This window comes from Streptomyces sp. PA03-3a (assembly GCF_033792735.1).
GTDB lineage: Bacteria > Actinomycetota > Actinomycetes > Streptomycetales > Streptomycetaceae > Actinacidiphila.
The window spans coordinates 1-55,554 of record NZ_JARAVM010000025.1; the positions used below are offsets into that span (position 1 = coordinate 1).

Consider the following 55,554-nt stretch of genomic DNA (forward strand, 5'->3'; position numbering starts at 1 on the left):
GGCCGGCGCGGCGGCGGGCGTCACGGGCGGCGCGACCGGTGCTGCGGCAGCGGGTGCGGCCGGAGCGGCCGGCGGCGCTGCGGGGGCCGGCTGAGGCTGGCCCGAGGCGACTGCGGAACCCGTATCCGCTCCCGGCTTGTAATCGGCGAAGAAGTCCCACCAGGCTCGGTCGACCGAGTTCGGGTCCTGGAGGTACTGCTGGTAGATCTCATCGACAAGCCACTCGTTAGGCCCGAATCCCGCGGCAGGGCCCTGGCCCTGCCCATCGGTTTCGGTCCTGGGGGTACCACCCGACCGGAGGTCGGGGGAGCTCGAGCTACTGGGGTGTGGCGACACGGCGGCAACCGCCCTCTTCCGCTTCACAAGGTGATGGACAGCGGAAATAAAGGCTACGCCTACCTGAGCGTTTCCTGCAGGCGGGGAGCCCAGTCGTCGCCTAAGTCACATCGGAAAGGCGGTTTCGGGGCGGAGTTTGGCGGGAATGGGGTGCTGAATCGACTGGTCCGGTTGCCTCTGGCAACGTCTGCGCAGGCCGGAGCGTCAAGCCGGCGCCGCGGTGGACCCCGGGAGGGTGACGCGGATCCGGCAGCCGCGCGGTGACTCGGCCACCGCGATGCGTCCGCCGTGGAGGTCCACCGCCCAGCGCGCGATCGCCAGCCCGAGCCCCGTTCCGCCGTCGCCCGGTCCCGCTGTGCCGCGGTTGAACCGCTCGAAGACGCGGGTGCGCTCGGACTCCGGTATGCCCGGGCCCTCGTCGAGCACCTCCAGGTCGAGACTGCCGGGGCCGGTGCCGCGGCGCGCGCGGACGGTGACCCGGCCGCTGGGCGGGCTGTGCTTGACGGCGTTGTCGATCAGGTTCGCGACCACCTGGTGCAGGCGTTCGGCGTCCGCGTACGCGGTCAGCTCCGGCGGTGAGACGTCCAGGTGGAGGTGGACGTCCTTGCGCGCCCGCCGGCCCGGCGCCTGGCCGTCCTGCAGCCCGAGGCCGGCCGTCTTGATCACGGCGGAGAGGTAGGGCCAGACCTCGAAGCGCTTGGCGTCCAGCGGCACGATGCCGTTGTCCAGGCGGGAGAGGTCCAGCAGGTGGGCGACGAGCAGGCTCAGCCGCTCCGCCTGCTGCAGGGCGGTGCGCATGGTCTCCGTGTCGGCCTCGGAGACCCCGTCGACCACGTTCTCCAGGACCGCGCGCAGCGCCGCGATCGGGGTGCGCAGCTCGTGCGAGACGTTCGCCACCAGCTCCTTGCGGTGCTGGTCGACGGCCTCCAGGTCGGCGGCCATCCGGTTGAAGGTCTCGGCCAGTTCGCCGACCTCGTCGCGGCGGACCGCGGTGACCCGCCGGCTGTAGTCGCCGCGGGCCATGGCGCTGGCGACCGAGGTCATCTCCCGCAGGGGCGCGGTCAGCCCGTGCGCCACCAGCTGCGAGATCAGCAGCGAGGCGATGATCGAGAAGATGGTGATGATCCGGATCTCGGTCGCGGAGTGCATCGCCACGAAGACCAGGCCGGTGGTGATCAGCACCGAGGCGAGCACCAGGTACTGCAGTGCCGCCTTGATCGACCGGAAGGGGTCGTACGGCCTCAGCGCGGCCCACACACGTTCCCGCAGCTTCGGCGGGCGCGGCGCGCTGTAGGGGCTCACGGCGTGGGCGTCTCGAGCGCGTAGCCGACGCCGTGCACGGTACGGATGCGTTCCGCGCCGATCTTCCGCCGCAGCGCCTTGACGTGGCTGTCGACGGTGCGGGTGCCGGAGGCGTCCGCCCAGTCCCACACCTCGGCGAGCAGCTGCTCCCGGGAGAGCACCGCGCGCGGCTGCTGGGCCAGGCAGACCAGCAGGTCGAACTCGGTCGGGGTGAGGTGCACGTCGGCGCCGCGGACCCGGACCCGGCGCTGGGCGTTGTCGATCTCCAGGTCGCCGAGCTGCATGTTGGCGCCGCGCGGGTCGCGGGCGGCGATCGTGGCGCGCTCCACGCGACGCAGCAGCACGTGCACCCGGGCGACCAGCTCGCGCAGCGAGAAGGGCTTGGTCATGTAGTCGTCGGCGCCCACGCCGAGCCCGACGAGCATGTCGGTCTCGTCGTCGCGGGCGGTCAGCATCAGCACCGGGACGGGGCGCGAGGCCTGCACGCGACGGCAGACCTCCAGGCCGTCGTACCCGGGGAGCATGACGTCGAGGACGAGGAGGTCGGGCTGCCAGGAGGCGGCGGTCTCCACGGCGGCGGGGCCGTCGCCCGCGGTGCGGACCTGGAAGCCCTCGGCCCGCAGGCGTGCCGCGATGGCGTCGGCGATCGTCGCGTCGTCCTCCACCACCAGCACGCGGCGCTGCGCACCGGGGGTGGCCGCCACCGCTGCGGCTTCGACCGTCGTCGGCTGTGTGCTGTCCATGTGGGGTCCCCCATGGTCGTTTGCGTTGCGCTGCAGCGTACGGGGCGGGACGACGCCGCGGCTATGCGGGTTTGGTTGCCAGGTGCACGACATCCGGAACGCCCCGATTCACCGGGATCTCGATGGTCCGGACCTGCGTGAACTGCACCGACCTCAGTGCGTCGTCGAACGCGGGGGACGGCTGGGCCGACCATACCGCCAGTACGCCACCGGGTTCGAGCCGCTCCCTGCAGGCCGCGAGACCCGCCGGACCGTACAGGCCCCCGTTGCCCTCGGTGACCGTCCAGTCCGGGCCGTTGTCGATGTCCAGGCAAAGTGCGTCGTACGTCACGTCCGCGTTCCGGACGTAAGCCACCAGATCGCCCTCGACCACGCTGACCCGCGGATCCTCCAGCGCGTGCTCGGAGAAGACCGCCAGCGGGCCCGTGCGATGCCAGTCGATTACCGCCCGCTCCCGTTCGGCCACCGAGATCCGCGTCCACCGCGGTTCGCTGGCCGCCCGCGCGAGGGAGAAGCCGACCCCGAGCCCGCCGATCAGCACCGACAGGTCCGCCTTGTCCGCCGGGAGGGCGCCGAGCGCCGCGTCGACCAGCAGCCGCTCCGAACGGCCGTCGGAGGTGTCCATCAGGAAGGTGCCGTTGGCGATGATCTCGTAGCGTTCCCCGCTCCGCCGCAGCGCGATCTCGCCGTAGGGCCCGTTACGCCGGTCGAGCGTGACGGGCCGTTCGTCGTCGTGGCCATTCATGGGCCCATAGGCTAGCCATGCGCCGAGGTCGGCAGTGCCGTCACCGGCGCACCTGCGGGCCCCGCACGATCAGTAGGCCCGCTCCGCCCACGAAGAGTGCGGCGGCGGTCGCCCAGGCGCCGGGCTGTGAACCCGGCTGCATCGACCAGCCCCACCACGCAGCCGGTCCGCCGGGGGTCCGGGGGACGGCGAGCAGGACACCCAATCCGTAGACCATCGGAGGTGCCCAGCTCAGACGGGCACCGACCAGGACCGCCCCGGCGCAGGCCAGGCCGGTGAAGCCCAGGACTCCCCGGATCGCCGTCTGCGCGCCAAAGCCGTGTGCCGCGTTCGGTGCCGCCAGGCCAAGACAGCAGGCAGACACGATGGTGGCGGTCACGATGTGCGTCGCGCGCCAGCGCCACCAGCGCAGCGGCGCGCAGAGGTCCAGTTCGGCGGAGGGGCTGTGCAGGCTGGTTCCGGTGATCGCGGCGGTCAGGATCGGCAGCAGGACGAAGAAGGGCACATCGATGCTGCGCTCGGACAACGGGCGGTAGATCACCCAGCCCGCGATCCAGGCGTTGGCGGTGAGCAGCACGGCCAGGGCGGTCGCGGCACCCGGCAGACCGCGTGAGCGGACATAGAGGGACAACAGGGAAGGTCTGGGGTTCACGGTTCCTCGATCGGGTGGGACGACGGTCGCGGCCGGGTGCGTGCTCAGGGGGCTTCGATCCGGCTGGTGTCGCAGGAGGGAACGGTGTTCAGATAGCGTCCGAGCCAGGCCCGGCGCTGTTCGGCTGGCATGGCGCGGAGGCGGTCGGCCGCCTGCGTCTCCGCCCCGGCCGGCATGGGGAGTTCCACGCCCATCCAACTCAGCGCCGCATGCTCGGCGGCGGGGTTGCCCGGCTGATGGGTGTTCCGGGCTCCGCAGTCCCGGGAGGTCACGAAGTACGCGAGGTCGCGGTAGAGCCTGTCGCTGTCGCCCAGCCGGCTCCGGAAGAGCCCTCCAGAGAGCTGGAACCTGACTTCTTGCGGCGGTGCGCTCTCCGAAGCGGCGCTTTCGCGGTAGCGGACGGGCGCGCCGGGCACGCCGTCGAGCCGGGCGTCGATCCGGGCCACCACGGCCTGTACGGCGGGCAGGGCCGAGGCGTGTTCGCCCCGTACGCACACCACCGGTGTGCCCGAGCTGCAGACCTGTGCCGAGGCGGCCCGCTCGGGCCGCCACAGGTCGTCACCGCCCCGGCACAGGAGCGCCGCGGCAGTGGCAGCCGCCAGCAGGGGCACGACGGCGATCGCCCGCCGTCGTGCGTGACCGGCCAGCACCGCGCTGACGGCGAGACCGGCCATCCACACCGCGGAGAGGAGCCCGGACGCCCACATGGGGCTCTCCGCGAGGCTGTAGGCCGCCGGAGTGAGCCATCTGACCGGTCCATCGGTGATTTGGGTGAAGCCCAGCACCACGTAGCCGACCGGGCCCAGGAGCGGTGCGGACATCCGCCACCGCAGCGCACGGCCGGCCGCGAAGCCCAGCGCCCCCAGAGCGCCGAACGTCACGACGTCCTGGCCCAGCATGGCCCAGGAGGGGTGCCCGTAACCGACGTACGGCCAGATCGCCCCCAGGGCCGCGGCCGCCGGCAGCAGGTAACCGCAGACCGGCCACAACACGGCGGGAAGGCACGCTGTCAGGGCCCGCACAAGTGGCGTCCGAGCCGCCGAGGCGAACAGGTCGCCCGTACCGCAGCGACGCTCACGCCCGCCATGCCAGCACCCCGCCGCCAGCGCGACCGGACCGCCGGTCAGCACACCGAAGTGCCGGAGCATCTGCTGTGCGTCGATCCAGTTGTCCCCCAGCCGGTACCGCTGGACGAACAGGTTGAACGCCACCGTGGCCGCGATGACGGCGGCCGCCCACGGTCCCGGACCGTGCCGTAGTTCCGCTCGCACGGGGGATACCGGCGAGTGTTGGCGCAGGGTGAGGACGGTCATGCCGTGACCCCCCGGCCCGTCCGGAGACGGTGCCCTCTCAGCACCGCGCTGTAGCCGCGCTCGATCGGGGTGTCCCCGGCCGCGTCACCGTCCCCCGCCGCCGCCAGTTCCCCCGGCGTACCGCGGAAGGCGACCCGTCCGCCGGACAGCAGCGTCACCTCCGTGCACGCGGCGGCCACGTCCTCCACGAGGTGGGTCGAGACCAGCACGGTCGCGTGCGCGCCCAGCTCCCGCAGCAGGGCGCGGAAGTCGACCCTCTGCTCGGGATCGAGACCGGCCGTGGGCTCGTCGAGCAGCAGCACATCCGGGTCGTTGACGATGGCCTGCGCGATGCCGACCCGGCGCACCATGCCGCCCGACAGGGTCTTGATCCGCCGGTCGATCCGGTCCTCGAGACCGACCCGTGCCACCGCCCGCTCGACGGCGGTGGGCACCTCGGCGGCCGGCATCTCCTTCAGCCAGGCCACATAGGCGACGAACTCACGCACCGTGAAGCCCGGGTAGTAGCCGAACTCCTGCGGCAGATAGCCCAGCCGCCGCCGGATGGCGGTGCGCCCAGGATGCGTCGTCGGGTCGTGGCCGAGCAGCTCCAGCCGCCCGCCCTGGTACGGGGCCACGGTGGCCAGCACGCGTATGAGGGAGGTCTTCCCGGCCCCGTTGGGGCCGAGCAGGCCGTGGACGCCGAGGCCGAGCCGCAGGTCCAAAGCGTCGAGAGCGGTGGTGCGGCGGTGCTTGACCGTCAGCCCGCTGATGCTGACGGGATGCGCGATGGTCACAGGCGCTCCATGTGGTCGAAGGCGGTACGGCGAAGGGTCAGGAGAAGGGCGCAGGCGGCGGCTGCCGCGGCCCAGGCGGGCTGCGCGGCGGGGGAGAGCAGCAGGGGAGCGGAGTGGGGCGGGAGCCCGCAGAGGACGACCGCGCCCAGCCAGCAACCGGTCACCACGGCGGCGGCCCGGTGGCAGCCGGTCCAGCTGCCGAGCGCGAGCGTGGCCCCGGTGAGCACGAGGCCCGGCAGCAGCCACGCCACCGCCGCGCCCGTGCCCGCCAGGACGCCTCCGGCGGCGGTCAGCAGCGGTACGCACACCGCCAGCACGGCTCCGGTGCGCGTCAGCAGCAGCCGCAGCCCCCCGGAGGGCGTCGACGCGGCCAGTTCATGGGCCGGGTCGCCGTACCTCCCGTACGCGAGGGCCACGCCCACCGGAGGCAGCGCCGGGGCGAGCACCAGCAGCCAGGGGCGTCCCTGCGGCGCCCCGCCGAAACGCGTCAGCGCCACGGCCACCGCCAGCGTCAGCAGCACCGACCCCACCCAGGCGGGACGCAGCGTGCGCGCGGAGCGGACCGCGGCGAGCCAGGGCCGGGCAACGGCGGTCCGCGGTCGGGCCTCGGCCGTCCGGGGCTCGGCCACCCTCGGCGCGGTGCCCGCGGCCGCGGTGAGTACGGCGTCCCGGACCTCGGAGAGGACCGCTCCGCCCGTGCCGGTCCGGACCAGCGCGGAGATCCGGGCGGAGCAGGCCGCGCACGACTCCAGGTGCTTGTCCACCGACCAGGCGGCGGTGTCGGCGAGGGTGCCGTCGGCGTAGGCGGCGGCGGTGTCCTCGGGTACGTGCCAGGCGCTGCGGTTCCGCCGCGGGGCCGAGCGCGGGGTCGACGGGGAGCGCCGGGGGCGCCCCCGGGCAGGGGTCAGCATGCGGTTCCTCCCGCGGGGTCGAGGGTGGCGAGGGCGGCGCGCAGTTCCCGGCGCGCCCGCGAGGCCCGGGTCTTGACGGTGCCCTCGGGGATCCCGAGCTGGTGTGCTGCCTCCCGCGTGGTGAGGCCGTCGATCACGGTCGCCCGCAGGACGGCCCGCAGTTCCGGGGAGATCCGGTTCAGCGCGGCGCCCACGTCGCCGTACTCCAGCCCGGCGAGGACGTGTTCCTCGGCGGAGGGGGCGGTGCCGGGCTCCTCCGCGGCGAGCAGCTCGCGGGTGCCGGCCCGCGCCGCGGCGCGGCGGGTGTCCGCCAGCCGCCGGGCGGCGATCACCCACAGCCAGCCGCCCGCGGCGCCGCCGCGGTGGGTGCCCGCCGAGCGCCAGGCCGCCATAAAGGTGTCCTGCAGCACCTCCCGGACGGTCTCCGGGTCCGGGCAGCGCCGCGTGAGCCGGGCGTGCAGCCACCCGGAATGGCGGTCGTACAGATCTGCGAGGGCCTGCGTGTCGCCCCGGGCGATCCCGCGCATCAGCGCGTCGTCCCCGGGCGGCTCGTGGCTCATGGGCCGGAAGAGTCTCACGCCCCTCTATCGCCGCTGCCGCCGCGATCGGTTCTCGGGAGGGAGCGGGTGCGCACATCGGGCGGGGCGGCGTCGCTCCCGTGGGCGGGCCGGCGGAGACGACGACCGGTGCCCGACGCGGGCCGGGTGCGGCGTCCTCGCCCGCCTGCCGGGCGGTCGCCTCCCGGGGCCGTCTCGGGCCGCTCCACGGCGACGGCCATGCCCGGCCGGTCGCCCGGAGGGCCGGAGGGCCGGAGGGCTGCGGGTGGGCGGCCGATCGCTCAGAGCGAACAGGCCGTGGGGAACATCAGGGGTATCAGATGCATTGAGTCTGCATAGCTCAACTTCATTGCTTAGGGAGAGATAATGGCTCAGTCGTCTTCGTCGGCGTTCGCGCCGCTCACCCTGCCCGTGCTGCCCCTCGACGACGAGGTGGTCCTGCCCGGCATGGTCGTGCCGGTGGACCTGACCGACGCCGAGGCGCGCGCCGCGGTCGAGGCGGCACAGGCCGCCCAGCGGTCCGGACAGCCCGGACTCGGCAACAAGCCGCGGGTGCTGCTCGTTCCCCGGGTGGACGGGGACTACGCGGGCGTGGGCACGCTGGGCACCGTCGAGCAGGTGGGACGTCTGTCGGACGGCGATCCCGGTGCCGTCATCCGCGGTGTGAGCCGCGTGCGCATCGGCGCCGGCACGACCGGTCCCGGCCGTGCCCTGTGGGTGGAGGGCACCGAGCTCTCCGAGCCGGCACCCGCCGAGGCTCCCGGCACGGTCGCGGAGCTCATGAAGGAGTACAAGGCCCTGGCCACCAGCTGGCTGCGCAAGCGCGGCGCCTGGCAGGTCGTGGACCGCGTCCAGCAGATCGAGGAGGTCTCGCAGCTGGCGGACAACGCCGGCTACTCCGGCTTCCTCACCACCAGCCAGCGCATCGAGCTGCTGGAGACCGTCGACGCGGTCGCCCGGCTGCGGCTGGCCACGCAGTGGCTGCGTGACCACCTGGCCGAGCAGGACGTCGCGGAGACCATCCGCAAGGACGTCCAGGAGGGCATGGAGAAGCAGCAGCGCGAGTTCCTGCTCCGGCAGCAGCTGCAGGCGGTCCGCAAGGAGCTGGCCGAGCTGAACGGCGACCCGGAGGACGAGGCGGACGACTACCGTTCCCGCGTCGAGGCCGCCGACCTGCCCGAGAAGGTGCGCGAGGCCGCCCTGAAGGAGGTCGAGAAGCTGGAGCGGTCCAGCGACGCGTCCCCCGAGGGCGGCTGGATCCGCACCTGGCTGGACACCGTCCTGGAGCTGCCGTGGAACACCACGACCCAGGACGCCTACGACATCCCCGGCGCGCGGGCGGTGCTGGACGCCGACCACGCGGGCCTGGAGGACGTGAAGGAACGCATCACCGAGTACCTGGCCGTGCGCAAGCGCCGCACCGACCGCGGTCTCGGGGTCGTCGGCGGCCGCCGCGGAGGCGCGGTGCTGGCCCTGGTGGGTCCGCCCGGCGTCGGCAAGACCTCGCTCGGCGAGTCCGTGGCCCGCGCGATGGGGCGGAAGTTCGTGCGCGTCGCGCTCGGCGGCGTCCGCGACGAGGCGGAGATCCGCGGCCACCGGCGCACCTACGTCGGCGCGCTGCCCGGCCGGCTGGTGCGCGCCATCAAGGAGGCCGGGTCCATGAACCCGGTGGTCCTGCTGGACGAGATCGACAAGGTGGGCTCCGACTACCGGGGCGACCCGGCCGCGGCCCTGCTGGAGGTCCTGGACCCGGCCCAGAACCACACCTTCCGGGACCACTACCTGGAGGTCGAACTGGACCTGAGCGACGTGGTGTTCCTCGCCACCGCCAACGTCCTGGAGGCCATCCCCGAGCCGCTGCTGGACCGTATGGAGCTGGTGCGGCTGGACGGCTACACCGAGGACGAGAAGGTCGTCATCGCCCGCGACCACCTGCTGCCGCGCCAGCGCGAGCTGGCCGGGCTCGGCGAGGACGAGGTCGCCGTCGACGACGCGGCCCTGCGCAAGCTGGCCGGGGAGTACACCCGCGAGGCGGGGGTGCGCACCCTGGAGCGGTCGATCGCCCGCATCCTGCGGAAGGTCGCCGCGAAGCACGAGCTCGGCGAGCGCGAGCTGCCGTTCACGGTGACCCCGCAGGACCTGCGGGAGCTCATCGGGCGGCCGCACCACGTGCCGGAGTCGGCGCAGGACCCGCAGGAGCGGCGCACGGCGGTGCCGGGCGTGTCCACGGGCCTGGCGGTGACCGGCGCGGGCGGCGACGTCCTCTACATCGAGGCGTCGCTGGCCGACCCGGAGACCGGCGGCAGCGGCCTGCAGCTCACCGGGCAGCTGGGCGACGTGATGAAGGAGTCCGCGCAGATCGCGCTCTCCTTCCTGCGCTCGCACGGCGCCGAACTGGAGCTGCCGGTCGGCGATCTGAAGGACCGTGGCGTCCACATCCACGTCCCCGCCGGCGCGGTCCCCAAGGACGGCCCGAGCGCGGGTGTCACCATGACCACCGCGCTGGCCTCGCTCCTGTCGGGGCGCCGGGTCCGCACCGACGTCGCGATGACCGGCGAGGTGTCGCTGACCGGGCGGGTGCTGCCGATCGGCGGCGTCAAGCAGAAGCTCCTGGCCGCGCACCGCGCCGGGATCACCACCGTGGTGATCCCCAAGCGGAACGAGGCGGACCTGGACGACGTCCCCGCCGAGGTCCTGGAGAAGCTGGAGGTCCACGCGGTCTCGGACGTCCGGCACGTGCTGAAGCTCGCCCTGGAGCCGGCCGTCACCGGCGCGGACTCCGGCCTGGAGGACGGACTCGCGCCGTCGTCGGCGGAGCCCTCGGTCGCGGCCTGAACAAGGCCCTGACCGGGTGAACGGAGAGCGGCCCCTCCCACGGCCTGAGGAGGGGCCGCTCTCCGTGCGTGTGGCCGGCGGCGGGACACCCGGTGTGGAAGTGCCCCTGGTCACGCCGTTGGTCCGCGCCTGCGAAATACTGGGGGCGCTGCGCACACGGCGGCCGGAGACGAGACGTTTTCACGACGGAAGGCGGGTGACCAGGTGGCCGGAACCGCCGGCTCCCCCAGGGAGGCGGACCCCGTGATGGAGGCGCTCGAACGCGAGCTCACCGTCCTGTTGCGGCGTGCCCGCGCCTCCTCCGGCGAGATGGCCCGCGAGGTCCATCCCGACCTGGAGCCCGCCGCGTACGGGATCCTCGCCCGGCTCGCCGAGACAGGTCCCGAGCGGGCCACCGTGCTCGCCGGCTACTTCGGCGTCGGCAAGGCCACGATGAGCCGTCAACTGCGCGCCCTGGAGGACCTCGGGCTCGTCCGGCGCGAACCGGACCCCGCCGACGGGCGGGCCTTCCTGGTGCAGCTGACCACGGAGGGCGCCGAGCGCTTCTCGCGCGTCCGGCAGGCGCGCAGGGCCCGCTACGTCAACCGGCTCAGCGGCTGGGACCGCGACGAACTGCGCGAACTGGCCCGGCTGCTGGGCCAGCTGAACTCCTCGCAGGAGCAGGAGAGCGCGTGACCCGGGCGGCCCTCCGCCCGGCGTGCCGCACCGCCGCCGTCACCACTGCGCCAGCACCGCGGTCGCGTCGTCGCGCACCTTGCCGCGCGGGAAGCGGGTGCCGTCCGGGTCCGCGGCCTCGGCCGCGCGCACGCGCCGCAGGAGTTCCTCGGGTCCGGCCTTGCGCAGCAGTGTGAACGCGCCCTGCCAGTCCTGCTCGTGGAAGACCTCGACCAGACGGGCGGCGCCGTCCGTCAGCGCCGCGACCGCGCGGACCCGCGAGCGCGGCCGGGTGCCCGTGACGGCGCGGTCCGCGACCGCCGGGTCGGCCGCCGCGGTGAAGAAGCCGCCCTCGGCGTTGCGCAGGGCCTCCACGGCCCGTCCGTACTCCGCGGCGGCCTCGGTGCGGGCGGCCGTGTCGCGCGGCAGGGCCCGTACCGCGGCGCGCAGCGCGGTCACCGGAGCGGGCAGCCGGTCCAGCCGGTCGTCACGCACGGCAGCGACCTGACCTGCGGTGTCCTCGATGAGCAACACCGAGTCGGATAGCACCAGATGCTCCACGGTGTCCGCATTCCACCGGACCGCCACCACGGTGGCCTGCGGAGTGCGGCGGTGATAAAGGTCACAGGTGCCGCGGTGCGCGTCGGCGGTGCGCCGGACGGCTTCCGCGAGACACTGCGCCAAGCTCGGGGCCGTGGGCGAAACGGACAGTTCGATCATGGATCCGCCCAGGTGGGCGACGTACCAGGGGACGTCGTGACGGCATCCCGTGGGGCCGTCGGGAGGGGTCACGCCGTCCAGCAGGACCAGTGAACCGCCGCCGCCTGACGCGGGCATGGCCACCGCCACGAAGTCCTCGTTGGGGCGCCCGGGGCTGCCGGGCTCGGTCGCCGTCTCGATGCGCATGCGGCCAGTCTGCAGCAGCCGCCCGGGAGAGCTGTTCGAGCCCCGGGGGCGCCCGCCGGGGGTTACCGGCGAGTGAAGGTGCGCATCCTGCCAGGGCGGCGGCCGCGATGCCAGTTCCTGGGCCGGTCGGCCGGAACGCGCGCGCGTAACGATCCAGCCGGGGAGTTGAACGTCAACTTGTCGGTGCGATTCACTCGTTCGGGTGTCGAGGCGGGGGACGCACATCTGCATTCCGGGTCGGCCTGAGAAGGTCGGCACGATGCCGGGATGAGGCCAGACGTTGCCGTGCTCGGTGCCCGGCCGATGTGTCGTCATCTCGGGACCAGTGGATCAGGCGAGACGGGATAGCGAGCACCGGTGCGAACACGACGTAACCCGCGGACCAAGCGCGTACGGCAGAGACTGCTGGGCGCCCTGCTGATCTGCGCCGTCACGGTCCTGGCCGCCTCCGCTCCTGGCGTTGCCACGGGCGTGCGCGATCTGGCCGAGGCGCAACGACTGGTCGGCATGGCGCGACTCGGGGCCCAGGCGGTCTCGCTGTCCCACGCCCTGGCCGACGAACGCGACGGCATGGCCGTCTTCGTGGCCGGCGGCCGCTCCACCGAGGGCGGCAACGGCGTCTCCGAGACCCAGCGGGTGCGGGTCGACCGCCAGGCCAAGGAGGTGCTGGCGGCGGCGGCCGACGCCGACACCGACGACGCCCCCGCCTTCGCCGACGCGACCGCCGAGGTCGTCCGGCAGCTCGGGGAACTCGCCACCGTCCGGCAGAAGGTGCTCTCCGGCCCCGGCTCCGTCGAGGCCGCCGCGGCGGCCTACGACCCGGCGATCCGGGCGCTGCACGGGATCGGCTCCGCCGTCGCCCGCTCACTGCCCGCCCGCGGCGCCTCCGCCGACACCGCCGCGCTGCCCGAACTCGCCCGCGCCGTCGACCAGGCCTCCGTCCAGCGCGGCCTGCTGGTGGGCGCGCTCACCGCGGGCGGCGGGCAGTCCGGCCTGGTGGGCGCCGCGCAGACCGCCGCGGTCAGCGAGCGGTCCGCACTCGCCGACTTCCGCGGCGGGGCCTCGCAGGCCGCGGTCGAGCAGTACGACCAGACGGTCACCGGCTCCGACGTCAACCAGGCCGACAAGCGGCTCAAGCAGCTGCTGAACGACTCCTCGCTGTCCGCCGCCGACCGCGCGCTCAAGCCGCGAGCGGTCCAGGCGGCGCTCTCCGCCCGGGTCGACATGATGCGCGGTGTCGAGTCCTCGCTCGCGGCGGCCGCCGCCGACCGGCTCGCCGCGTTGCGCGACGACGACGTGACGGCCCTCGAACTCCACGTCGCCCTCGCCTCGGTGTGCTTCCTGCTCGTCCTCGGCGTCGGCGTCTCCACGGCCCGCTCCATCACCCGCCCGGCCGCCGCCCTGAACCGCTTCGCCCGCGGGGACGTCCCCGCCGACGAGCAGGTCAGGATCGTCGGCTCCGACGAGTTCGCGGCGACCGCCCGGGCGGTCAACGCGCTCCGCGCCGAGGTGAACGGGCTGCGCGGGCGCGTCGCCGCGCAGGACGCCGAGCACACCAAGCTCCAGGGCGTACGGGACGCCCTCGCCGCGGAACGCGATCTGCTGCACGGCCGGCAGGACGCGCTCACCACGCGCCTGGGCTCCCTGCAGGACAACGTCCACGGCACTTACGTCAACCTCACGCTGCGCACCCTCGGTCTGGTCGAGCGCCAGCTCACACTGATCGAGCGGCTGGAGGAACTGGTCCACGACCCCGACGAGCTCTCCCAGCTGTTCAAGCTGGACCACCTGGCCACCCGCATGCGCCGCAACAGCGAGAACCTGCTGCTGCTCGCCGGCGCCGAGCACGGCCACGCGCACCCCAAGCCCGTCCCGCTGGTCGACGTGGCACGCGCCGCGGTCTCGGAGATCGACACGTACGAACGGGTCCGCATCCACCAGCTGCCCGCGGGGCGCATCGCCGGGTTCGCCACCGACGACCTCAGCCACCTGATCGCCGAGCTCCTGGAGAACGCGGCCGCCTTCTCGCCACCGGAGACCGAGGTGCAGCTGTCCGGCTGGATGCTGGAGAGCGGCGAGCTGATCCTGTCCGTCGAGGACCAGGGCATCGGCATCCCCACGGCCCGGCTGGACGAGCTCAACGCGCTGCTGACGCAGGCCGACCCCGCGGAGCACCCCGCCGTCGCCGAGGCCACCGGCATCGGCGTGTACGTCGTCGCCCGGCTCGCCGCCCGGCACGGCATCCGCGTGCAGCTGCGCGACGCCAAGCGCGGCGGCACCACCGCCGTGGTGGTCGTCCCCACGGCGCTCACCGCGCCCGCGGAAGACCCGGACGGCCCGCAGACCCCCGTGGAGGCGGCCGTCGCGGGAGAGCCGTGGCAGCCGCGCAAGGCGCTGCGGCGGGCCCGTGAGGAGCGCACCGGGGAGCCGGAGCGCACGGCACCGGCGGCCGTGGAGCCGGTGACGCAACCGACGCAACGGATGCAACCGGCCGGCACCGCGCCCGGTGAAGCGTCCGGCGAAATGCCCGGTGAAGCGTCCGGCGAGGCGTCCGAGCCCGGGGGCGAGGCCATCGAGCACGCCCGCGCCGACCGGCCCGCCCCCGCCGTGACCCCGGCTCCCGAGTCCGCACCCGCACCGGTCGTGGCGACCGAGGCACCGGTTCCGGCCGCCGCCGAGACACCGGACGGCGAGGGGCTCACCGCCAAGGGGCTTCCGCAGCGGGTGCCCCGGTCCACGGGGCTGTCGGGCGAACCGCAGGTCCGGGGGAGGGCCCGCCAGGGGGGCGGGGTGGACCCGGAGGAGCTGCGGCGCAAGCTCGGCGGCTTCGCCCAGGGCCTGCGCGAGGGCCGGGCGGAGGCCCAGGCCGAGACGCAGGAGATCCGGCGCGGCCTGCCCGCGCCGAGGAAGGCCGCCGACGCGGCCGCAGCAGAAGGCAGTTCGGGGGGACACCAACAAGTCGAAGCCGAAGGCGTCGAGGAGGCACGCGGTTGATGTCGGCCGGTACGGACACCCAGAGTGAACGGGGCCTGAGCCACGAGGCACGTAACCTCCAGTGGCTGCTGAGCAATTTCGTGGAGGACGTGCCCGGGGTCCGCTCCGTGGCCGTCGTCTCCTCGGACGGGCTGCTGCTGCTGACCTCGGAGCCCGAGGACGAGGCCGCGACGGAGGACGAGGGCGCGGCGGGCGGTGCGGCCGGACGGCCGCGCCGGGGCCCGGCGGGCACCTCCGCCGACCTCGCCACGGTGGTCTCCGGCATCGCCTCGCTGACCGACGGCGCCGCGCGCCTGATGGACGGCGGCGGGGTGCGCCAGACGGGCGTGTCGATGGAGAACGGCAGCGTGTTCGTCATGACGGTCGGGGACGGTTCGCTGCTCGGTGTCCACGCGGACGCCGAGTGCGACATGAGCGTGGTGGCGTATCACATGGCCCTGTTCGTGGGCCGGGCCGGCCATGTGCTCACCCCCGCGCTCCGCACGGAGCTGCGCCAGGCGATCGAGGAGGGCCTCTGATGCGCCGTCCGGTGATCCCCGCGGCGCAGGCGGCGGCCGCCCTCCCGGTACGGGGTGCCGGGCGCAGGGCCGCCCGTGTGCGGCCGTACGCGCTGACCGGAGGACGTACGTCCTTCGGTCACGTGCTGCTGGTGGAGACCTTCGTCGCGACGATCGACGCCTCCGCCGAGCGGCGTGAGCTGACGTCGGGCGGCTGGGCCGAGCGCGTCATGCCGGAGATGCGGGCCATCGTGGAACTGTGCCGCCGGATGCGCTCGGTGGCGGAGATCTCGGCGCTGCTGCGCATGCCGCTCGGCGTGGTCCGGGTGCTGCTCAGCGACCTGGCCGATCAGGGAAGGATCCGCGTGTACGGGACCGGGCACGGGCCCGGCGCCCCGGATCGCGCGCTGCTGGAGAGGGTGCTCGGTGGACTTCGCAGGCTCTGACATGGCGTCCCTCGCGGAAGAAGACGGCCTGCAGGAGTGGCAACTGGACGTGAGCCACGCCCCCACCTCGACCAAGATCGTGGTCGCGGGCGGATTCGGCGTGGGCAAGACCACTTTCGTCGGCGCGGTCTCGGAGATCACCCCGCTCACCACCGAGGCGGTGATGACCCGCGCCAGCGAGGACATCGACGACCTCGGTTCCACCCCGGACAAGACCACCACCACGGTGGCGATGGACTTCGGCCGCATCACGCTCGACCGGGAACTGGTGCTCTATCTGTTCGGCACCCCCGGCCAGCAGCGCTTCTGGTTCATGTGGGACGACCTGGTGCGCGGCGCGATCGGCGCGGTCGTCCTCGCCGACACCCGCCGGCTGGCCGACGCCTTCCCGGCCCTGGACTACTTCGAGAGCAGCGGCCTGCCCTACGCCGTGGCGGTCAACCACTTCGAGGGCACCACCGCCTACGAGGAGATCGACGTCCGCGAGGCGCTCGCCGTGCCGGACGAGGTACCGGTGGCGATATGCGACGCCCGTGACCGCCAGTCGGTGATCCAGGTGCTGCTGGCCCTGGTCAAGCAGGCCCTCGTCGCCCAGCCGGAGTAGTAGTTCTCCGGGGGGAGTCGTGGGGACGCCCGCCGGACGCACCCAAGCCGCACCGCACGAGAGAGCATGCCGCCTTGCGCAAGATACTGATCGTGGGAGCCGGCCAGTCCGGGCTCCAACTGGCCCTGGGCCTGCAGTCCCGGGGATACGAGGTCACCGTCATGTCCAACCGCACGGCGGACGAGATACGCCAGGGGCGTGTCATGTCCACCCAGTGCATGTTCGGCACGGCACTGGCGCACGAGCGCGACCTCGGCCTCGGCTTCTGGGAGGACCAGACCCCCCGGATCGAGGGCCTGGGCGTCTCCGTCGCCGCCCCCGACGGATCGCGGCCGATCGACTGGGTGGGACGGCTCGACGCGTACGCGCAGTCCGTCGACCAGCGGGTGAAGATGGCCGGCTGGCTGGAGACCTTCGTCGAGCGCGGCGGCAAGCTGGTCGTCCACGGCGTGACCGTCGGGGACCTGGACTACTTCGCCCGCGCCTACGACCTGGTGATGGTCGCGGCGGGCAAGGGTGAACTGGTCTCCCTGTTCGGCCGGGACGCCGGGCGCTCCCCGTACGACAGCCCGCAGCGTTCGCTGGCCGTCGCCTACGTGCACGGCCTGGCCCCGCGCCCGGAGCACCCCGACTTCCACGCGGTGCGGCTCAACATGGTGCCCGGCGCCGGCGAGCTGATCGTGATCCCGGCGTTCACCACCTCGGGCCCCTGCGACATCCTCTTCTGGGAGGGGCTGCCGGGCGGTCCGCTCGACGTCTTCGACGGCGTGAAGGACCCGCGGGAACACCTGCGCATCACCCTGGAACTGATGGAGCGTCACCTCCCTTGGGAGTACGACCGCGCCCGCGACGTCGAGCTGACGGACGCCGGCGGCACCCTGTCCGGGCGGTTCGCCCCGGTCGTCCGGCACCCCGTCGCGGAACTGCCGTCCGGCGGGCTGGTGCTGGGCGTCGCCGACGTCGTCGTCGCCAACGACCCGATCACCGGCCAGGGCTCCAACAGCGCCTCCAAGTGCGCGGCCGCCTATCTCGACGCCATCGTCGAGCAGGGCGACAAGCCCTTCGACCGGGACTGGATGGAGTCGGCCTTCGCCCGCTTCTGGGTCACCGCCGAGCCGGTGACCAAGTGGACCAACGCCCTGCTCGGCCCGCCGCCGGAGCACGTCCTTGGCCTGATCGGCGCCGCCGGGCAGCTGCCGGCCGTGGCGAACCGCTTCGCCAACGGCTTCGACGACCCGTCGGACTACGAGTCGTACTTCTACGACCCGGAGGCGGCCAACGCCTACCTGGCCTCGGTCGCCGGAGCCTGACCGTTCGCGACGCCCCCGCCAGGGGTTCCGCCCTGGCGGGGTCCGCGGGGCTGTGAAACGCTCGTCGTACGGGACATCCGTCCGTTTTCCGCACACGGATCCCGTGCGGGTGGGCCCGGCCGTCCGCCGCGCGAGGCCCCTGGCCCGGGCTCCCGTACGGGAGAGGGAACGGCCATGACGACGACCGAGCACGACCGCGACGGCCACCTGGACCCCACCCTGTACCGCACCCCGGCGGACGCGGTCGCCGCGCCACCGGAGAGGCTCGCCTACGTCGCCGGGTTCGACCCGGCGGGCGAGCGCCCGGACGCGCTGTTCACCGTCGACACCGACCCGGGGTCCCCGGCCTACGGCCGGGTGGCCGCCCGGGTCGAGCTGCCCGACCGGGGCAACGAACTGCACCACTTCGGCTGGAACGCCTGCTCCAGCGCGCTGGCCCACCCCGGCCACCACCACGCCGCGCGGCGCTACCTCATCGTGCCGGGACTGCGTTCCTCCCGGCTGCACGTCCTGGACACCGTCCCCGATCCGGCCCGCCCGCGCCTGGTCAAGGTGGTCGAGGCCGGGGAACTGGCCGCCAGGGCCGGCTACTCGCGGCCGCACACCCTCCACTGCGGTCCCGACGGGGTCTTCCTGTCCTGCCTGGGCGGCGCCGACGGCGAGGACGGGCCCGGCGGCGTCGCGCTGCTGGACCACGAGACCTTCGACGTGCTGCGCGCCTGGGAGACCGAGCGCGGACCGCAGCGGCTCGCCTACGACGTCTGGTGGCACCTGCGGCAGAACATCGCCGTGACCAGCGAATGGGGCAGCCCCTCGATGATCGAGGACGGGCTCGTCCCCGAACTGCTGCTGGACCGCCGCTACGGGCACGCGGTGCATTTCTGGGACCTGGAGACCGGCCGCCACCTGCAGCGCGTCGACCTGGGCGACCGGAACCAGATGGTGCTGGAGCTGCGTCCCTCCCACGACCCCGAGGCGACCTGGGGGTTCGTGAACACCGTCGTCGACGTCGAGGACCTGTCGGCCTCGGTGTGGCTGTGGACCCGGGAGGGCGGGGAGTTCACGGTCCGCAAGGTGATCACCCTGCCCGCCGAGCCCGCCCGGGCGGAGGACCTGCCCCCGGCGCTGCGGCCGTTCGGCGCGGTGCCGCCGCTGATCACCGACATCGTCCTGTCGGTGGACGACCGGTGGCTGTACGTGTCCGCGTGGGGGACCGGCGACCTCCTCCAGTACGACGTGCGCGACCCGCTCCGCCCGAGCCTGACCGCGTCCGTGCGGCTGGGCGGCATCGCCGGCCGGGGGACCCGTCCCGAGGAGCCGGACGTCCCGCTGAGCGGCGGATCGCAGATGGTCGAGCTCAGCCGCGACGGACGACGCGTGTACGTGACGAACTCCCTGTACGCCGCCTGGGACGAGCAGTTCTACCCCGAGGGCATCGACCCGTGGATGATCAAGCTCGACGCCGACACCTCGGGCGGCGGGCTCGGTGTCGACGGCGGTTTCTTCCCGCACGGCGCCGACTTCGGGGGACTGCGGGTGCACCAGATCCGCCTGGAGGGCGGCGACGCCTCGTCGGACTCGTACTGCTACCGCCGCTGACCACCGGGCCGCGTCACCCGGCGACGTCGACGACGACCTTGCCCCGGCCCTCGCCGCGCTCGACCACGCCGTGCGCCCCGGCGGCCGTGGCCGGGGTGAAGCGGCGCGGGGCCACGGGACGTCTTCGAACAGACAGGTCTGTTTGACTCGGGTCGAAGGAACGCCCTCGTCCCCGTGTGCGGACGAGGGCGGGGGTCGTGATCAGGCGGTGGGCGGGCAGGCCCGCTCGACCACGGCGCGTGCCGCGGCCTTGGCGGCGGCCGGCATCGCCGGATCCTGTTCGAGCTTGCCCGCGGCCAGGGTGCCGTCCACGAGCAGGGTCAGCTGCAGCGCGAGCCCGTCGGGGTCCGCGGCGCCGGCCGCCTCGGCCAGCCCGCGCACCCACACCCGTACGGCCCGCTTGTGCGCCACGGTCACCTCGTGCGGCAGGCTGCCCGGTTCGCTCTCCGCGGCGGCGTTGATGAACGGGCAGCCGTGGAAGCCGTGGCGCTCGTACGAGGCCGAGACCGCGTCGAACAGGCCGACCAGCTGCTCGCGGGGATCGTCGCCCGCCGCGAGCGCGGCGGCGCGCAGCCTGCCCCGCCAGGAGTCGTCGACCCTGCGCAGGTACGCGGCGGCCAGCTCGTCCTTGGAGGGGAAGTGCACGTACAGGGTGGACTTGGCCACGCCCGACTCGGCGATGATCCGGTCGACGCCCACACCGCGCAGGCCGTGGGCGGCGAACAGCGCCTCGGCCGTGGTCAGTATGCGCTCGCGCGCCGGGGGGCGCTTCGCCGTCGTGGGCATGGTGTTCACCGTGGTCCTCGCCGGGGCCCGGCGGGCCCCTCACGGCAAAACTAACAGACAGGTCTGTCCGAGGCAGGTGGGGCCCCGGTCACCGGGCCGGCTCCCGCGCCTGCGGGGGCGCCGCGGCCTCAGGAGCGCGAGGCGGTGCCGAGCGGGGTCGGGTCGTGGGCCGACTTGGGGGCGACCGGGGAGACGTAGTGCTTCATCGACGGGTCGTCCGCGTCCGGCCGGACGGCGCCCAGGACCGGGTTGGCCGCGATCGGGGAGATCTTGACGACGCCGCCCGGGCGCGGGGCCTGGATGACCATGCCGTTGCCGATGTACATCGCCACGTGGGTCGCGCCGGGGAAGTAGACCACGAGGTCGCCGGGGCGCAGCAGGTTCAGCGGGACGTGCGGCAGCTGCTTCCACTGCTCCTGGCTGGTGCGTGGGATGGTGGTGCCCGCGTGCTCCCAGGCCCGCGAGGTCAGGCCCGAGCAGTCGTACGCCTTCGGGCCCTCGGCGCCCCACACATAGGGCTTGCCGAGTTGGGCGTAGGCGAAGCTCAGCGCCCTGTTGCCGGCCTTCGACGGCGTGAGCGCCGCGCTGCCGAGCCTGCCGGAGCGCAGGAAGGCCGCCTGAGCCTGGTCGATGCCCTGCTGCTCCAGCCTCTGGAGGTCCTCGATCTGGGTGCCGGTCAGACCGGCGAGGATCCGCTCGACGTCGGCGAGCTGCCGCTCGACCTCCTCCTTGGCCTTGTGCTGCTGCTCCTCCAGCTGCTCCGAGTCGTCCAGCGCGTGCTGCTGGGCCCGGTTGAGCGCGGCGATCCGCTTCTCACCGTTCTCCAGCTGGGCGACGAGCTCGGCCTGGCTGCCCGCGGCGCGGTCGAGCATGTGCCCCTGGGTGAAGGCGTCCTGCGGGTTGTTGCTGAGCAGCAGGTTGAGGTAGGGGGAGACGCCGCCGGACTTGTACTGCTCACGGGCCAGCTGCCCGGCCAGGGCGCGGGCGTCGCTGAGCGCGGTGCGCTCCTCGGCGAGCTGGTGGTCGAGGCGGTCGGCCTTGCTCTGGTTCTCCTCGAGTTCGGCCTTGGCCTGGTCGTAGGTCTCGGTGGCCTGTTCGGCCTTGAGGTAGAGGTCCTGCAACTGCTCCAGCAGCACGACGAGCGTCCGGTTGTCCGGCGCCGGGTCGTCGGGAGCGGCGTACGCCTGGGCGGGGATCCCCAGGGCCGCGGCGGCCAGCAGCGCCCCGCAGACGAGTGCCCTGCGCACCCACTCCTTGGGTCGGTGTGCTGCTGACATCCCGTCACCTCCGCCTGTCCCGCCTACACCTGCGGGTAGATCCTTACATGATCGGGTCGGCTGCGACAGAGGGACGGGCCGGAACAAGGGACTCCACGGGCCGTGGAGCCACCCGTTCGTCCGGCGTCAGCCGAAATAGCCGTCGAAGTTCCGCTGGAATTCCCAGTTGCCGAACTTGTCCCAGTTCACCGACCAGGCCATCAGGCCGCGCAGCGCGGGCCAGGTGCCGTGGGTGGTGTAGCCGCCGCAGCCGACCTTCCTCGTGAGGCAGTCCAGCGCCTTGTTCACCTCGGCCGGGCTGGTCCAGCCGTTGCCGGCGTTGCTGCCGGCGGGCAGGCCGATGGCGACCTGCGAGGGGGCCAGCGGCGGGAACACCCGGGAGGTGTCGCCCGCGACCGGGAAGCCGGTCAGCAGCATGTCGGTCATGGCGATGTGGAAGTCGGCGCCGCCCATCTGGTGGTACTGGTTGTCCAGTCCCATGATCGGCCCGGAGTTGTAGTCCTGGACGTGGAGGAGCGTCAGGTCGGCGCGCAGGGCGTGGATCACCGGGAGGTACGCGCCGGCCCGCGGGTCCTGGGCGCCGTTCGGCCCCGGGCCGTAGAACTGGTATCCGAGCTGGACGAAGAAGGTCTCGGGGGCCATGGTCAGTACGAAGGCACTGCCGTACCTGGCCTTGAGGGTCTTCAGCGCGGAGATGAGGTTGACCACGACCGGGGTGGTCGGGTTCCGGAAGTCGGTGTCACCGGCGCCCAGCGAGAGCGAGTGGCCCTCGAAGTCGATGTCCAGGCCGTCCAGTCCCCAGGTGTCGATGATCCTGCTGACGGAACCGACGAAGGCGTCGCGGGCGGCGGTGGTGGTCAGCTGGACCTGGCCGTTCTGGCCGCCGATCGAGATCAGCACCTTCTTGCCCTGCGCCTGCTTGGCCCTGATCGCGGCCTTGAACTCCGCGTCGGACTCCACGGCGGGGCACTCGGCGACCGGGCAGCGGTCGAAGCGGATGTCGCCGGAGGTGGTGGAGGTGGGTTCGCCGAAGGCGAGGTCGATGTAGTCCCAACTCGCCGGGACGTCGGCCATGCGGACGTAGCCGGAGCCGTTGGCGAAGCTGGAGTGCAGATAGCCGACCAGGGCGTGGGAGGACGGCGCCGGATCGGTCGGGGTGGGGGTCGGCGTCGGGTCGGTCGGCGTCGGGTCGGTCGGCGTCGGCGTCGGATCGGTGGGCGTCGGGCTGGGCGTGGGGCCGCCGGGGCCGGTCAGCGACAGGTCGTCGGCGTAGTACGTGGGCTGCGCGTACCAGCCGTGGACGTAGACCGTCGCGCTGGTCTGGTTCGGGCCGGTCGTGAAGCTCACGTTGAGCTGCTGGTAGGCGCCGCCGGTGCCCGGGGTCCAGGTGCCGGCGCCGCCGTCCACGCCGATGTAGACGTAACTCCCCTTGACCTGTGCCGAGAAGGTGTACGCCGTGTTGGGGGCGACGCCCACGGTCTGCTTGCACTGAGCGGTCCCGGTGTCGCCCGGGCTGCCGGCGAGGGCGTGACTGCCGCTCCTCGCCTGCCCGGTGACCACCTGCGTGGTGCCCGGGTCGCAGCTCCAGCCGGACAGGTTGCCCGACTCGAAGCCTCCGTCGGCCAGGAACTCACCGGCGTGCGCCGTGGGGGCGAGGGCGACCAGCCCGCCGAGGACGGCGGTGCAGGCGAGGGTCGCCGTCGCGGCGACGAGGTGTCTCATGGGGGGGGGGGCCGCTCCTTCGGGGACAGGAAGGAGTGCGCATGACAAGTCGCAGCAAACAGGTCTGGACCAATTCTGTCAATGGTCCGGACCATCCCCGCGGCCCGTCACCCGCATCACCCGTCCGGTGGCGGTCGCCCGGGCTACCGCACCGGCGGCTCAGGCCCGCGGTTTCGACCAGGGCCAGCGCGGCTTCTCCGGCCGGTTCCCCTCCGGGTCGTAGACGAAGACCCAGCGCGTACGGCGCTGCGCACGCGCGCCGGGACTGGGCTCGCGATGATAGACGTGCACGACGGGGGGTGCGCCGTCCTCCTGCGGCACCGGTACCTCGTACACCTTCGGGGGCTGCCCGGTGATGCCGGTCAGCACCCCCAGCACGCGGCCGTCCAGCGGCCCTCCGACGAATTCCGTGTCCTCATGCCTCACGGGCTCAGGGTAGGCCCAACGGAGGGGGTCACGTTCAGGAAACGGCAGGTGGGAGCAGATGTGCGACTGCCTGGGCCAGCGGGGTCACCCGGCGGGCCAGGTCCCCGGCGGGGCTGCCGGCGCTCTCCCGCTCCAGTGCGGCGAGGGCGACCCCGGCGGTCTCCTGGTCGGTGGTGGAGCTGACCAGCAGCAGCGCGACGAAGTGGTCCACCAGCCACCTCCGCAGCTCCTGGGCGGGGGGCCGCTTGCCCTCGTCCAGCCAGGTCAGCGAGACCGCCTCGACGCTGGCGATCCAGGAGCGGACCATCATCGCCAGCCGCGGCCCGGGGCGCGGGGCCCCCAGGTGCATCAGGATCTGCTCGGCCGCGCCGCGCCGGACGCCGTCCACGATCGCGTCGGTCCGGCTGGTCTCGGCCACGCTGCCGCCGCGCAGCAGCGCGGAGTACGCCGCGTCGTGCTCGTCCACGAAGGCGAGGTAGCGGTCCAGCGCGTTGGACAGGCGCTGGGTCATCCCGCCCTCCGCGGGCTCGACGAAGCAGGCCCGCAGCTCCTCGGCGGCGTTGCGCATGGCGGCCTCGTACAGCTGCTGCTTCCCGCCGGGGAAGTAGCGGTAGACCAGGGGGCGCGAGACCCCGGCGGCCGCGGCCACGTCGTCGACCGAGACCTCCTCGGGCCTGCGGTGCCCGAAGAGGTCCACCGCGGCGGCGAGCAGCTGGGTACGGCGCTGCTCGACGCTCAGCCGGCGGTAGGCGGGAGCGGCGGGCGCCGGCGTCGAACGGCCGTTCATGGACGCCAGCGTATCCGCCCGCCCGACGGGCTACCCGAGAAGCCCCGAGGTGCGCCACATGCGCCGTACGCCCGGACCCTCGAACATGCCGATCTCGTCCAGGAAGTCCATCAGCTTCCGCGCGGCCTGCCGCATCACGTCCCGGCGGTGCGGGCTGGTGCGGGCCAGCTCGGCGGCGTACCGGGGGTCCAGTCCCACCGAGGCGTAGACCCGCGGGCTGATCAGCGACCGGGCGATCACCCGGGCGGCCTCGGCGGACGACACCCGGGTGAAGGCGATCTCCCAGCGCGGCGCCGAACTCATCTGGCGGCGCAGTTCCTCACGGGCGTACCGGATGTGCCGGGCCTCCTCGACCACGTGGATGCGCGTGACGCCGCGGGTCAGCGGCTGCACGCGCTCGTCCGGGAAGGTCAGCCGCTGCATCCAGTCGAGGATCTCCTCGGCGAGCAGGGTGCCGGTGAAGGAGCCGGGTGTGGTGGAGACCGTCTTCAGCACCCGGCCGAGGTTGTGGTCCAGCCGCGACGGCTTGTACACGGGCGTGCCGAGCCGGGTCACCAGCCGCGCGAACATCTTCGAGTGACGGCACTCGTCGGCGATCTCGGTCAGCGCGTAGCGGACGTGCCCGCTGGTGGGGTCCAGGTCGTAGGAGTGCCGCAGCAGCAGCTGCATGAGGATGATCTCGAACCAGATGCCGATCGAGGCGAGCGACGCCGACTCGTGCCGGCTCAGTTCGATCCGCTGCTCCTCGGACATGTGCTTCCACAGCGGGGTGTCGTACAGGGAGCACAACTCGGGCGGCCAGAACCACTTGCCGTCCTCGAACGGGGCTTTCCAGTCCAGCTCGGTGTCCGGGTCGAAGGAGTGTTTCGCGGAGGCGTCGAGCAGCCGCTCCGCCACTTTCTCACGCGTTGCAAGAGGGGTGCCAGCGGTCATGCTCTTATGAGACTGTGTGTCAGCAAGCCCGTCAAGAGTCGAGGAGACGCCAATGCCGTCGCAGGACAACCTGTGGGAGATCCCGGCCTCCGGAGCCGCCCGCTTCTCCTGGGAGTACGACGACGGGCGCGACCGGCTGCTCGCCCTCTACCAGAAGGGCAAGGACAAGCAGTGGGACGCGGTCACCCGCATCGACTGGGACATCGAGGTCGACCCGTACGACCCGCTCGGCGTGCCGGACCAGAACATGACCGTCTACGGCACGCCCTACTGGGACAAGATGTCCGAGCGGAACAAGCGCGACATGCGCCGCGCCTACGCCTCGTGGCAGTTCAGCCAGTTCCTCCACGGGGAGCAGGGCGCCATGGTCTGCGCCGCCCGCATCGTGGAGTCGGCGCCCGACCTCGACGCCAAGTTCTACTCCGCGACCCAGACGATGGACGAGGCCCGGCACGCCGAGATCTACTCCCGCTTCCTGCGCGAGAAGGTCGGCATGACCTACCCGATCAACGACTCGCTGCAGGCACTGCTCGGCGACACCCTGCGCGACTCCCGCTGGGACATGCCGTACCTGGGCATGCAGGTGCTCATCGAGGGACTGGCGCTGGCCGCCTTCGGCATGCTCCGCGACACCACCGACAAGCCGCTGCCCAAGCAGATCCTCGCCTACGTCATGCAGGACGAGGCCCGGCACGTCGCCTTCGGGCGGATGGCGCTGCGCGACCACTACAAGCAGCTGTCCGACGCCGAACTGCGCGAGCGCGAGGAGTTCGTCATCGAGGGCTGCTACCTCATGCGCGACCGGCTGCGCGGCGCCGAGGTGCTGGAGGACTTCGGCATCCCACGGCAGGAGGCCGAGGAGCTGAGCGAGCGCTCGGAGTACCTGCAGCTCTTCCGCAAGCTGCTGTTCAGCCGCATCGTGCCGTGTGTGAAGGACATCGGGCTGTGGGGCGAGCGGTTGCAGCGCGCCTACGTCGACATGGGCGTCCTGGAGATGGGCGACTCCGACCTGGACCTGCTGATGGCCCAGGACGAGGAGATCGCCGAGAAGCTCGACGCCGAGCGCTTCGCCCAGGAGGAGACCGCACGGGCCGCCGAGGTCGAGGAGGCCATCGCGCTGGGTGCCCAGGACTGACCGGGGCCGCGCACCGGTTCAGGGCCCCAGCACCGCGCGCATCACGGCGCGGGCGACCGGCGCCGCCTTGCCGCCGCCGCTGATGTCGGCGCGGTCCGCGGCGGCGTCCTCCACGACGACGGCGACGGCGACCTCCGCGGGGGCCCCGCGGCTCTGCTTGGCCCAGGAGATGAACCAGGCGAAAGGGTTCCCGCGGTTGTCCTCGCCGTGCTGCGCCGTGCCCGTCTTGCCGCCCACCAGCGCGCCGGGGAGCGCGGCGTTGCGGCCGGTGCCGTGCCGCACCACGGCGACCATCATGTCCTGCATCGCGAACGCCACGGCCGCGTCCATGACCTGCCGGTAGGCCCGTTGCCCGGTGATCTCCAACGGAAGCCCGGCGCTGTCGGTGGTCCGGTCCACCAGGTGCGGGTACATCAGCGTGCCGTCGTTGGCCACGGCCGCGGCGACCATCGCCATCTGCAGCGGGGTGGCCCGGGTGTCGTACTGCCCGATGGACGACAGCGCCAGCTGCGCCAGGTCCATGCGGCGGTCGAAGACGCTGACCGCGGGGTGCGAGGGCACCCCGATGGAGGGGTCGTTGAAGCCGAAGGCCTCGGCCGTCTCGCGCATCGCCCGCAGCCCCACGTCGTCGCCGAGCTTGCCGAAGACGGTGTTGCAGGAGACGACGTACGCGTACCGCAGCGGCGCGTCCTCGCAGCCCGCGGACGCCGACTCGTTGCCCAGCGACGTCGTGGAACCCGGCAGGGGGTAGGGGTCCGGGGAGTCGGTGGGCCTGTCGACGTCGGTGACCACCCCGGAGACCAGCGCCGCGACCGCGGTCACCGTCTTGAAGGTCGAGCCCGGCGGATACGTCTGGCGCAGCGCCCGGTTGAGCATCGGCTGGTCCTCGGCCGTGACGAGCCTGCGCCAGGCGCCGAGCGCCTCCGGGCCGGTGCCCGCGATCGTCCCCGGGTCGTAGGAGGGCGTGCTGACCAGCGCCAGGATCCGGCCGGTCGCCGGGTCGAGGGCGGCGACCGCGCCCTTCTTGTCGCCGAGCGCCTTGTACGCGGCCTTCTGCACGGCCGGGTCGATGGTGGTGCGGACATGGCCGGGGCGCTGCGGCTGCCTGCTGATCGCGTTCCACAGCGGGAGCGCGGACAGGCCGGGGGAGGAGCCGGAGAGGATGTCGTCCTCGGCGCCCTCCAGCAGGGCCGTGCCGTACGTCTGGGAGGAGAAGCCGGTCACCGGGGCGTAGAGCGGGCCGTCGGCGTAGGTGCGGACCCAGTCCAGCTGGGCGCCGGTGGACCGGGAACCGGTCACGGGCCGGCCGCCGACCAGGATGTCGCCGCGCGGCTGCCCGTAACGCTCGATCGGCACCCGCCGGTTGGCGGGATCGGCGTCGTACGCGGGGGCCCGCACCACCTGGATCCGGATGGCGTTCACCAGCAGGGCGACCAGGAGCAGCAGGCACAGCGCCGCGGCCCGGCGGGCGTAGGGGATCACTCGGCGCCCGCCCCGCCGGTGGCCCTGCCGGTGGCGGCCCGGCCGGCGTCCGGGCCGGGCAGCGGACGGCGTGCGGTGTCGCTGAGCAGGATCAGCAGGGCGACGATCACCCAGTTGGTGACGACCGACGAACCGCCCTGGGCCAGGAACGGCATCGCCATCCCGGTCAGCGGGATCAGGTCCGTCACCCCGCCGGCGATCACGAAGACCTGCAGCGCGACGATCGAGGCCAGTCCCACGGCCAGGAGCCTGCCGAACGGCTCCCGGATCGCCAGCCCCGCCCGGTGGCCCCGGGCCACCAGCAGCCCGTACAGCAGGAACAGCGCGGTCAGGCCCGTCAGCCCCAGCTCCTCGCCCGCCGTGGCCAGGATGAAGTCGGACTTGGCCGCGAAGCCGATCAGGATCGAGTGCCCCTCGCCCAGGCCGGTGCCGAGCAGCCCGCCGGCGGAGAACGCGAACAGCGACTGCGCCAGCTGGCCCGGACCCTGGCCGGCCTCGATGCTGGCGAAGGGGTGCAGCCAGTCCGCCACCCGGGAGTGCACATGCGGTTCGAGTGTGCCGACGAGGAAGGCGCCCGCCGCCGACAGCAGCAGCCCGATCGCGATCCAGCCGGTGCGGCCGGAGGCGACGTAGAGCAGGATCACGAAGAGGCCGAAGAACAACAGCGAGGTCCCCAGGTCGCGTTCCACGACCAGCACGCCGAGGCTGATCGTCCAGACCGCCAGCACCGGGCCGAGCACCCGGCCGGTCGGCAGCTGCAGCCGGCGGAACCGCCACACCCGCCGTCCGGCGTACGCGAGCGCGGCGCGGTTGTCCGCGAGGTACGCCGCGAAGAACACCGCCAGCAGCACCTTCGCGAACTCGCCGGGCTGCAGGGACAGGCCCGCGACCCGGATCCAGATCCGCGCGCCGTTCACGGCGGGGAAGCAGCTCGGCGCGATCATCAGCACCAGGGCCGCCACGACGCCGAGGTACGCGTACCGGGCCAGGGTGCGGTAGTCGCGCAGCAGCAGGACGACCGCGGTGAACAGGGCGACGCCCAGCCCCGACCAGATCAGCTGCGCCGGGGCGGCGGCGTCGGCGGTCTCCAGGTCGAGGCGGTAGATCAGGACCAGGCCGAGGCCGTTGAGCAGCACCCCGATCGGCAGCAGCAGCGGGTCGGCGTACGGGGCGCGCAGGCGCACCGCGACATGGGCCACCAGCGCCAGGCCGCCGAGCGCCGCGCCGTAGCCGGCCGCGCCCGGCGGTACCGCGCCGTCGTGCGCCAGGCCGACGGCGCAGTAGCCGTACACCGGGATCAGCACCGCGCCGACCAGCAGCGCCAGCTCGACGCCCCGGCGCCGGGGCAGCCGGACGGCGGGAACGGCGAGGGCCGGCGGCGAGGTCCCGGGGGCGGGGGCGGTCATGGGACGCAACGTAGCAAGACATCCAGGACAAATCGCTCATATTCATCAAGGGTGGCGCTGTCACAGGGGGCCACTAGCGTGGCCGTCATGACCTTCAAGGCACCGCAGTCCCTGTCCGAGCTGCCGTACGCGCGGGCGCTGGAGCCCTTCGACGGGTCCGGGCTCGACGTCGAGGAGCGCTACGACACCGTCCACTTCGACGGCCTCACCCTCGGCGAACAGGACGCCGGCGGTGCGGTCTTCCTGGAGTGCGCGATCACCGACACCGTCCTGGAGGGCGGCAGCCTGCGCCGGGCGCGCTTCAACGAGGTCTGGCTGCAGGGCGACCGCTTCGTCGGCGCCTCGGCCGCCGAGACGAACTGGATGGACGTCACCGCCGACTCCTGCGTGCTCGCCGGGGTCGAGGCCTTCGGCGCGGTGCTGCGGCGGGTGGTCTTCCGGCGTTGCAAGTTCGACTCCGTCAACCTGCGCGCCGCCCGGCTCCACGAGGTCGTCTTCGAGGACTGCGTGCTGCGCGACGTCGACCTCGGCGGCGCCCGTCTGCGGGACGTCTCCTTCCCCGGCACCGCCCTGGAGCGCCTGCGCCTCGGCCGTGCCGAGCTCGACGCCACCGACCTGCGCGGCGCCACCCCCCTCGACCTCGCCGACGGCCACGACTCGCTGCGCGGCGCCGTCATCGGCAGCTCCCAGCTGCTCGACCTGGCCCCGGCGCTCGCCGCCGCGCTGGGCATCGCCGTCCGGGACGGCGAGGACGAGCGCCCGCGCCGTCCCCGGCGGAGCTGACCCGCCCGCGGCCGGGGCGCGGCCGAAAAGGTGCGGCGCGGGCCCGGTCCGGCGCCGCAGAATCACAGGCATGGGAAAGACGTACGAACGCATCGACGGGCGTCTGCGCGCCTTCATCGAGGAGCAGAAGGTCTTCTTCACCGCCACCGCGCCCCTGTCCGGCGACGGGCACGTCAACGTGTCGCCCAAGGGACTCGACGGTTCCTCCGCCCTCCTCGACGACCGCACCTTCGCCTACGCCGACCTCGGGGGCAGCGGCGCCGAGACCATCGCCCACCTGCGGGAGAACGGCCGCATCACCCTGATGTGGTGCGCCTTCACGGGGCCGCCCACCATTGTGCGGGTGCACGGGCGCGGCGAGCCCGTCTTCCGTGACGACCCGCGCTGGGACGGCCTCCTGCCGCACTTCTCCGACGGCATCCGCAAGCGGACCGACCTGCGCGCCGTCATCATCGTCACCGCCGAACGCATCAGCGACAGCTGCGGATTCGCCGTCCCCGCCATGGACTTCCGGGAGGAACGGCCGCTGCACACCCAGCGCTTCGCCCGGGAGACCGAGGAGTCCTTCGGCGACTACTGCGCGGCCAAGCCGTACGTCGCGACCAGCCTCGACGGCCTGCCGGGGCTGCCGCTCCCGCTGCCGCCCCGCACCTCCTGAGGGGCGCGCCCGCACCAACCCGGTTCCCGGGCGCACGGTTTGGGACGACAGAGTCTCAAAAGCACCCTTGCGGCGACAAGATCCCTCTGTCGTACTTGTACGGCCGTGTGTCCGGAACCGAGAGGTGGTCCCCCCATGCCCGTACGGTCCGCGCGCGGTCGCCACCGCAGACCCCAGCCGCCGAGCCGGCTCTCACCGGTGTCCGTCGCCGTCACCGCCGCCTCCGGCGCGGGGCTCGCCCTGCCCTTCATCGCCGCCTCGGGCGCGGGCGCGGCCACGGCCGGCACCTGGGACAAGGTCGCCGCGTGCGAGAGCAGCGGCAAGTGGCACGTCAACACCGGCAACGGCTACTACGGCGGGCTGCAGTTCGCCCAGTCGACGTGGAAGGCGTACGGCGGCACGAAGTTCGCCGCCCGGGCCGACCTGGCGACGAAGGCCGAGCAGATAGCGACAGCCGAACGCGTGCTGGACGGGCAGGGCCCCGGGGCATGGCCCGTCTGCTCACAGCGCGCCGGGCTCACCCGGGGCGGGCAGGAGGCACAGGACCAGCCGCGACGCGAAGCCGGCACCCCGGCGAAGAAGACCGGGAAGAAGGCCGGGAAGGACGCCGGGCGGAACGCGGATCGGAAGCAGAAGCCGGAGACGGACCGCCGGCCCGAGGCGCGGGGCGGGTCCTACACGGTCGTCAGCGGCGACACCCTCTCCGGGATCGCCGACGAGCAGGACGTCCGCGGCGGCTGGCAGCGGCTCTACGCCGTGAACCGCCCGGTCGTCGGAGCCGACCCCGACCTCATCCTTCCCGGGCAGGAACTGTCGGTGCCCGGCGCGAAGCCCGCCGGTTCCTCCAAGCCGTCCAAGCCGTCCAAGCCGTCCACGTCGTCCAAGACCTCGAAGTCATCGAAGCCATCGAAGCCGGCCAAGAGCGCGAAGCCCGCGGAGCGGCGCGCCGCACCCGCCTCCGCTCCGCGGGCGTTCGTGGCGCCGGTCAGCGGAGGGCTCGGCACCCCGTACCACCGCAGCGGATCCCACTGGGCCAGCGGCTACCACACCGGCCAGGACTTCACCGTGGCCACCGGCACCTCCGTCAAGGCGGTCGCCGAGGGCACCGTCGTCGAGGCCGGCTGGGGCGGCGCCTACGGCTACCAGGTGGTGATCCGCCACGACGACGGCATGTACACCCAGTACGGCCACCTGTCCTCGCTGACCGTGCGCGCCGGCCAGTCCGTGGCCGCGGGCCGCCAGATCGGCCGCTCGGGTTCCACGGGCAACACCACCGGACCGCACCTGCACTTCGAGGTGCGCACCGGCGAGGGGTACGGCTCCGACGTCGATCCGGTCGCCTACCTGCGGCGGCACGGGGTCCGGCTCTAGCCGGCAGCGGGACCCGGCCGTCGGGGCCTCGGCGGCACCGGGCGGCCCCGGCGGCACTGGGCGGCCCCGGCGGACCGCCGCACGGGCCGCACGGAGTCCGGCTAGTGCTCGCGCTCGACGAGGTCCTTGAAGCGTTCCAGGTCGCCGCGGACCGTGCGCTCGATCGCGCTGACCTGGGCGAAGCCCTTGGGGCCGCCGAAGGCGTCATGGATCTCGGCGGGGTCGTACTCCATGCGGACCTGGACGCGGCTGTGCTGCTCGTCGATCGGGAGGACCGAGCACGTCCCGGTGATCTCGGCACCGCCGCTGGTGCGCCAGGTCATCTCCCGGGTGTCGCTCCGGGCCTTGGTGCGGTCGGAGAACTCCGCGTCGAGCGAGTCGCCGCCGGTCCCCGAGACGCCGAGCCGGGCCCTGCCGTCCCCGGCGGCGCTCGCCTCCCGGACGCCCCCGACGAACTGCGGGTAGTCCTCCAGGCGGTGCAGGTGCCGCCACGCCACCTCGGTCGGAACGTTCAGGTCGATCTGCTCTTCGAGTCTGCTCATGAGCTGCCACCTGCCTTCCTCCCTCCAGCGTGCCTCGTGCCCCCGGCTCACGCCACGCTGACCTCCGGGACGTCAGGGACCTCGGTGACCGCTTCCGTCACGGCGACGCGGCCGCCGAGGCGGGGGGCGGTGAGCAGGCCGGCGTCGCCCCGGGTGAGGAGGCGGACGGCGGCCCAGGGGAGGTTCACGCCGGTGAAGGCGGTCTGGAAGATCCCCGCGGAGGGGCGGGGGTTGGCCTCCAGGAGGACGGGCTCGCCGTTGCGGTGGCGCAGCTGCACATTGGAGAGGTAGGCGAGGCTGAAGTGCCCCACGAGGCGGCGCGCGATCTCCGTGATCCCGGGGTCGTCCAGGAGCAGCCGGTAGCGGCCCTCCTTGGCCCGGGGGATCGCGGCCAGGAGCCGCCCGCCCGGCGCGGACAGGCAGTCGACGCTGATCTCGGGGCCCTCCAGATACGGCATGACGATCATGTGAGGAACGTGCTCGCCCTCGTCCGCGGCCCGCTTCATCGCCTGGGCGACCGCGTCGACCGAGGCCATGGGTCTGGCGGGGGCGAGCAGGTCGCGGATGCCCATCGGCCGGTCCTCCAGGATCCGGAAGCCGAAGGCCGAGTACTCGCCGGCGGGCTTGATGCACAGGGTCTCGCCGGTCGCCGCGAGTTCGTCCACCGCGGCCCGCAGGCCGTCGGCGTCCCGCACCACCCGCCACGGCGGCACCGGGATGCCGGCGGCGAGCGCCTCCTCGTACGTACGGCTCTTGCTGGTCAGCACCTTGACCGAGGCGAGCGGCGAGCACATCAGCCGGGTGCCCTCGGCGGCGAACGCGTCGGCCCGTCCGGCCAGCGCGGTCAGCCGGCGCGGCGGCACGAGGACGTCGATCCCGTGCCGGCGGCAGAAGTCGAGGGCGAAGTCGGCATAGGCGTCGTCACCGACGTGACGGGGCTCCACCTCGGCCACGTCGCACGCGGCCAGGGCGGGTGCCGAGGGGTCGACGTTGGTCCCGTGGATGCGGACGTCCACGGAGTCGGGGTTGCCGCGCAGCATCCGCATCACCTGGGTGGTGGCCACCCCCGCGCTGCTGAGCCATATTCGGAGGGCCAACGGACGCTCCCCTCATGCATGGGGCGCGGCAGGAAGGCATGCGGAAGCGCACGTTTCCGGCCGTCCGGGATCTTGTGTGAGGCGGATCATATCCGTGTTCGATGACGCCGGTGTTTCGCGTCCGCGGAGCGCGGAGGAAGAGCCGGCGACCCGCCGTCACTCGTCCGTCCCCCGGGAACGGGCGGGACGGGCACGGCGGGCCAAGGCTGGGAGGCGACAGCAGTCCCTCCGGCCGGAAGAGAGAGCAGCATGGCTGGGCCTTCCTCCCCCGCACCGCTGAACCGACGTCACATAGCGCGCGCGGGCTCGCTCGTCGCGGCGCTCGCCTCGACGGCGCTCGCCGCCGCCCCCGCCCTCGCGGCCTCGGTCGTCGCCGACGGCGCCGCCGGCGGGGCCCGGCCGACCGTCGTGCTGGTGCACGGCGCCTTCGCCGACGCGTCGAGCTGGAACCCGGTCGTCGAGCGCCTGGAGAACGCCGGCTACAAGGTCGTCGCCCCCGCCAACCCGCTGCGCGGGCTGGTCGGCGACTCCACCTACACGGCCAGCGTGCTGAAGAGCATCGACGGCCCGATCGTGCTCGCGGGCCACTCCTACGGCGGCGCGGTGATCAGCGGCGCCGCGGCGGGCAACCCGAACGTCAGGGCACTGGTCTACGTCTCGGCGTTCATGCCGGACGCCGGGGAGAGCCTGGGCGCGCTCGCCTCGCGGTTCGCGCCGAGCGACCTCGACTCGGCCCAGCGTCCCGTGCCGTACCGGGACGGGACGGGCAGCGGCACCGACATCTACATCCGCGACTCGGTCTTCCGCAAGGTCTTCGCCGCGGACCTGCCCGCGGCGGCGACCCGGCTGATGGCCGCCGAGCAACGGCCGATCGCGCTGCGGGCGTTCACCGACAAGGCACCCGGTGCGGCCTGGCGGACCATCCCCTCCTGGGCGCTGGTCGCCACCCGCGACCACGCCATCAACCCGGCACTGGAGCGCTTCGGGGCCGAGCGGGCGGGCTCGCACACCGTCGAGATCGACTCCTCGCACGTCGCGATGCTCTCCCACCCCGACGCCGTCGTCCGGATGATCCGCGAGGCCGCCGACAGCACGGCGTCCGGTTCCGCGGAACGCCCCGCGCTCGCCGACACCGGCCCCCGGGGCCGGGTCCTCACCGGCCTGGGCGGCGTCGCGAGCGTCGCCCTCGTGGCCGGCGCGGTCCTCGTCGCGGCCGTGCGCCGCTACCGCCGCTGAACGCCCGCGCGGTGGGGGTTCGCGCCCGCACCGCGCCGCGCTTCGAAGGACTCCCCGGCACCGGACCGGGCCGCGGGAGGGGGCCTCAGCCCAGCCGTACGGCGACGGCCGCGCGGTGGCCGTCCCCGACGGCGACATCCGAGAGCCACCAGCCCTTTGGGCCCGCGGCCGGGGCGGTGCCGGAGCCCACGTAGTCCTCGGACGGGTCCCTGGACAGGCCCGTTCCCAGGCCCTTCAGATACGCCTCCTTGCGCGCCCAGGCACGCGCGAAGGCCTCCCGGCGCTCCACCGGAGGCAGCACGCCGAGCTCGTCCACCTCCGCGGGGTGCAGCGAACGCCACACGCCGTCCACGGCCTCCTGGCCGGGCAGCGCCTCCACGTCCACCCCCACCGGGCTCGCGGCGAAGGCCAGCAGCGTCAGCTCCCGGGAGTGCGAGAGCGAGAAGTGCGGACTGCCGCCCTCCACGGCGGGGCGGCCGTGCGGGCCGCCGCAGGACGGGCAGGTCTCCCGGGTCAGCGGCACCGCGCCGGGCCGCGTCCCCAGATACGCCGCCAGCAGCAGGCGCAGCGCCACGTGCGCGGTGACATAGCTGGTGCGGTCGCGGTCGAAGTGGAAGGCGGAGGCCCGCTCGCGCTCCTCCCGGTCCAGCAGTCCGGGCGCCAGGTGGACGGCGGCGGCCGCGTTCGCCGCCGTGTCCACCAGGCACAGCCGCGGCGGATCGCCGGGCCCCGGCGGGGTGAGCCGCCGGGCCGCCGCCGCCACGGTGAACCGCTCCGGGACCAGGGTCACGGCCGGGCCGCCGGGACCGTGGACGCGGCCGGGACGATCGCGAACGCCTCGACCTCCAGCAGCAGTTCGGGCCGGAAGAGGGCCGCCACCTGTACCGCCGAACTGGCCGGGGGCCGCTCGGTGTCGACGTACGCGTCGCGCGCCTCGCGGACCGCGGGCAGGAAGGCGACGTCCGTGACGAAGAAGGTCAGCTTGACCACGTCGCCCCAGCCCGCCCCGGCGGCCGCCAGGCAGCGGTCGAGGTTGGCGAAGACCTGGCGCGCCTGGGCCGCCGGGTCGCCCGCTCCGACGAGCTCACCCCGCTCGTCCACCGCGATCTGGCCCGACACGGCGACGAACCGGCCCTCGCCCCACACGACGTGGCTGTAGCCGGGGCCCGGGAGCACACCCTCCGGAGCCGCGACGTGGGTGAGGTGCGTCATGCGTTCCCCCTTGATGATCGACACCGCTCCACTCTCCCACGGGGTCGATCCGGCGCCACAGCGGACGTCATGACCGGTGTCATTGGCCGGGGATTCTCTGGGCATAAATCGTCATATGGGCGGAGACAGGAGGTTCCCCTCATGAGTCATGCCGAAACCTACGATCTGACCTTCCCCGTCTCCGGCGACACCGTGGTCGTCAAGCGCACCGAGCGCAAGGGCGCCGGGGGGCACCCGGTGTACAGCGACGACACGGGCATCGTCCAGGCCGAGATCAGCGACCGGGGAGAAGTCCGCATGCTCGCGACGGGGGGGCACCAGCGCCACGACGTCCCCTCACGGGCGACGCCGCACTGAGTCTCCCGCCGCCCGCGGCGTCCCGGACCGGCCGCGCCCCGGCCGCCGGACGCCCGCGCGGCCACCCACCCCCGGTCGCCGTACGTGACCGCGCGGACCGGCTCGGTCGCCGGCGCCCGGCTCGACGTCGCCACCCGGGTTCCCGCCGGCGCCCGGCGCCGGCGTGGCGCGGTGCGGGGTCAGCCGATCTCGGCGCCGTACACCGCGAGGGCGTCCGTCACGGGCTGGAAGAACGTCTCCCCGCCGCCGGTGCAGTCACCGCTGCCTTGTCCGTCCCCGTTCCACGGGCCCTCCGCGCTCTCCCCGTCAGCCCGTCGCCGGGCCCTCCAGGACGTCGACTCCCGGTCGCGGGGCAATGGTGGAACGGAGAAGGGGCCGTTCCCCATGGTCGGGGGGGGCGGGCGGAGGATTCAGCGGACGCCGCGCGTGCGGAACTGGATGCTGATCCGCGGCCCCACGGCGCGGGTGCTCTTGGGGATCGCGTGCTCCCACGTGCGCTGGCAGGAGCCGCCCATCACCACGAGGTCGCCGTGCCCCAGCGGCAGCCGCATCGTGGCCGCGCCCCCGCCGCGGGGCCGCAGCGCCAGGTCGCGCGGGTCGCCGACGGACAGGATCGCCACCATAGTGTCCTGGGTCGCCGACCGTCCCGTCCGGTCGCCGTGCCAGGCGACGCTGTCCCGGCCGTCCCGGTAGAAGCAGAGCCCCGCCGTGACGAAGGGTTCGCCGAGCTCGTCCGCGTAGTGGGCGTCGAGGGCGGCGCGGGCCTCGTCGAGGACGGGGTGCGGCAGCGGGTCGCCCTCCCCGTAGAAGGCCAGCAGCCGGGGCACGTCGACCTCACGCTCGTACATCTGGCGCCGTTCGGCCCGCCACGGCACCGAGCCGGCCAGCTCCCCGAACAGGGCGTCGGCCCCCCGCAGCCACCCGGGCAGCAGGTCGAGCCAGGCCCCGCCGCCGAGCGCGGTCCGCCTGAGGTCGTCCAGCGGACCGAGCAGCATCTCGTCGGTCTGGTCGAAGAGCGATCCCTGGAGCGGTGCGGTCATGGTTCCAGGGTAGCCCCTCAATCGAACGTGTGCGCTATTCTCCGAACGCCGCCGGGTCGAGCCCGGCCAGCCGCTCGGGGTCGGCCAGGATGTCCAGCTCGACGACGAGGCCGTCCACGATCGTGAAGCCCAGGACCGACACCACCCGGCCCTCCGCCACGGTGACCACCCCCGGTGCCCCGTTGACCAGCGCCGGCCGCGCGTGCAGAGCCGCGTGCCGGAAGGCGAGCGCCTGGCTCGCGACCGTCCGTGCGCCGCGCACCTCCCGGGTCGCCCCGGGGAAGGCGGCGCCGGTGTCCGCGCGCAGCACCACGTCCGGATGCAGTACCGCGACCAGGGCCTCGAAGTCACCCGCGTGCGAGGCCGCCAGGAACGCCCTGACGACCTGCCGCTGACGGCCCAGGTCGGCGTCCGGCACCGGGGCCGCCCCCTGCACCCGGCGCCGCGCCCGGCTGGCCAGCTGCCGCGTCGCCGTCGGCGTGCGCCCCACCATCGGGGCGATGTCCTCGAAGGGCACCGCGAACATGTCGTGCAGCACGAAGGCGAGGCGCTCGGCGGGCGACAGCGTCTCCAGCACGACCAGCAGCGCCAGCCCCACCGAGTCCGCCAGCAGCGCCGCCTGCTCCGGGTCGCCGGCCGCGTCCGGCGGACTCACCACCGGGTCGGGCACCCGCACGTCGTGCAGCGGCGACTCGCCCCGGGAGGTGCGCGAGCGCAGCATGTCCAGGCACACCCGGCCCACCACGGTCGTCAGCCAGCCGCCCAGGTTCTCGATCCCGTCCGCTCCGGCCCGGTTCAGCCGCAGCCACGCCTCCTGCACGGCGTCGTCCGCCTCGGTCAGCGACCCGAGCATGCGGTAGGCCACCGCCCGCAGGTGCGCGCGGTTGTCCTCGAACCGCTCCGCCAGGAACTCCTCGCCGTCCATCGGTCCCCATTCCTCGTCGCGTTCTTTCGGCGCACTGACGAACCGGACGCTTCCAATGTGACAGAGGGGTACGACAGGGCGGGGCGCTGCGACGAGGGGCCGCGCTGCGCCCGCCGTCGGATCACCAGCCGGCGAACAGCCGCCCCCGGTGCGAGGCGCGCCGCGCGCTGTGGAGCAGCGCCTGGATCTGGTTCCCCGCCTGGTCCGCGCCCTCCAGCCGGGTCGGGAAGGGCAGCCGGGCGTCGGTGTGGCCGTTCCCGTACTCCACGCGCAGCGTGATCCCGTAACGGTCGACGGCCACGGGCAGGACCCGCCGCGCGCCGGGGACGGGGGCCGGCCGCACCAGCCGCAGGAGCAGCGGCACCAGCTCCGCGTGGTCGTCCACCAGGTGCGTCAGCATCCCCGCCTCGGCCGTCGCCAGCGGGTCGGCCTCCGCCGTCGCCAGCTCCGCCAGGCCCACGGAGGCGGTGCCCTCCGCCGTCTCCAGCGTCGCGTGCGCGAACTGCACGCACTGGCCGGCCGGGGCGTCCGCCCGGTACGGCGCGGCCGTCCAGCCCATGACGGTCACGCGGGCCCGCACCCGGTCCCGTACCGGGGTGGGGGCGACGTCGGTGAACTCCAGCGAGATCGGCGTGTCCTCGGGGCCGGAGGCCGTCTCCAGGGGGTGCAGATGGACGTGGCCGGCGAGCGCCCGCGCGGTCAGCCGGGTCACCTCCGTGCGTTCGCGGTCGGTGACCACGGTCATGGAGTGGGCCGAGGCGAGGACGGACTGGATGCGCTCGGCGCGCGTCGGCCGGGCGGGAGCGAGGGGGACGGTGGTCTTGCTGCGCATCCGGATCTCCGCGGTAGCTAAGTTAGGTTTGCCTAACCTAACCATATGTGCCCGGGTGGCGCCATCCCCGCGGTCCGCGCCCCGGCCGCGGCGCGGACCGCGGGCTGCGGCAGGATGTGCCCCGGTTCCAGAAGGAGGGCGAGGCCCAAGTGGACACTGTGGAGGGCACTTTGACGGCACAGAGCGAAACCCTGGCGCGGACGGTCGTGGACAGCGTGATACCGATGTTCCCGGCGGTGTCCCCGGACGGCCGCACCGTCGTCCACACGGCCCGGCCCCTCGCCATGGCGGACCGCCCGGCCAGTGCCCTGTGGGCGGTACCCGCCGACGGCGGCGCACCGGCACGGCGGCTGACCGACGGCACGACCTGGATCGGCGCCCCACGCTGGGCCCCCGACTCGGCGGCCGTCCTGTTCACCACCGCCGGGCAACTGCACCGCGTACGCCTCGCCGAAGACGGCGGACCGGACGGCCCCGCCGAGGCCCTCACCGCCTGGCCCGGCGGCATCGCGGACCACCTGCCCCTCGCCGACGGCCGCATCGTCGCCCTGATCGCCGCCGGCGAACCTGGCGAACCCGAGGACGACGAGGACGACGACGTGATGGTGTGGACCGAGCGGACGGGCCCCGAGCCCTCCGCCCGCCTGCGCCTGCTCGACCTCGACAGCGGCGCCGTCCGCACCGTCGACGGCCTCGGCGACCGGCACGTCGTCGAGGTGGCCGAGCGCCCCGACGGCGGCATGCTGGCCGTGCTCACCTGGGAGTGCGCGGAGGAGGACCCCGGCTCACTGACCGCACGGCTCCACCTCGTCGACACCGCCGCCTTCACCGTCCACGACCTCGGCCCGGCCGGGCACGCGGCGCGCCGCCCGGTCTGGTGGCGGGCCGGGGACGGCTGGCACCTCGCCCATCTGGCCACCACCCCGCCCGGACTGGTCGGCTCCCCGGCCGTCCTGGACCGCGCGGTCCCGGCGGACCCCGGGCACCAGGTACCGCCCGAGGCCCGCGATCTGACCGCCGGCATGACCGTCTGCCCCACCGAACTCCTCCAGGTCGCCGACGGCCCGCCCCTGGCCGTCTTCGCCGACGGCCTGGACACCGCGCTGTTCCGGCTCGACCCCGGTGAGCGGCGCTTCCGCCGTCTGCACACCCGCCAGGGCATCGTCCACGCCCTCACCGCGGACCGCACGGGCGGGACGGTCGCCGTGCTCGCGGGCACCGCGTACGAGCCCAAGGACGTCCACGCCGGACCGCCCGACGGCCCGCTCGCCCGGATCAGCGACACCAGGCCCGAGATCCGCGGCCTCCCCTGGGGCAGCCAGGAACGCCTCTCCTACAAGGCCTCCGACGGGCTCGCCCTCGACGGCCTGCTCCTCCTGCCACCCGGCCGCACCCGCGAGGACGGCCCCTTCCCGATGATCACCTTCGCGCACGGCGGCCCGTACGGGCGCTACACCGACGAATGGCAGTTCCACATCGATCTGCCCCCCGGCCAGCTCTTCGCCACGGCCGGTTACGCCGTCTTCCTCCCCAACCCCCGCGGCGGGCAGGGCCACGGCCACGCCTTCGCGGCCACCGCGGTGGACGGCGCGATCGGCGGCGCCGAGTGGACCGACATCACCGAGGGCATCGACCTCCTCGTCGCCCAGGGCGTCGCCGACCCCGGCCGCCTCGGCATCGGCGGCTGGAGCCACGGCGGCTACCTGGCCGCCTGGGCCGTCACGCAGACCGACCGCTTCAAGGCCGCGATCGTGGGCGCCGGCATCAGCGACTGGGGCATGCTGGCGGCGACCGGCGAGTACGGGGCCATCCATGAGTCGGCGGGCAGCGGAAGCGTCGGCTGGGAGGGCCCCGGGCCCCACGTCCACGACCGCGTCAGCCCCATCTCGTACGCCTCCCGCATCCGCACCCCGGTCCTGATCCTCCACGGCGAGGACGACACCAATGTGCCCGTCTCCCAGGGTGTCTTCCTGCACCGCGCCCTGCGCCACCACGGCGTCCCGCACGAGTTCGCCGTCTACCCCGGCGAGGGCCATATGATCGGCGGACGCGGCCACCTGCTCGACCTGCTGCGCCGCAGCCTTGCGTGGTACGACCGCTGGCTCACCCCGCAGCCCTGACGCACTCCGCCGCTACCGCCCCGCCCCGTACTCCTCGGGGCAGGGCGGGAGCACGTCGAGGAACTCCTGCGTGGTGAGGATGGCGTGGGCGTAGACCGGCGCGTTCACCTCGAAGGTCGCCTCCATCTCCGCCGGGCTGAAGGCGGCGATCGCGTCCCGCACCAGGGTCACGTGGTAGCCGAGTTCCTGGCCGAAGCGCGCCGTGGTGTCGATGCAGGTGTTGGCCCGCATCCCGATCAGCACGATCCGCGACACCCGGTGCTGCTTCAGCTGGAAGTCCAGGTCCGTGTTGGCGAAGCCGCTCGACGACCAGTGCTCGTGCACCCGGATCTCGCCGTCGACCGGCTGGAAGTCGGGATGGAACTCACCGCCCCAGGAGTCCCGCGCGAAGATCTGGCCCTTGACACTCGCCTCCTGCGCGGGGGACAGGTGCTCCCAGTCCTGGTAGTCCCCCGGGGCGGTGCGGCGGTGCGCGACGAAGAACGTCCGGATATCGCGGGCCCGGGTGGCCGCGAGCACCTGCCGCATGTGGTCGAGCAGCCCCACCTGCTCGGCCACCGTTTTCGCGCGCGCCCACAGCTTTCCGCCGTCGGACAGGAAGTCGTTGTACGGGTCGATCAGCAAGAGGCCGGTGTTCGCGCTGGAGTATCCCACTGCTTCCATGTACCGATTCTCGTCCCGGACCCGAGGGACCACCTGCGCAGCAGGTCAGAGCCGGTGCGGGCGGTCAAGCCACGAAAGGGCGGGACGTGACCCGCGATATGCTCCGGTTCCCTGGCGGAGGGAGTTTCGCGAATCCCCCACTGCCGAAACGCCCGTGAAACATCGAGCCGTTCCGGAATCCCGTGGCCGGTTCACTCCTCCCGGCGAGGGCGCACATAATGGGATGGGAGGGCGCACGGGAATCCACCTCACATTCCCGATGCCCTACGTCTGGGGAGAGTGCCGTGAGTTCCATACCTCCTCCGCCCGATCGCCCCGCCGGCCCTCCGTCCGGACCGCTGTCCGGCCGGCCGTCGGGAGAGCACCCGCCGGTGACACCGGGGCCCCCGCCCCCACCTGCGGCGCCACCTCCCGGCACCCCTCCACCGGCCGGACCACCCGGCCCCCCGGGCCCGCCGAGCGGCGCGGGGCGCGGCGGCGAGCCAGGAGAACCCGGCCGCCACCGCGGACCCCCCGCCCCGTGGTGGCGGGCCCGCCGTACCCTCCTCACCGCGGGCACCGCGATGGTCGTGGCGGTCGCGGTGATCTTCGCCTTCTCGTTCCTCGGCGGCACCAAGGGCGGCGGCGAGATCTTCCTCCAGAACGCCTCCGCCGCAGGCCCGGACCCCTTCACCCCCTCCACGGCGGGCGAGCCGGGAACCGCGGTCACCCCGACCATCACCCCCAACGAGTCCTCCGCCCCCGGCGGCACCCTCAAGGTCAGCGGAGCCCACCCGGGGCTCTACAGCGGCAAGCAGAACGAGGCCGCCTGCGACGTCGAGAGGCAGATCTCGTACCTCACCGGCGCCCCGGCCCGCAGCAAGGCCTTCGCAGAGACCCTCAAGGTCGAGCTGCAGGACCTCCCCGCGCATCTGCGCGCGCTGACGCCCGTTCAGCTGAACTGGGACACCCGTGTCACCAGCCACGGCTTCAAGGACGGCAAGGCCACGAACTACCAGGCGATCCTCCAGGCCGGCACCCCCGTCATGGTCGACAACCGCGGAGTCCCCGTCGTCCGCTGCACCTGCGGCAACCCGCTGAGCGCACCCGACGCCGTGGGCGGCACGCCGACGTACAGCGGCCGGCAGTGGGCGACCTTCCGCGCGGCGGGCCTGGTGGCGGTCGTCCCGTCCGACAAGCCGATGAAGACCCTGACGCTCTACGACCAGGACAGCAAGCGCTGGTTCGAGCGCCCCAGCGGCAAGGTCGAGGGCAAGCGCGACCACAAGGTCGAGCCCCCCGAGGGCCGGACCTCCGACTCCCAGGTGCCGGTGCTGCCGTCGCCCTCCACGGGCTCGCAGCTGGAACCGCCGGGGACGACGATGCCGCCGCCGGGCGAGGAGAAGAAACAGCAGGAGCAGCCGAAGGAGGAGCCCACGTCGCCCGGCACGCAGGAGCAGTCGCCGGAGAAGGGCAAGAAGGAGTCCCCGAAGAGCGAGGAGCCGAAGCAGGAGGAATCGCCGAAGCAGGAGGAGCCGAAGTCCCCGGACACCCGGGAGGAGTCCCCGAAGCAGGAGGAGCCGAAGTCCCCGGAGCAGCCGGAAAAGCCGGAGCAGCCGAAGACGCCCGAGCAGCCCAAGCCCCCCGAGCAGCCCGAGAAGCCTCCCTCCGAGCCCCCGCAGCAGGAGCCCGTACAGCCCGAACAGCCGCCTGCCAAGCCCAAGTCCTCCGGCGGCGACACGGGCGACCAGCCCCGGCAGCAGCCTCCCGCCCCGCCCAGGTCCCCCGCCGGACCGCCCCCCATGACCCGTTGACGCCCCGCCACCGACCGGCCCCGCCCCACCCGGAGCGGGGCCGCTGTCGGACCCGGCTGCCACCATTCCCGCATGCTGTACGACACCGTGCCGGCCGAAGCCCGCAGAAACGACGCGCTCGACGACGTACGATCCGGCGCCCTCGACCGCGCCCGGTGGCTTCTCGACCTCCTCGACCGCGGCCGCGCGGAGTTCCGGCTCGCCTCCGGTACCCGCAAGGGGGAGTACCGGCGGCTGGAGGAGCTGCACGCGGGGATCCGCGCGGAGATCGACGAGGGCCTCGCGACCCGGTCCGACGACGAACTGCGCGCCGCCGCCCTGTCCCTGCTGCTAATGGCCCGCCCGGACGGCTCCGGCGTGTGGCACTACCGCGACCGGGTCGCGTCCCTCGTATCCCACCAACGCGGATGGACGTCCGACGAGGTCGCCGTCATGCTGCTGCGCGTCGGCGAGTACCGGGCGGGCCACTGGCTCGCCGAATCCCTCGGGGCGGTGCTCGACGCCGTCGACCGGCTCGACACCGACGGCCGCCGCGCGGTCACCCCCCACCTGCGCCAGGCATACCGAAGGCTCATGGCCGCGGAAGTCGGCGCGGACGCGCGTGGACAGCTCGGCCGGCGCCTGCGCGCGCTGCTGGCGGACGAGGACGCCGCCATGCCGGACGAGCTGATCCCCGCGGACGCCCTGTGGGCCGCCGCGCTGCGCGAGCACGCCGACACCGCGCCCACGCCCGAACTGGCCGCCCTCGTCCGGCACCTGGCGAGCCTGACGGGGCCGCGCCCGTCGCAGCGCTGGCGAAGGACCTGCCTGGCGCTGAGCGACGCGGCATCGGCGCGCGGCACGACGGCGGAGATGCTGCGGGCGCTCGCCGAGGACGCCCCGCTGTGCAGCAGGACGGACGGGGCGCCCACCCCATGGCACGGCGACGGCTTCCACCTCCACTACGTCGTCGGGCAGAACGACGGCGACCTCGCGCGCGGCGTCGTCTGGGCCGCCTCGCTCACCGCCGGCCCGGCCACGGCCGGCCACCTCGCCGCCCTCGCCCTGCGCACCGGCGGACCCGGATCCGACGTGATCGATGACCTCAAGCTCGCGGGAGCGGCGATCAACGCGCTCGCCGGGATCGACGACCCCGCCGCGCTGGAGGACCTGTGGCGGCTGAAGACGAAAATCAAGCACCGGGCGCTCCTCAAGCAGCTCGACACCGCCCTGGCGACGGCCGCCGCACGGCAGGGCATCACTGCGGCACAACTGATCGAGCGCAGCGTGCCCGGGCACGGCCTGTCCCCGGACGGCACCCTCGTCCGCGAACTGGCCGGCCACCGCGCCCGGGTGGCGATCGACGACGCCGCCACCGTACGGCTCACCTTCACCGGCCCGGACGGACGGACGTCCCGTACGGCCCCCGCCGCGGTCAAGGCCCGGTGCGCGGACGAACTCGACGAGCTCAAGCTCCTGACCAAGCAGGTACGGGCCACGCTGTCGGGGGAGCGGGCCCGCCTCGAAGCGCTGATGTCGGCCGGGCGCACCTGGCCGTACGAGGAGTGGCGCCGCCACTACCGCGACCACCCCGTGACCGGCGTCCTCACCCGGGGCCTGATCTGGGAGGCACGGGACGCCCAGGGCGACTGGCACGCCGTGGCACCCATGAGCGAGCCACCGGGCGAGCCCTCGCAGATCCGGCTGTGGCACCCGGTCCACGCGTCCCCGGACGCCATCGCGGCCTGGCGCGCCCATGTGGTCGCCGCCGGGCTGCGGCAGCCGTTCAAGCAGGCGTTCCGGGAGATCTACCTGCCGACCCCGGCGGAGGAGGAGACCGGCGTCTACTCCAACCGCTTCGCCGCGCACATCGTCGACTACCCGAGGCTGTACGCGCTGTTCAAGGAACGCGGCTGGCAGGCCGGCTTCCTCGGCAACTTCGACGGCGGCCACGACGGTCTGGCCCGAGGCGAGTTCGGCGACGGCGGGTGGCGCGCGTGCCTCCACCACGAGCCGGCCGGCTTCGACGCCGGCGACGCCCCGGACCACGCCGCGACCGACCAGGTCAGGTTCGAGCGCCGCGACGGCCGGCGCTGGCGGGAGGTCCCGCTGGCCGAAGTGCCGCCGCTGGTCTTCAGCGAGGCGATGCGCGACGTGGACCTCTTCGTGGGCGTCACCTCGATCGCGGCCGACCCGACGTGGACCGACCGGGGGGAGGACCGGTACGACGCGTACTGGCGGTCCGCGTCCTTCGGGGAGCTGACGGCGAACGCGGAGATCCGCCGCGAGGCCCTGCAGCGCATCGTGCCGCGCCTGAGGATCGCCGACCGCTGCACCCTGGAGGGCCGCTACCTGACGGTCCGGGGGGATCTCACGACGTACCGGATCCACCTGGGCTCCGCGAACGTGCTGATGGCACCGGACGACGCGTACCTGTGCATCGTCCCCGCCCGGCGCAAGGCCGACCGAGGCGTCTTCCTGCCCTTCGAGGACGACCGGCTGGCGCTGATCCTGTCCAAGGCGGCGCTGCTGGCGGCGGATTCCCGGATCACCGACCCGACGATCCTCCGCCAGATCGAGCGAGCCGCCCGATGACCACGGTGACGTTCCAGGACGAGACGGCCGGGGGCGAACCCCTCACGGCCCTGGAGATCGGCGGCCTCCCGGACCGCATGACCGCCCGCGAGCTCCTCCACCTCCGCGTCCGGGAAGAGGTGACGCGGCACAACGCGGACCCCGCCGCCACGCCCCTCGTCCGGCTGACGGAAGCCGCCCGCGCGGAACGCGCCTTCCTGTCGAACGCCTTGTTCGTCCTGACCCCCACCCACCAGGTCACCGAGCTGGACGAAGTCATCGACCTCACGACGACCCCGACCCTGACCTTCCTCCGCCTCGTCCCGCTGGCCGGGGGCTGACCCCGGCCGCCGACCGGGGACGCGGGAGGCGGCGGGGGATGTCCGCCGGTCAAGCCCCGGCAGGCGGGCGTCCGAGCCCCGTGGCGGCCCCGGTCGCGGTGGGCCAGAAGGGGCAATACGCTCACAGGGGTCGCCAGGATGGTGGCCATCCTCCGGGAACACCTGGACACCTTCGGGACGGCCGGTGACGGGCGCCTGTTCTTCAGTGAGGGCGGGGGAGTGGTCTCCTCGTCCTCCTACTACCGGGCCTGGCACGAGGCTCGGCTACTGGCGCTGCCGCCGGCTGTGGCCGCCTCACCGCTCGCCCAGCGTCCCTATGACCTCCGGCACTCGGCGCTGTCGACCTGGCTGAACGCTGGCGTGGACGCCACCGAGGTTGCCGAACGGGCGGGCAACAGCGTGGAGGTGTTGCTGAGTCGGTACGCCAAGTGCATCGACGGGCGGCAGGAGGTAGCGAACCGCCGTATTGAGGACCTGTTACGCGAGTACGAGTGACACCCGCCTGATTACATCTGGGGCCCCTGACAAGTTGTCCAGGGGCCTCCTTATTCTGTCCGTCAACGTGACTCGATGGCCTGAGCTGGCTCGGCGGCGAGTAGGTGCAGAAGATTTCTCCGCTCGCTATCGGGGACATTGGATATCTGCGCACGAGTCTGCTCGAAGTGGGGTCGACCTTGACGCCGAGGTCATGTCGCAAAGGTGACCTTTAGCAGGTGCACGCCATCGGAGAGCGGGCCGCTGAACCATGCCTTCGCCCGTTCACAGGCTCCGTCGCGGTCAGCCCTGCTCGGCAACTGCTCGACCACTGAGTACCCGACTCCGAGCGCCCTGTTGAGCTCCGAAGCTACGCGCAGGACGTCCTTGGCAAGCGCCATCTGTGCTTGAGCCAGTCGGCATGCCGGTGTGGGGAGTACGGTGAAGGCGACAAGGAACGCGGCCTGCCGACAGCCGAGCCGAATCGACTTCGGGATCTCGGCGTACGCGGTGGCCAGCCTGCTGACGAGCGAGAACGCCATGGTCGACTCCGACACCCCCCAGCTTCCCGGAATCCTCCCCGAAGAGATCCAGCGAGCGGTGAAACCCGGGACGGCGCTGCTGAGGCTGGAGACGACCCGCGACCGCCAGGGAATCCTCGACGGTGCGTGGTGGCCGCGTTCCCGCGACATCGCTGCGGAGCTTCCCAGCCTGATCACCGAGTTGGTCCGTCATGTGGGCCCCATCACGCGTGTCGGCCTGGACGCGAGCGCCTGGGACGAACTCCCCACGCGCCTGACCATTGACGACCGTATCGTGCACATCGACTCCTTCCCCGTCGGCGACGACACGGTCCTGATCACCCGTGGCGACCGGGACCACTTCTCCCTGCTGGTGGTTCCGCCACAGGCAACTTCTGATGCCGCGCGCGCCGCGATGGCCAAGGCGGTAGAGGCCGGCAATGTCACGGGGGCCGAACAGATCCTCATTGACACAGGCACCAATCCGGATCGTCCGGGGCGCGCGGGGGATGCGGGCACGTCCGAGAACCCGACGATCCGACGTGACGGTGCGGCCGGGGCATGATCGTCGCTGGGCTTGTGTGACAGCCGGGTGATCAGGGATATCGTGAAGATATGTCGGTTTATGTCAAGCTTGTGCTTGAAGCGCGGTCGCCTGCGGAGCCTTCCCAGGGGCCCCTGGACATGCAATACGAAGACAAGCCAGGGCTGGCGACGTACGAGTACGACGTGCACGCCAGCGGGGCCTTGCGGATCCTGCGCGTCTCTGAGAACACGCCGCACATCATTGAGGGATTTTTCGGGCCCGGCGCATGGCTGCAGGTCACGGGCACGTATCTCCGAACGGGCTCCCAGTACTGATCGGCGGTCGGTGCCCGTTCGACCGGGGCGCCAATACGCATAGAGATCGTGGCGTACCGGTGAACACAACGACCCCGGCGCATTCACACGCCAGGGTCGCCCTTCCAAACTGCCGCACGTGAGAGTGCGCCAGTTCACCCCACATTCTACTACTGCCGAATTCCCGACGCTGAGACACGATTACCGATAGAGCCACATCCCCGCGCCTGCCGTACGTCCGGGCGCGCGCCGGTATGGCCGTATGGGTCCCGCCCACGGGGAACAGCCCGAGCCCGCGGACGAGGGTGCTGTCGCGGATCGGTCGGGTGACGCCGGGCGGGCCGGGTTCGCCGGCCCCAGCCGCCTGCCGGCCGCCCGATCGGGTACGGGTCGGTAAATCACCCCCCAGGCGGTTGCCGGCGGCCAGTCGGCCCGGCGGGCCCGGGCGGCGTCCGCTCGCTTGAGGGCCTCCGCAGCCGCATAGCCCGTATCACCGCGGCTCGCCGCCGCGCGAGGCGGAATCTCTCCCGCGTGCGGACGGCCGGTGGGGTCGGCGTCTCCCGTGCCCGCTCCGGACTGGAACGATTCCACGGTCAGCGGGGCCTGGGTGGTGTCGACCGGGAGGTGCAGGCAGCCGCCGTCGGGGGATGCCGGGTAGCTGTGCTGTTCCGTACCCGCGAAGGTCTGTCGAAGCGTTTCAGCGACCCGGCGGGCGGCCTCTGGGGGAGGCGGCGATGACACGGACCTCGGCGAGCGCGGTCCGGGGCGGCGCCGTCCGGACGATGTACGCCGCGCACGGCGGGCGGTCCGTGACGGTGACACGACGGGGCGAGGCCACCAGCCGTGCGGGTCGCTGGACACTCGCTGCCGTCGCGCCTGTGGTTCGCAGCCGACGACGACTTCCGCCTCGCGGCTCTTCCTGAACCGTCCCGGCCGGTGAGTCAGCGGAATCGCCTGTGTCTTCCTCTGGGACGGCGACGGTCCGGCGACGGCGGTTCGGAAGGAGATCGCCGTAGCGGAAAGCGGCGATCCGCTGGTCATGGCGCTCGTTGAGCGCACGGATGAGGAAGGTACCCACGACGATCATCGCGACGAGCACGGCCAGGCCGACGAGGATGTTCATCACGCCCACATCCCCCCGGCACGGCCCGGCATCATCGCGGCCGCATCGGCCGCGGACGGAGTTCCGCCCTCCGACTCCCAGTCGGCTTCACCTCTGCGGTCGATGCCTATCGCGCGAAGGCGTTCGTCGTCCGCCATGAGACCGCTCGCGGTGAGCCGGCATCCGGGGTCGCCCGCGGCTGCCATCAGCCGGGTCGCTGCGGCCAGATCACATTCCGGCGGAACGACCAACAGATCCAGACGGCCGGTGGTGTAGGAGAGCAGCAGCAGTTTGTTCGGGTCCTGTTCGGCGAACCACCCGACGTGGACGACATGTCCCGAGGCGGGCACCCTGTGCGGGATCACAGGCCAGAGCGAGGGGTGCTCCGCGACTCGGGTCACCCGCGCCCAGCGACGGTCCAATGTGTCGATCAACGCCGGGAGTTCACGGGTGAGATCGCGAGAACGAGGCCACCAGGCTCCGTCCAGAAGACCCCGGGCGGCGCCGGCCGGCTTCAGTGCCAGCCGAAGCGGGGCATCGGTGGTGAAGAATCCTGCCCATCAGCGACGAGCGGTCGATCGAGTACGACATCCATGACACGGACCTGACTCCGGGCGCGTTTTCCCGCTTGCCCGAGATGGTCGTTCGCCGGGCACGACACCGGCATGAGGGCCCGTGTGCGAAATGCTCCTGGTATTTCAACCCTACTCAGATGGGGACCCGACGGGGCCACGGTTCACTCGCGGGTTTTCGAGGTCCGGGCGTCGGTGACCGCGATGAGCCCGTGGAGAAGCACGTCCTCGACGGAGACGTGGTCCGGATCCGCCGTGGCGAGGGGCCGCTGGACCAGATCCCGAAGTACGAGAGCTTGGTCCCGGGGCAGCAGCCTCGGGTCCTGGTCCGTGTGGGCGGCCAGTGGCGTGACGGCGTGGCCTGGCACAAAGTCCGGTACCGCGACGGGCGGCACGCAGTCCAGGTGAAGATGACGTTCCTGGAGGGCGACGGCTTCCCCGTCGTGTATTGGCGGAGTAATGGTGGAACCCGGATGCGATTCGGCTCGTCCGCTGATCGTCGGCCCGGGCCTGGTAGGAGGCCCGCCTGCCAGCGCTACCGCTGGCGGCATCGCCGCTCGCCCGGCGGCCCTACGACCTGCGGCACTCGGCGCTGTAGACGTGGCTGAACGCCGGCGTGGACGCCACCAAGGTCGCCGAACGGGCGGGCAACAGTGTGGAGGTACTGCTGCGTCGGTACGCCAACTGCATCGACGGCTGGCAGGAAGTTGCGAACCGCCGCATCGAGGACGAGGACCAGCTGCGCGAGTGTGAATGACGAGCCGCGGACTTCTGCGATCCTGGCCCCTGGACCTCTCCGGGGGCCTTCGCCGTTTTCGGGGACTGACCTGCACCGATGCTTCAGGATCCCGTGCACGGATAGTCCACAGACCCCGTCCTACGGCCACTTTCGGCGGCACACGGCTGCGCATACGCAAAGACCCCGCACTCAGCGTCTTGGCTGGTGGCGGGGTCTTTTGGCACCTCGTGCGAGGTGCCCCCGGCAGGATTCGAACCTGCGCACACGGCTCCGGAGGCCGTTGCTCTATCCCCTGAGCTACGGGGGCGTGTCGTCCACCGTGGCGGCGACGGGTGAAACCTTACCAGCCTGGAAGGGGTGTCCGTGTACAGGGTTTCCGGGGAAGCGGGTTGCGGGAGGCGGCGCGACGAAGAGCGTGCCCCGAGCCGCGTGCCCGTGGCATAGCCCATGGCGGCGGGGCGTGTCCGGCACCCGCCATGCCGTCCCCTGGTCGGGGAAGGAATGGGGAAAACGCGGACGCATCCGATCCGGCGCGCCTAGGCTCTGAATGTGCCGGGCGTGTCCGGCCGGGTGCTTGTCGTCGACGACAACAAGGTCATCCGGCAGCTGATCAGGGTCAACCTCGAGCTGGAGGGCTTCGAGGTCGTGACCGCGGCCGATGGTGCCGAATGCCTGGACGTCGTGCATCAGGTGCGCCCCGACGTGGTGACCCTCGACGTCGTCATGCCGCGCCTCGACGGGATACGCACCGCGGCCCGCCTCCGCTCCGACCCCCGCACCCGCGACGTGCGGATCGTCGTGGTCAGCGCCTGCACCCAGGCCGAGGTGGAGAGCGCCGTCGCCGCCGGGGTCGACGCCTTCCTCAGCAAGCCCTTCGAGCCCGGCGAGCTGATCCGCGTCGTACGGCGGCTCGTCGGCGTTGGCGTTGACGCTGACGCCGACACCTCCCAGGAAGGCGCGCCGGCAGGCACCCCCGGCAGTGCGTGACCGGCGGTGAGCGGCGGTGACCAAAGGGTGAAACCCGTTCGCGTCCGCACCCCCCTCCTCGCCTACGCTTGCGCTGTGACCCCCGCTGAGCTCTCCCGCACCGTGCTCGCCACGGTCCGTCGCGCCGTCGAGGCCGACGAGCTCAGCCTCACGGGCCCGGTACCCGAGCGGGTCGTCGTACGCCGCCCACCGCGCCCCGGGTGCGGGGACTACGCCACCAACGTGGCCCTGCAACTCGCCCCCCTGACCGGCGCAGCGCCGCTCGCCGTCGCCGACGTCATCGGCCGCCGGCTCGCCGCCGCCCCCGGCATCGCCCGGGTGGACGTCGCCGCACCCGGCTTCCTCAACATCACCCTCCAGGGGGAGTCCCACGAGGCCCTCGTCGCCCTCGTCCGCGAGCAGGGCCGCCGCTACGGCCTCGGGGAGCACCAGGTCGGCGGCCCTCCCGCGCCCACCGGCGAAGCCCGCGCCGACGCCTACGCCGCCGCCCTCCACCGACTGCACGCCGCCACCGGCATCGAGCCGCCCGCGCGACGCCGCCCGCACCCCGTACGCCAGACCCCGGACGAGCTGCTCCGCACCCTCGGCGCCGACGCCACCGCCTGGGCCCTGCTGCGCCCGCCCGCCGAGGACGCCCCCCGCACCGACGCCGCGGAGCACCTGGAGCAGCGCGAGAGCAACCCCCTGTTCCTGGTCCGGTACGCTCACGCCCGCAGCCGGGCCCTGCTGCGCAACGCCCACGACCTGGGCCTGGAGCCAGGCGCCGCATCCGGCCGCCGGGACCCCGCGGAGACCGAACTGCTCGGCCTGATCGCCGACTTCCCCCGCACCGTGGAGGCCGCGGCCCGGCACGGCGCGCCCGACCGGGTGGCGCGGCTGCTGGAGCGCACCGCCGACGCCTTCCTGCGCTTCCACGACGCGTGCCCGGTCCTGCCGAAGGGCGAGGAGAAACCCTCGGCCGTGCACGGGGCCCGCCTGGCGCTTGCCGACGCCGCCGGGACTGTGCTCGCCAACGGCCTGACCCTGCTCGGCATCAGCGCCCCCCGACACCTGTGAGAGCAGAGAGCACGAGACGATGAGCCGTTCCGCACACCCCGCCGGGCCCCGCTACGCCGACGTCCTCCCCGAGGGCCACTACGCGGCGCCGCCCGCCGACCTGAACACCCTGGACCCCCGGGTCTGGGCCCGTACCGTCAGCCGGGACGCCGAGGGCGTCGCCACCGTGGGCGGGCTGGACGTCCGCGCCCTCGCGGAGGAGTTCGGCACCCCCGCCTACATCCTGGACGAGGCCGACTTCCGGGCCCGCTGCCGCGCCTGGCGCGAGGCCTTCGGCGCGGACGCCGACGTCTTCTACGCGGGCAAGGCGTTCCTGTCCCGCGCCGTGGTGCGCTGGCTGCACGAGGAGGGCCTCAACCTCGACGTGTGCTCCGGCGGCGAGCTCGCCGTGGCGCTGTCGGCGGGGATGCCGGCCGACCGGATCGCGCTGCACGGCAACAACAAGACCACCGCGGAGATCCGCCAGGCCGTCGAGGCCGGGGTGGGGCGGATCGTGGTGGACTCGTTCCAGGAGATCGTCCGGGTGGCGGACGCCGCGCAGAAGGCGGGCCGGCGGCAGCGGGTGCAGGTCCGCGTCACCGTCGGCGTCGAGGCGCACACCCACGAGTTCATCGCCACCGCGCACGAGGACCAGAAGTTCGGTTTCTCGCTGGGCGGCGGGGACGCGGCCGAGGCGGTGCGCCGGGTGCTGCGCCTGGACTCGCTCGAACTGGTCGGCATCCACTCGCACATCGGCTCGCAGATCTTCGACACCTCCGGTTTCGAGGTGGCGGCGCACCGGGTGATCGGCCTGCTGCGGCAGATCCGCGACGAGCACGGGGTGGAGCTGCCGGAGATCGACCTCGGCGGCGGCCTCGGCATCGCGTACACCCCGGACGACGACCCGCGCGAGCCGCAGGAGATCGCCAAGTCGCTGGGGGAGATCGTCTCCCGGGAGTGCCGGGGGGCTGAGCTCGCCGTCCCGCGGCTGTCGGTCGAGCCGGGCCGGGCGATCGTCGGCCCGACGGCGTTCACCCTCTACGAGGTGGGCACGATCAAGCCGCTGGAGGGCCTGCGCACCTACGTGAGCGTGGACGGCGGCATGTCCGACAACATCCGCACCGCGCTGTACGACGCCGAGTACAGCGTGGCCTTGGTGTCCCGGTCGAGCGACGCCGAGCCGATGCTGACCCGGGTCGTCGGCAAGCACTGCGAGTCGGGCGACATCGTCGTGCGCGACGCCTTCCTCCCCGCGGACCTGGCGCCCGGCGACCTGCTGGCGGTGCCGGCGACGGGCGCCTACTGCCGCTCGATGGCCAGCAACTACAACCACGCCCTGCGCCCCCCGGTGGTCGCCGTCAAGGACGGTGCGGCCCGGGTGATCGTCCGGCGCGAGACGGAAGAAGATCTCCTGCGTCTCGACGTCGGCTGACGTGAAATCTCACATAGAAGGAGACCGGTCTCGCGATCCGGACAGCACGTGGAAACTTCCGTCCGGTGCGTGAGACTGGGACCGTCCAAGAGGCTTGCAAGAGCTGAAACCGCGAAGCGAGGTCGGATGATGCGTACGCGTCCGCTGAAGGTGGCGCTGCTGGGCTGTGGTGTGGTCGGCTCAGAGGTGGCGCGCATCATGACGACGCACGCGGACGACCTCGCCGCGCGGATCGGCGCTCCGGTGGAGCTCGCCGGGATCGCCGTACGGCGGCCCAACCGGGTGCGCGCGGGAGTGCCCGCGGAACTGCTCACCACGGACGCGACCGCCCTGGTCAAACGCGGGGACATCGACGTGGTCGTCGAGGTGATCGGCGGCATCGAGCCCGCCCGCTCGCTGATCACCACCTCCTTCGAGCACGGCGCCAGTGTGGTGTCCGCCAACAAGGCGCTGCTGGCCGCGGACGGTGCCGCGCTGCACGCCGCGGCCGTCGAGCACGGGGTGGACCTCTACTACGAGGCCGCGGTCGCCGGGGCCATCCCGCTGATCCGCCCGCTGCGCGAGTCGCTGGCCGGCGACAAGGTCAACCGGGTGCTGGGGATCGTCAACGGCACGACCAACTTCATCCTCGACAAGATGGACACCACCGGCGCCGGCTACTCCGAGGCGCTGGACGAGGCCACCGCCCTGGGCTATGCCGAGGCCGACCCGACCGCCGACGTCGAGGGCTTCGACGCCGCCGCCAAGGCCGCGATCCTGGCCGGCATCGCCTTCCACACCCGGGTGACCATCGGCGACGTGCACCGCGAGGGGATCACCGAGGTCACCGCGGCCGACATCGCCTCGGCCCAGCGGATGGGCTGCACGGTGAAGCTGCTCGCGATCTGCGAGCGCAGCGCCGACGGGCGCTCGGTCACCGCTCGCGTCCACCCGGCGATGATCCCGCTGACGCACCCGCTGGCCAGCGTGCGCGAGGCGTACAACGCGGTCTTCGTGGAGGCCGCGGCGGCCGGCCAGCTGATGTTCTACGGCCCCGGGGCGGGCGGCTCGCCGACGGCCTCGGCGGTGCTGGGCGACCTGGTGGCGACCTGCCGCAACAAGCTGGCGAGCACCACCGGGCCGGGCGAGTCCGCGTACGCGCAGCTCACCGTGGGCCCGATGGGCGACGTGGTGACGCGGTACCACATCAGCCTGG

Annotated in this window: 54 protein-coding genes, 1 tRNA gene and 3 pseudogenes (1 of these 58 only partly in view); 26 read left to right on the plus strand and 32 right to left on the minus strand. The window is 73.1% G+C overall.

The genetic code is table 11. The features are described 5' to 3' along the window. The 9 genes from PV342_RS27155 to PV342_RS27195 all read right to left on the minus strand — a co-directional run. Positions 1-363 (minus strand): 2-oxoglutarate dehydrogenase E1 subunit family protein (locus PV342_RS27155; protein ID WP_500318966.1); only part of this gene is annotated, 363 nt, incomplete at its 3' end. Positions 364-540: 177 nt separating this feature from the next. Continuing rightward, on the minus strand, positions 541-1,638 hold the full coding sequence (locus tag PV342_RS27160) for a HAMP domain-containing sensor histidine kinase (protein ID WP_018563621.1): 1,098 nt from the start codon (positions 1,636-1,638) through the stop codon (positions 541-543). Further along, positions 1,635-2,381 (minus strand): response regulator transcription factor, encoded by a 747-nt coding sequence (locus PV342_RS27165; protein WP_386997537.1) that lies wholly within the window; start codon positions 2,379-2,381, stop codon positions 1,635-1,637. The genes PV342_RS27160 and PV342_RS27165 overlap by 4 nt, the downstream gene beginning before the upstream one ends. A gap of 61 nt (positions 2,382-2,442) precedes the next feature. Next, the gene (locus tag PV342_RS27170; protein WP_500318968.1) at positions 2,443-3,126 is read right to left on the minus strand and encodes a spermidine synthase family protein; all 684 of its coding nucleotides are present in this window, start codon (positions 3,124-3,126) and stop codon (positions 2,443-2,445) included. Positions 3,127-3,166: 40 nt separating this feature from the next. Further along, the gene (locus PV342_RS27175; RefSeq protein WP_400805604.1) at positions 3,167-3,778 is read right to left on the minus strand and encodes a hypothetical protein; all 612 of its coding nucleotides are present in this window, start codon (positions 3,776-3,778) and stop codon (positions 3,167-3,169) included. Between the two features lie 44 nt (positions 3,779-3,822). Then, on the minus strand, positions 3,823-5,091 hold the full coding sequence (locus PV342_RS27180; RefSeq protein ID WP_400805605.1) for a hypothetical protein: 1,269 nt from the start codon (positions 5,089-5,091) through the stop codon (positions 3,823-3,825). After that, entirely contained in the window at positions 5,088-5,867 is a 780-nt protein-coding gene (locus tag PV342_RS27185) for an ATP-binding cassette domain-containing protein (protein ID WP_400805606.1), read from the minus strand. Before PV342_RS27185 ends, PV342_RS27180 begins: the two co-directional genes overlap by 4 nt. Further along, the gene (locus tag PV342_RS27190) at positions 5,864-6,778 is read right to left on the minus strand and encodes a zf-HC2 domain-containing protein (RefSeq protein WP_400805607.1); all 915 of its coding nucleotides are present in this window, start codon (positions 6,776-6,778) and stop codon (positions 5,864-5,866) included. The genes PV342_RS27185 and PV342_RS27190 overlap by 4 nt, the downstream gene beginning before the upstream one ends. Beyond that, the gene (locus PV342_RS27195) at positions 6,772-7,338 is read right to left on the minus strand and encodes an RNA polymerase sigma factor (RefSeq protein ID WP_400805609.1); all 567 of its coding nucleotides are present in this window, start codon (positions 7,336-7,338) and stop codon (positions 6,772-6,774) included. The genes PV342_RS27190 and PV342_RS27195 overlap by 7 nt, the downstream gene beginning before the upstream one ends. Before the next feature lie 363 nt (positions 7,339-7,701). On the opposite strand from PV342_RS27195, the gene lon reads away from it, so the two are divergent. Beyond that, on the plus strand, positions 7,702-10,170 hold the full coding sequence (gene lon, locus PV342_RS27200) for an endopeptidase La (protein WP_361010062.1): 2,469 nt from the start codon (positions 7,702-7,704) through the stop codon (positions 10,168-10,170). Positions 10,171-10,416: 246 nt separating this feature from the next. Then, positions 10,417-10,845 (plus strand): MarR family winged helix-turn-helix transcriptional regulator, encoded by a 429-nt coding sequence (locus PV342_RS27205; RefSeq protein WP_078620235.1) that lies wholly within the window; start codon positions 10,417-10,419, stop codon positions 10,843-10,845. 39 nt (positions 10,846-10,884) lie between these two features. On the opposite strand, the gene PV342_RS27210 is transcribed toward PV342_RS27205, so the two are convergent. After that, complete coding sequence (locus tag PV342_RS27210; protein ID WP_500318971.1) at positions 10,885-11,730, minus strand: hypothetical protein; 846 nt, start codon at positions 11,728-11,730, stop codon at positions 10,885-10,887. Between the two features lie 357 nt (positions 11,731-12,087). Between PV342_RS27210 and PV342_RS27215 the strand changes: the two genes are divergently transcribed. The 6 genes from PV342_RS27215 to PV342_RS27240 all read left to right on the plus strand — a co-directional run bounded on the left by PV342_RS27215 (position 12,088) and on the right by PV342_RS27240 (position 19,180). After that, entirely contained in the window at positions 12,088-14,724 is a 2,637-nt protein-coding gene (locus tag PV342_RS27215) for a sensor histidine kinase (protein WP_500318973.1), read from the plus strand. Next, entirely contained in the window at positions 14,724-15,242 is a 519-nt protein-coding gene (locus tag PV342_RS27220) for a roadblock/LC7 domain-containing protein (RefSeq protein ID WP_391580706.1), read from the plus strand. The genes PV342_RS27215 and PV342_RS27220 overlap by 1 nt, the downstream gene beginning before the upstream one ends. Next, positions 15,242-15,667, plus strand: coding sequence for a DUF742 domain-containing protein (locus tag PV342_RS27225; RefSeq protein ID WP_361010050.1), 426 nt, complete (start codon positions 15,242-15,244; stop codon positions 15,665-15,667). Before PV342_RS27220 ends, PV342_RS27225 begins: the two co-directional genes overlap by 1 nt. 1 nt (position 15,668) lies before the next feature. After that, positions 15,669-16,271, plus strand: a complete 603-nt coding sequence (locus PV342_RS27230) for a GTP-binding protein (RefSeq protein WP_018563607.1) — start codon at positions 15,669-15,671, stop codon at positions 16,269-16,271. A 74-nt stretch (positions 16,272-16,345) separates the two neighbouring features. Continuing rightward, a complete protein-coding gene (locus PV342_RS27235) occupies positions 16,346-17,581 on the plus strand; it encodes a styrene monooxygenase/indole monooxygenase family protein (protein WP_500318975.1) in 1,236 nt (411 codons plus the stop codon). Between the two features lie 174 nt (positions 17,582-17,755). Next, positions 17,756-19,180: a selenium-binding protein SBP56-related protein gene (locus tag PV342_RS27240; protein ID WP_500318977.1), complete on the plus strand. Its 1,425-nt coding sequence runs from the start codon at positions 17,756-17,758 to the stop codon at positions 19,178-19,180. A 201-nt stretch (positions 19,181-19,381) separates the two neighbouring features. Here the strand turns inward: PV342_RS27240 and PV342_RS27245 are convergent, their stop codons facing one another. The 6 genes from PV342_RS27245 to PV342_RS27270 all read right to left on the minus strand — a co-directional run bounded on the left by PV342_RS27245 (position 19,382) and on the right by PV342_RS27270 (position 25,111). Further along, on the minus strand, positions 19,382-19,966 hold the full coding sequence (locus PV342_RS27245; RefSeq protein ID WP_400797683.1) for a TetR/AcrR family transcriptional regulator: 585 nt from the start codon (positions 19,964-19,966) through the stop codon (positions 19,382-19,384). A gap of 128 nt (positions 19,967-20,094) precedes the next feature. Next, positions 20,095-21,243 (minus strand): C40 family peptidase, encoded by a 1,149-nt coding sequence (locus PV342_RS27250; protein ID WP_329185744.1) that lies wholly within the window; start codon positions 21,241-21,243, stop codon positions 20,095-20,097. A gap of 126 nt (positions 21,244-21,369) precedes the next feature. Continuing rightward, positions 21,370-22,965, minus strand: a complete 1,596-nt coding sequence (locus tag PV342_RS27255) for a chitinase (RefSeq protein ID WP_500318980.1) — start codon at positions 22,963-22,965, stop codon at positions 21,370-21,372. A 159-nt stretch (positions 22,966-23,124) separates the two neighbouring features. Continuing rightward, a complete protein-coding gene (locus PV342_RS27260) occupies positions 23,125-23,391 on the minus strand; it encodes a DUF8847 domain-containing protein (protein WP_018563602.1) in 267 nt (88 codons plus the stop codon). A 34-nt stretch (positions 23,392-23,425) separates the two neighbouring features. Beyond that, positions 23,426-24,178 carry a TetR/AcrR family transcriptional regulator gene (locus PV342_RS27265; RefSeq protein ID WP_361001477.1) on the minus strand — a complete coding sequence of 251 codons (753 nt, stop codon included), beginning with the start codon at positions 24,176-24,178 and terminating at the stop codon, positions 23,426-23,428. Between the two features lie 30 nt (positions 24,179-24,208). Beyond that, positions 24,209-25,111 (minus strand): AurF N-oxygenase family protein, encoded by a 903-nt coding sequence (locus tag PV342_RS27270; protein ID WP_089225175.1) that lies wholly within the window; start codon positions 25,109-25,111, stop codon positions 24,209-24,211. A 52-nt stretch (positions 25,112-25,163) separates the two neighbouring features. Here PV342_RS27270 and PV342_RS27275 point away from each other — a divergent pair, with 52 nt between their 5' ends. Further along, positions 25,164-26,246 (plus strand): ferritin-like domain-containing protein, encoded by a 1,083-nt coding sequence (locus tag PV342_RS27275; RefSeq protein ID WP_018563599.1) that lies wholly within the window; start codon positions 25,164-25,166, stop codon positions 26,244-26,246. 18 nt (positions 26,247-26,264) lie between these two features. Here the strand turns inward: PV342_RS27275 and PV342_RS27280 are convergent, their stop codons facing one another. After that, entirely contained in the window at positions 26,265-27,728 is a 1,464-nt protein-coding gene (locus tag PV342_RS27280; RefSeq protein WP_500318983.1) for a penicillin-binding transpeptidase domain-containing protein, read from the minus strand. Beyond that, on the minus strand, positions 27,725-29,134 hold the full coding sequence (locus tag PV342_RS27285) for an FtsW/RodA/SpoVE family cell cycle protein (protein ID WP_386997739.1): 1,410 nt from the start codon (positions 29,132-29,134) through the stop codon (positions 27,725-27,727). Before PV342_RS27285 ends, PV342_RS27280 begins: the two co-directional genes overlap by 4 nt. Before the next feature lie 87 nt (positions 29,135-29,221). On the opposite strand from PV342_RS27285, the gene PV342_RS27290 reads away from it, so the two are divergent. From PV342_RS27290 to PV342_RS27300, 3 genes are all read left to right on the plus strand, one after another. Further along, on the plus strand, positions 29,222-29,917 hold the full coding sequence (locus tag PV342_RS27290) for a pentapeptide repeat-containing protein (RefSeq protein ID WP_400805623.1): 696 nt from the start codon (positions 29,222-29,224) through the stop codon (positions 29,915-29,917). Between the two features lie 70 nt (positions 29,918-29,987). Further along, positions 29,988-30,575: a pyridoxamine 5'-phosphate oxidase family protein gene (locus PV342_RS27295; RefSeq protein ID WP_500318984.1), complete on the plus strand. Its 588-nt coding sequence runs from the start codon at positions 29,988-29,990 to the stop codon at positions 30,573-30,575. A 135-nt stretch (positions 30,576-30,710) separates the two neighbouring features. Continuing rightward, a complete protein-coding gene (locus tag PV342_RS27300) occupies positions 30,711-31,946 on the plus strand; it encodes a transglycosylase family protein (RefSeq protein WP_400805625.1) in 1,236 nt (411 codons plus the stop codon). A gap of 101 nt (positions 31,947-32,047) precedes the next feature. On the opposite strand, the gene PV342_RS27305 is transcribed toward PV342_RS27300, so the two are convergent. Together PV342_RS27305 and PV342_RS27310 are read right to left on the minus strand one after the other, a co-directional pair. Continuing rightward, complete coding sequence (locus tag PV342_RS27305) at positions 32,048-32,488, minus strand: SRPBCC family protein (RefSeq protein WP_018563593.1); 441 nt, start codon at positions 32,486-32,488, stop codon at positions 32,048-32,050. A gap of 47 nt (positions 32,489-32,535) precedes the next feature. Further along, positions 32,536-33,585 carry an ATP-grasp domain-containing protein gene (locus PV342_RS27310; RefSeq protein WP_386997735.1) on the minus strand — a complete coding sequence of 350 codons (1,050 nt, stop codon included), beginning with the start codon at positions 33,583-33,585 and terminating at the stop codon, positions 32,536-32,538. 249 nt (positions 33,586-33,834) lie between these two features. Here PV342_RS27310 and PV342_RS27315 point away from each other — a divergent pair, with 249 nt between their 5' ends. Further along, the gene (locus PV342_RS27315) at positions 33,835-34,821 is read left to right on the plus strand and encodes an alpha/beta fold hydrolase (protein WP_400805628.1); all 987 of its coding nucleotides are present in this window, start codon (positions 33,835-33,837) and stop codon (positions 34,819-34,821) included. A gap of 85 nt (positions 34,822-34,906) precedes the next feature. On the opposite strand, the gene PV342_RS27320 is transcribed toward PV342_RS27315, so the two are convergent. Together PV342_RS27320 and PV342_RS27325 are read right to left on the minus strand one after the other, a co-directional pair. Beyond that, positions 34,907-35,611: a 4'-phosphopantetheinyl transferase family protein gene (locus tag PV342_RS27320; protein ID WP_400805630.1), complete on the minus strand. Its 705-nt coding sequence runs from the start codon at positions 35,609-35,611 to the stop codon at positions 34,907-34,909. Further along, complete coding sequence (locus tag PV342_RS27325) at positions 35,608-36,033, minus strand: RidA family protein (RefSeq protein ID WP_500318987.1); 426 nt, start codon at positions 36,031-36,033, stop codon at positions 35,608-35,610. Before PV342_RS27325 ends, PV342_RS27320 begins: the two co-directional genes overlap by 4 nt. A 141-nt stretch (positions 36,034-36,174) precedes the next feature. Here PV342_RS27325 and PV342_RS27330 point away from each other — a divergent pair, with 141 nt between their 5' ends. After that, positions 36,175-36,390 (plus strand): DUF6296 family protein, encoded by a 216-nt coding sequence (locus PV342_RS27330; protein ID WP_018563588.1) that lies wholly within the window; start codon positions 36,175-36,177, stop codon positions 36,388-36,390. A gap of 179 nt (positions 36,391-36,569) precedes the next feature. Here the strand turns inward: PV342_RS27330 and PV342_RS27335 are convergent. The 4 genes and pseudogenes from PV342_RS27335 to PV342_RS27350 all read right to left on the minus strand — a co-directional run. After that, positions 36,570-36,695: pseudogene (locus PV342_RS27335) on the minus strand (S1 family peptidase); the annotation flags it as partial. Positions 36,696-36,800: 105 nt separating this feature from the next. Further along, positions 36,801-37,430 carry an alpha-ketoglutarate-dependent dioxygenase AlkB gene (locus PV342_RS27340; RefSeq protein WP_500318989.1) on the minus strand — a complete coding sequence of 210 codons (630 nt, stop codon included), beginning with the start codon at positions 37,428-37,430 and terminating at the stop codon, positions 36,801-36,803. Between the two features lie 34 nt (positions 37,431-37,464). Further along, entirely contained in the window at positions 37,465-38,355 is an 891-nt protein-coding gene (locus PV342_RS27345) for a sigma-70 family RNA polymerase sigma factor (protein ID WP_500318991.1), read from the minus strand. 121 nt (positions 38,356-38,476) lie between these two features. Further along, positions 38,477-39,187 (minus strand): DUF2470 domain-containing protein, encoded by a 711-nt coding sequence (locus PV342_RS27350; protein WP_500318993.1) that lies wholly within the window; start codon positions 39,185-39,187, stop codon positions 38,477-38,479. 149 nt (positions 39,188-39,336) lie between these two features. Between PV342_RS27350 and PV342_RS27355 the strand changes: the two genes are divergently transcribed. Further along, positions 39,337-41,307 carry a prolyl oligopeptidase family serine peptidase gene (locus tag PV342_RS27355; RefSeq protein ID WP_500318995.1) on the plus strand — a complete coding sequence of 657 codons (1,971 nt, stop codon included), beginning with the start codon at positions 39,337-39,339 and terminating at the stop codon, positions 41,305-41,307. Between the two features lie 12 nt (positions 41,308-41,319). On the opposite strand, the gene PV342_RS27360 is transcribed toward PV342_RS27355, so the two are convergent. Continuing rightward, positions 41,320-41,970, minus strand: a complete 651-nt coding sequence (locus PV342_RS27360; RefSeq protein WP_361001423.1) for a cysteine hydrolase family protein — start codon at positions 41,968-41,970, stop codon at positions 41,320-41,322. A 569-nt stretch (positions 41,971-42,539) separates the two neighbouring features. Between PV342_RS27360 and PV342_RS27365 the strand changes: the two genes are divergently transcribed. From PV342_RS27365 to PV342_RS27380, 4 genes and pseudogenes are all read left to right on the plus strand, one after another. Further along, positions 42,540-43,763 (plus strand): DUF6777 domain-containing protein, encoded by a 1,224-nt coding sequence (locus PV342_RS27365; RefSeq protein WP_500318997.1) that lies wholly within the window; start codon positions 42,540-42,542, stop codon positions 43,761-43,763. Positions 43,764-43,835: 72 nt separating this feature from the next. Further along, entirely contained in the window at positions 43,836-46,337 is a 2,502-nt protein-coding gene (locus PV342_RS27370; RefSeq protein ID WP_500318998.1) for a DUF4132 domain-containing protein, read from the plus strand. Continuing rightward, on the plus strand, positions 46,334-46,657 hold the full coding sequence (locus PV342_RS27375) for a hypothetical protein (protein ID WP_500319000.1): 324 nt from the start codon (positions 46,334-46,336) through the stop codon (positions 46,655-46,657). The genes PV342_RS27370 and PV342_RS27375 overlap by 4 nt, the downstream gene beginning before the upstream one ends. Positions 46,658-46,792: 135 nt before the next feature. Continuing rightward, positions 46,793-47,152: pseudogene (locus PV342_RS27380) on the plus strand (site-specific integrase); the annotation flags it as partial. 191 nt (positions 47,153-47,343) lie between these two features. Here the strand turns inward: PV342_RS27380 and PV342_RS27385 are convergent. Continuing rightward, positions 47,344-47,673: a hypothetical protein gene (locus PV342_RS27385; protein ID WP_500319001.1), complete on the minus strand. Its 330-nt coding sequence runs from the start codon at positions 47,671-47,673 to the stop codon at positions 47,344-47,346. Here PV342_RS27385 and PV342_RS27390 point away from each other — a divergent pair. Both PV342_RS27390 and PV342_RS27395 read left to right on the plus strand, forming a co-directional pair. Beyond that, positions 47,672-48,217: a DUF5994 family protein gene (locus PV342_RS27390; protein WP_500319003.1), complete on the plus strand. Its 546-nt coding sequence runs from the start codon at positions 47,672-47,674 to the stop codon at positions 48,215-48,217. The genes PV342_RS27385 and PV342_RS27390 overlap by 2 nt on opposite strands. Before the next feature lie 50 nt (positions 48,218-48,267). After that, positions 48,268-48,513, plus strand: a complete 246-nt coding sequence (locus PV342_RS27395; RefSeq protein ID WP_400805648.1) for a hypothetical protein — start codon at positions 48,268-48,270, stop codon at positions 48,511-48,513. Between the two features lie 676 nt (positions 48,514-49,189). On the opposite strand, the gene PV342_RS27400 is transcribed toward PV342_RS27395, so the two are convergent. From PV342_RS27400 to PV342_RS27410, 3 genes are all read right to left on the minus strand, one after another. Beyond that, positions 49,190-49,615, minus strand: a complete 426-nt coding sequence (locus PV342_RS27400) for a hypothetical protein (RefSeq protein ID WP_500319005.1) — start codon at positions 49,613-49,615, stop codon at positions 49,190-49,192. Beyond that, positions 49,615-50,118 (minus strand): DUF5994 family protein, encoded by a 504-nt coding sequence (locus PV342_RS27405; protein ID WP_500319054.1) that lies wholly within the window; start codon positions 50,116-50,118, stop codon positions 49,615-49,617. Before PV342_RS27405 ends, PV342_RS27400 begins: the two co-directional genes overlap by 1 nt. A gap of 212 nt (positions 50,119-50,330) precedes the next feature. Further along, positions 50,331-50,534: a hypothetical protein gene (locus tag PV342_RS27410; protein ID WP_500319007.1), complete on the minus strand. Its 204-nt coding sequence runs from the start codon at positions 50,532-50,534 to the stop codon at positions 50,331-50,333. Between the two features lie 149 nt (positions 50,535-50,683). Here PV342_RS27410 and PV342_RS27415 point away from each other — a divergent pair. Then, positions 50,684-50,923: pseudogene (locus tag PV342_RS27415) on the plus strand (tyrosine-type recombinase/integrase); the annotation flags it as partial. Between the two features lie 217 nt (positions 50,924-51,140). Here the strand turns inward: PV342_RS27415 and PV342_RS27420 are convergent. Beyond that, positions 51,141-51,212: transfer RNA gene (locus PV342_RS27420), tRNA-Arg, on the minus strand. 242 nt (positions 51,213-51,454) lie between these two features. Here PV342_RS27420 and PV342_RS27425 point away from each other — a divergent pair. From PV342_RS27425 to PV342_RS27440, 4 genes are all read left to right on the plus strand, one after another. Continuing rightward, positions 51,455-51,892: a response regulator gene (locus PV342_RS27425; protein WP_500319009.1), complete on the plus strand. Its 438-nt coding sequence runs from the start codon at positions 51,455-51,457 to the stop codon at positions 51,890-51,892. A 75-nt stretch (positions 51,893-51,967) separates the two neighbouring features. Continuing rightward, positions 51,968-52,948 (plus strand): ArgS-related anticodon-binding protein NrtL, encoded by a 981-nt coding sequence (gene nrtL, locus PV342_RS27430; RefSeq protein WP_500319011.1) that lies wholly within the window; start codon positions 51,968-51,970, stop codon positions 52,946-52,948. Between the two features lie 19 nt (positions 52,949-52,967). Further along, positions 52,968-54,359: a diaminopimelate decarboxylase gene (lysA, locus tag PV342_RS27435; RefSeq protein WP_018563542.1), complete on the plus strand. Its 1,392-nt coding sequence runs from the start codon at positions 52,968-52,970 to the stop codon at positions 54,357-54,359. 126 nt (positions 54,360-54,485) lie between these two features. Beyond that, positions 54,486-55,554: the 5' portion of a homoserine dehydrogenase gene (locus PV342_RS27440; protein ID WP_500319014.1), read on the plus strand. The gene runs 278 nt beyond the window's last position; only the first 1,069 of its 1,347 coding nucleotides appear in the window; it begins with the start codon at positions 54,486-54,488; its stop codon lies off the right edge, out of view.

Bases quoted from the DNA above. Each gene is read 5' to 3' on its own strand.
- PV342_RS27165 (WP_386997537.1), bottom strand. From the start codon at position 2,381: ATGGACAGCACACAGCCGACGACGGTCGAAGCCGCAGCGGTGGCGGCC.
- PV342_RS27170 (WP_500318968.1), bottom strand. From the start codon at position 3,126: ATGAATGGCCACGACGACGAACGGCCCGTCACGCTCGACCGGCGTAAC.
- PV342_RS27180 (WP_400805605.1), bottom strand. From the start codon at position 5,091: ATGACCGTCCTCACCCTGCGCCAACACTCGCCGGTATCCCCCGTGCGA.
- PV342_RS27190 (WP_400805607.1), bottom strand. From the start codon at position 6,778: ATGCTGACCCCTGCCCGGGGGCGCCCCCGGCGCTCCCCGTCGACCCCG.
- PV342_RS27195 (WP_400805609.1), bottom strand. From the start codon at position 7,338: ATGAGCCACGAGCCGCCCGGGGACGACGCGCTGATGCGCGGGATCGCC.
- lon (WP_361010062.1), top strand. From the start codon at position 7,702: ATGGCTCAGTCGTCTTCGTCGGCGTTCGCGCCGCTCACCCTGCCCGTG.
- PV342_RS27205 (WP_078620235.1), top strand. From the start codon at position 10,417: ATGGAGGCGCTCGAACGCGAGCTCACCGTCCTGTTGCGGCGTGCCCGC.
- PV342_RS27210 (WP_500318971.1), bottom strand. From the start codon at position 11,730: ATGCGCATCGAGACGGCGACCGAGCCCGGCAGCCCCGGGCGCCCCAAC.
- PV342_RS27220 (WP_391580706.1), top strand. From the start codon at position 14,724: ATGTCGGCCGGTACGGACACCCAGAGTGAACGGGGCCTGAGCCACGAG.
- PV342_RS27225 (WP_361010050.1), top strand. From the start codon at position 15,242: ATGCGCCGTCCGGTGATCCCCGCGGCGCAGGCGGCGGCCGCCCTCCCG.
- PV342_RS27230 (WP_018563607.1), top strand. From the start codon at position 15,669: ATGGCGTCCCTCGCGGAAGAAGACGGCCTGCAGGAGTGGCAACTGGAC.
- PV342_RS27240 (WP_500318977.1), top strand. From the start codon at position 17,756: ATGACGACGACCGAGCACGACCGCGACGGCCACCTGGACCCCACCCTG.
- PV342_RS27245 (WP_400797683.1), bottom strand. From the start codon at position 19,966: ATGCCCACGACGGCGAAGCGCCCCCCGGCGCGCGAGCGCATACTGACC.
- PV342_RS27250 (WP_329185744.1), bottom strand. From the start codon at position 21,243: ATGTCAGCAGCACACCGACCCAAGGAGTGGGTGCGCAGGGCACTCGTC.
- PV342_RS27255 (WP_500318980.1), bottom strand. From the start codon at position 22,965: ATGAGACACCTCGTCGCCGCGACGGCGACCCTCGCCTGCACCGCCGTC.
- PV342_RS27265 (WP_361001477.1), bottom strand. From the start codon at position 24,178: ATGAACGGCCGTTCGACGCCGGCGCCCGCCGCTCCCGCCTACCGCCGG.
- PV342_RS27270 (WP_089225175.1), bottom strand. From the start codon at position 25,111: ATGACCGCTGGCACCCCTCTTGCAACGCGTGAGAAAGTGGCGGAGCGG.
- PV342_RS27275 (WP_018563599.1), top strand. From the start codon at position 25,164: ATGCCGTCGCAGGACAACCTGTGGGAGATCCCGGCCTCCGGAGCCGCC.
- PV342_RS27285 (WP_386997739.1), bottom strand. From the start codon at position 29,134: ATGACCGCCCCCGCCCCCGGGACCTCGCCGCCGGCCCTCGCCGTTCCC.
- PV342_RS27290 (WP_400805623.1), top strand. From the start codon at position 29,222: ATGACCTTCAAGGCACCGCAGTCCCTGTCCGAGCTGCCGTACGCGCGG.
- PV342_RS27295 (WP_500318984.1), top strand. From the start codon at position 29,988: ATGGGAAAGACGTACGAACGCATCGACGGGCGTCTGCGCGCCTTCATC.
- PV342_RS27300 (WP_400805625.1), top strand. From the start codon at position 30,711: ATGCCCGTACGGTCCGCGCGCGGTCGCCACCGCAGACCCCAGCCGCCG.
- PV342_RS27305 (WP_018563593.1), bottom strand. From the start codon at position 32,488: ATGAGCAGACTCGAAGAGCAGATCGACCTGAACGTTCCGACCGAGGTG.
- PV342_RS27315 (WP_400805628.1), top strand. From the start codon at position 33,835: ATGGCTGGGCCTTCCTCCCCCGCACCGCTGAACCGACGTCACATAGCG.
- PV342_RS27325 (WP_500318987.1), bottom strand. From the start codon at position 36,033: ATGACGCACCTCACCCACGTCGCGGCTCCGGAGGGTGTGCTCCCGGGC.
- PV342_RS27330 (WP_018563588.1), top strand. From the start codon at position 36,175: ATGAGTCATGCCGAAACCTACGATCTGACCTTCCCCGTCTCCGGCGAC.
- PV342_RS27340 (WP_500318989.1), bottom strand. From the start codon at position 37,430: ATGACCGCACCGCTCCAGGGATCGCTCTTCGACCAGACCGACGAGATG.
- PV342_RS27345 (WP_500318991.1), bottom strand. From the start codon at position 38,355: ATGGACGGCGAGGAGTTCCTGGCGGAGCGGTTCGAGGACAACCGCGCG.
- PV342_RS27350 (WP_500318993.1), bottom strand. From the start codon at position 39,187: ATGCGCAGCAAGACCACCGTCCCCCTCGCTCCCGCCCGGCCGACGCGC.
- PV342_RS27360 (WP_361001423.1), bottom strand. From the start codon at position 41,970: ATGGAAGCAGTGGGATACTCCAGCGCGAACACCGGCCTCTTGCTGATC.
- PV342_RS27370 (WP_500318998.1), top strand. From the start codon at position 43,836: ATGCTGTACGACACCGTGCCGGCCGAAGCCCGCAGAAACGACGCGCTC.
- PV342_RS27375 (WP_500319000.1), top strand. From the start codon at position 46,334: ATGACCACGGTGACGTTCCAGGACGAGACGGCCGGGGGCGAACCCCTC.
- PV342_RS27390 (WP_500319003.1), top strand. From the start codon at position 47,672: ATGGTCGACTCCGACACCCCCCAGCTTCCCGGAATCCTCCCCGAAGAG.
- PV342_RS27385 (WP_500319001.1), bottom strand. From the start codon at position 47,673: ATGGCGTTCTCGCTCGTCAGCAGGCTGGCCACCGCGTACGCCGAGATC.
- PV342_RS27395 (WP_400805648.1), top strand. From the start codon at position 48,268: ATGTCGGTTTATGTCAAGCTTGTGCTTGAAGCGCGGTCGCCTGCGGAG.
- PV342_RS27400 (WP_500319005.1), bottom strand. From the start codon at position 49,615: ATGAACATCCTCGTCGGCCTGGCCGTGCTCGTCGCGATGATCGTCGTG.
- lysA (WP_018563542.1), top strand. From the start codon at position 52,968: ATGAGCCGTTCCGCACACCCCGCCGGGCCCCGCTACGCCGACGTCCTC.